The sequence below is a fragment of the Paracidovorax wautersii genome, from assembly GCF_031453675.1.
Classification (GTDB): Bacteria; Pseudomonadota; Gammaproteobacteria; order Burkholderiales; family Burkholderiaceae_C; genus Paracidovorax.
Map to the genome: position 1 here is coordinate 1,640,773 of NZ_JAVIZX010000001.1, position 57,671 is coordinate 1,698,443.

Here is a 57,671-nt window from a genome sequence, read left to right on the forward strand (position 1 = left end):
TTGTGCGTATCGGTCAGGCCGTGCGGCGCGCCCGGGTACACGATGAGCTGCGCCCCCTTGATCTGCGCGGCCGAGGCCTGGCCCGAGACGCCGATGGGCACGATCTGGTCGTCGTCGCCATGGATCACCAGCGTGGGCACGTCGAACTTCTTCAGGTCGGCGCGGAAGTCGGTGGCCGAGAACGCGGCGATGGAGTCGTACGTGTTCTTGTGGCCGGCCTGCATGCCCTGTGCCCACCAGCTGTCGATCAGCCCCTGCGACTTCTGGGCGCCCGGGCGGTTGTAGCCGTAGAACGGGCCGGAGGCCAGGTCCAGGTACAGCTGCGAGCGGTTCTCCAGCGATGCCTTGCGCAGGCCGTCGAAGACCTCGATGGGCAGGCCGCCGGGGTTGTCGGCGGTGCGCAGCATCAGCGGGGGCACGGCGCTGACCAGCACGGCCTTCTTGACGCGCGCCGTGCCGTGGCGGCCGATGTAGCGCGCCACCTCGCCGCCGCCGGTGGAGAAGCCCACGGCGGTGATGTCCTTCAGGTCCAGCGCTTCGATCACGGCCGCCAGGTCGTCGGCATAGTGGTCCATGTCGTTGCCGTCCCAAGGCTGGCTAGAGCGGCCATGGCCCCGGCGGTCATGCGCCACCACGCGGTAGCCCTGCGAGGCCAGGAAGATCATCTGCGATTCCCAGCTGTCCGCATTCAGCGGCCAGCCGTGGCTGAAGGTGACGACCGGGCCGTTCTTCGGGCCCCAGTCCTTGTAGTACAGCCGCAAGTTGTCGCGGGTGACGATGTAGTTGCCTTCGACGGTGGCCTGGGCGGTTGCGCGGGCCGGGGCGGAGGGCTGGGCGGCGGGGGCTGCCTGTGCGGAGAAGGCGGCCTGCAGGGCGACGGCGAGCAGCGGGGCGGTGAAGAGGCGGCGAGAGAAGTTCATGGCGTGTGTTTCCTGTCGGTGTGGGTGGGACGGGGCTGGGCGGGTCAGTCGGCGATGACGAGCGCGACGTCGATGTTTCCGCGGGTGGCGTTGGAATAGGGGCAGACGATGTGGGCCTGGTCCACCAGCGCCTGCAGCGTGCTCCGGTCCAGGCCGGGGGCGGCGATGGTCAGCTGCGCCTCGATGCCGAAGCCCGTGGGGATCTGCCCGATGCCGACCTTGCCGGTGACGGTGGTGGCGGCCGGCAGGGCCACATTCTGCTGGCCGGCCACGAACTTCAGCGCGCCCAGGAAACAGGCCGAATAGCCGGCCGCGAACAGCTGCTCGGGGTTGGTGCCGGGGCCACCGGCGCCGCCCAGTTCGCGGGGCGTGGACAGTTGCACGTTCAGCACGCCGTCGGCAGAGGTGGCGCGGCCTTCGCGGCCTCCGGTAGCGGTGGCGGTGGCGGCGTACAGAACTTTTTCGATGGACATGGCGAAGACTCCTTGAAGGGGGTTGAGAGAGGCGGGCGGGTATCGCCCGGTGAGATGTAGTTTGCGCGCCCGGGCCGAACCATAGGTGATGTAAAGTTCGGAAAAATTGACTTGGAGTTCGGAATGGCCGATCGACTGGCTGCCTTGATGGCGCACTTCCCCGTGCATGCGCAGGTGTTCAATGCCGGAGCGCTGTGCGGGATCAACCAGCTGGAAAGCGATGGCGCGCGCGGGCAGATGCACCTGGTGCGCAGCGGCGCCGTCGAGGTGCGTCACGCCACCGAGGTGCTGCAGGTCCGGCAGCCGAGCCTGCTGCTGTTCCCGCGGCCGCTCACGCACCGCTTCGTGACCGACCCGGAGCACGGCGCGGACATGGTGTGCGCCAATCTCTCCTTCGAAGGCGGTGCGGGCAACCCGATCGCATCGGCCCTGTCCGATGTGGTCTGCCTGCCGCTCGACGCGATCGCCGGCGCGGAGCCCATCCTGTCGCTGCTGTTCGAGGAGGCTTTCGAGCAGCGCTGCGGGCGCGTCGCCCTGGTCGAGCGTTTGTTCGAGGTGGTGATGATCCAGGTCCTGCGCCAATTGATGGAAAGCGGCGCGGTACAGGGCGGCCTGCTGTCCGGCCTCTCGCACCCGCGCCTGCGCAGCGCGCTGGTGGCGATGCACGAGGCGCCCCAGCAGGACTGGACGCTGGACCAGCTGGCGCAGGCGGCGGGCATGTCGCGCACCGTGTTTGCCGGCACCTTCCGCGACACGGTCGGGCTGACGCCGGGGCAGTACCTGCAGGGCTGGCGGATCGGGCTGGCGCAGAAGGCGCTGCAGCGCGGGCGGCCGCTCAAGCTGATCGCCGCCGAGGTGGGCTACGGCAGCGAGGCCGCGCTCTCGCGTGCGTTCAAGGCGCACGCGGGGCAATCGCCCCGGCAGTGGAAGAGTCAGGTGGCGGTGGCGGCCGCCGGCGGGGGCTGAAGCGGGGGCGCGGGCGCGCCATCCTCGGCCAGGTGCGCGGCCACCACCTCCGCCAGCCAGTCCATCACCGTGCGCACGCGGCGCGGCAGGTTGCGGCGGTTCGCATACATCAGCGTGAGCGGCATGGGCGGAGCGGCGTATTGCGGCAGCACCTCCACCAGCTCGCCGCGCGCCAGCAGGTCCACCACCCCCAGGCGAGGCACCTGGATGATGCCCAGCCCGGCCAGGCAGCCGGCCATGTATGCCTCGGCGTTGTTGACCGTGAGCGCGCCTGGCATGGGCGTTGAGACCAGCGCGCCGTCCACCAGCGCTTCGAAGCCGGTGGAGCGTGCGCCCAGCGTGTTCACGAAGTGCACCAGCCGGTGGCCGGCCAGGTCGGCCAGCGTGCGGGGCGCGCCATGGTCGCGCAGGTAGGTCGGGCTCACGCAGTTGACGAGCCGGGCCAGGCCCAGCGGGCGGGCGATGAGGCTGCTGTCCACCACCGCGCCGGTGCGCAGCACGCAGTCGAAACCCTCGCGCACCACGTCCACGCGGCGCTCGGTGCTGCTCAGCTCCACCTCCAGCGCCGGGTGGCGCGCGATCAGCGCGGGCAGCCGCGGCACAACCACGTTGCGCGCCATGCCCGTGGACATGTCGATGCGCACCCGCCCGCGCAGGCCGCCGGCGCCCTCGGCGTGCTGGAACATGGACTGCAGATCGTCCACGTCGGCCAGCAGATCCTTGCAGCGCTCGTAGTAGGCCTGTCCGTCCTGGGTGGGCTGCACGCGGCGCGTGGTGCGGTGCAGCAGGCGCGTGCCCAGCTGCGCTTCCAGCTGTTGCACGGCGGTGGAGGCGCTGCCCTTGGGGATGCCCAGCGCCTCGGCGGCCTGCGTGAAGCTGGCCAGCTCGGCCACGCGGACAAAGATCTGCATGCGGTCGAAGGGGTTCATTGTTCGGGTGGTGTGAACGATGTGATCGATTTTGCGGGATTTATGGACTGCTGATACGTCAATAGACTCCAGTCCATCGCTTCCTCTTCCCACGCACCTGAAAGGATTTCGCCATGGCCTCTACCGCCGCCTCTTCCCCTGCCGCCACCGATGCCGGTCGCCATCCGCCCATCGCCCTCATCACCGGCGCCAGCCGCGGCCTGGGCCGCAATGCAGCGCTGCATGTGGCGCGTTCCGGTACCGATGTGATCCTCACCTACCGCAGCCAGGCCGCCGAGGCGCAGGCCGTGGTGGCCGAGATCGAGGCCCTGGGCCGCCGCGCCGTGGCGCTGCCGCTGGACGTGGCCCAAAGCGCCACCTTTGCCGACTTCGCCGGCCAGGTGCGGGAGGCGCTGGCGCGCCACTGGCAACGCGAACGCTTCGACTTCCTGGTGAACAACGCCGGCGTCGGCGTGCATGCCGGTTTCATGGAAACGACCGAGGCGCAGTTCGACGACATGGTCAACATCCACCTCAAGGGCGTGTTCTTCCTGACGCAGAAGCTGCTGCCGCTGATGAACGACGGCGGGCGCATCCTGAACGTGTCCTCGGGCCTGGCGCGGTTCGCGCTGCCGGGCTACGCCGCCTACGCGGCCATGAAGGGCGGGGTGGAGGTGCTGACGCGCTACCTGGCCAAGGAGCTGGGCGCGCGCGGCATCGCGGTGAACGTGGTGGCTCCGGGGGCGATCGAGACCGACTTCGGCGGCGGGGCCGTGCGCGACAACGCGCAGCTCAACGCCTTCATCGCCGGGCAGACGGCGCTGGGCCGCGTGGGCCTGCCGGACGACATCGGCGGCGTGATCGCGGCGCTGCTGCAGCCGGGCACGGGCTGGGTGAACGCGCAGCGCATCGAGGCGTCGGGCGGCATGTTCGTCTGAGGCCCGGAGCGTGTAGCGCTCCGAATTCAGGGTGTTTTAGGGCTGCAGCGCTTATCTGGAAAGCGCTGTTAGCTATCAATAATGTAGCGTTCTGTATGGGCGGTGTGACCGCCCCGCGGATCAGAAGGTTTCCCAGTCGTCGTCGTTGCGGCGGGGCGCCGTGGAAGCCGCGGGCGGGGCCGGGGCCGAGGGTGCAGACGCGACCGGTGGGGCGGAGCGGGCCGGTGCCGCCAGCGTGCGCGCCGGCGGGGTGGCCGCCGGGGCCCTGGGTGCCGGGGCGGCCGATGCCTTGGGCGCCTGGACGGACTGCGGTGCGGGGCTGCGCAGGGCCGCAGGGCGGGGCGCTGCTGCCGCCGCCGCCGGCGAAGCGATCCCGGGCACCGCCGGCGCCGCGGCCGGGCGCGCGACGGCCTGGCTGGCGTCGATGCGGAACACGCTCACCGCGGCCGACAGCTGGCTGGCCTGGGCCTTGAGCGAGCCCGTGGCCGCGGCGGCTTCTTCCACCAGCGCCGCGTTCTGCTGCGTGACGGTGTCCATCTGCGAGATGGCCTGGTGCACCTGGTCGATGCCAGTGCTCTGTTCCTGGCTGGCCGCGGTGATCTCGGCCACCAGGTCGCTCACGCGCTGCACGCTCTGCACGATGGCATCCATGGTGCGGCCGGCCTCGGCCACCTGCTGCGAGCCTTCCTCCACCTTGGCCACCGAGTCGCCGATCAGGCCCTTGATGTCCTTGGCCGCCGCGGCCGACCGGCCTGCCAGCGCCCGCACCTCGCCCGCCACCACGGCAAAGCCCCGGCCTTGCTCACCTGCACGGGCCGCTTCCACGGCCGCGTTCAGCGCCAGGATGTTGGTCTGGAAGGCGATGCCGTCGATCACGCCGATGATGTCGGCGATCTTGCGGCTGGACGCATTGATGGCGCCCATGGTGTCCACCACGCCCGCCACCACCTGGCCGCCCTGCACGGCCGTCGCGGCCGCGGACGATGCCAGCTGGTTGGCCTGGCGCGCGTTGTCGGCGTTCTGCCGCACGGTGCTGGTGAGCTCTTCCATCGACGCCGCGGTCTGCTGCAGCGAGCTGGCCTGCTCCTCGGTGCGGGAAGACAGGTCCTGGTTGCCGGCGTCGATCTGGCTGGAGGCGGTGGCGATGCTGTCGGTGCCCGAGCGCACGCGGCCCACCACCTGCGCCAGGCTGGCGTTCATGTCCTTGAGCGCTTGCAGCAGCTGGCCGGTTTCGTCCGCGCTGTCGACCTGCACCTGGCTGGTCAGGTCGCTGGAGGCCACGGCGCGCGCCACACGCACGGCCTGCGACAGCGGGCGCGTGATGCCCACCGTCAGCCACCAGGCGCAGGCGCCGCCCAGCGCCACGCCCAGCAGGCCCAGCACCATCAGCCAGTTGCGGCTTTCGTCGGCCGCGGTGTCGATGTCACGGGCCGTGGCGTCGATGCTGGCGCGCTGCATCTCCAGCAGCTTCTGGATGAGCGCCGTGTACTGGTCGGTGGCCGGCAGGAAGACCTGGGTGAGCAGCCGTTCGGCTTCGTCGGCCTGTCCGTCCGTCTTGGCCTTCACCGCCTGGTCCCGCGACGAGAGGTAGGTGCCGCGCGCGCGCTGGATATCGGCCCACAGCGCCTTCTCTTCGGGCGACGAAAGCAGCACTTCGATGCGCTTTTGCAGCTCGGCCGCCTCCTTGGTCGTGGTGGCGGCATCGGCCGCGAAGAACTGCGCCAGGGACGGGTCCGAACTCTTGACGATGGCCGAGGTGCGCCGCGCCGCGCTGTACACGTAGCGGTACCAGTCGCTGATCATGCGTTCCATGGCCAGGGGCTGCTGCGTCATGGCGCTGCTGGCCTGTGCGACATCGCGCACCTGCCATACGCCGACAGCCGTCATCAGGGCCATCAGCAGCAGGACGAGGGCGAATCCGCCGGAGAGGCGGACGCCGATTCTGAGGTTTTTCATGGGGACTTTTCCGGTAGTTCGCAGAGGGATGGGTGGGGGGCGGGGCACGCTCTTGCGCGCAGGCCCGCCCCATGGAAGTTCAGTGCGGCAGGCTGCGCAGCACCCGGCGGTACTGCACCGCCTCCGCCACGTGGGCCGGCTCGATGTGCGCGGCGCCCGCGAGGTCGGCGATGGTGCGGGCCACCTTCAGCGCGCGGTGCGTGCTGCGCGCCGACCAGGCCAGCCGCGTGGCGGCCGTGCGCAGGAAGTGGGCGGCCGCGTCCTGCAGCGCCAGATGCTCGTCGATCTGCCGGCCCTGCAGGGCCTGGTTGGTGCTGCCCTGGCGCGCCATCGCGCGCCCCCGGGCGGCCACCACGCGTTCGCGCACGGTGGCGGTGGATTCGCCGGGCGAAGCGGCCAGCAGCTCATCGGTCGGCAGGGCGGGTACTTCCACATGCAGGTCGATGCGGTCCAGCAGCGGCCCGCTCAGCTTGCCCTGGTAGCGCGCGACCTGGTCGGGCGTGCAGCGGCAGGCGCGCTGGGTGGACCCCAGGAAGCCGCAGGGGCAGGGGTTCATCGCCGCGACCAGCTGGAAGCGTGCCGGGAACTCCGCCCGCTGCGCCGCACGCGCGATGGTGATGCGCCCGGTCTCCAGCGGCTCGCGCAGGGCCTCCAGGGCCGTGCGGGCGAACTCGGGAAACTCATCGAGGAACAGAACGCCCTCGTGGGCCAGCGAAATCTCGCCCGGACGCGGCGGCGAGCCGCCGCCGACGAGCGCAATCGCGCTGCAGGTGTGGTGCGGATGGCTCGTGTTTCGGTGCATCCATAGGCCGGGCGTGAACCGCCCCGCTAGGCTGGCGACCGCAGCACTCTCCAGCGCCTCGTCCACCGTCATGGGCGGCAACAGGCCGGCGAAGCGGTGGGCCAGCATGGATTTGCCGGATCCGGGCGGTCCCACCAGCAGCAGACCATGGCCGCCGGCCGCAGCGATCTCCAGGGCCCGGCGGGCACTGGCCTGGCCCTTCACGTCGGCCAGGTCGGCGCTGGGCGCCGAGGGGGGCGGGGCGGTGGGCTGCATCCGGCACCAGCCGGCGTCCGTGCCGCCGTCCGGGGCGGCTTGCTGCGCGCCGCTGCCCGGTGGCAGGAATTGCCGCACCACGTCCAGCAGATGGCGCGCGCGGTAGACCTCGGCTCCCGGCACCAGCGCCGCCTCCTCCGCGCTGAGCGGCGGCAGCACCATGCGTGCGGGGATCGCCTGCGCGCGCAGGGCCAGGCTGGTGGCCAGGGCGCCGCGCACGGGGCGCAGCTCGCCCGACAGCGACAGCTCCCCGGCGAACTCATAGCCCGCGAGCCGGGCCGCGTCGATCTGCCCGCTGGCAGCCAGGATGCCCAGCGCGATGGGCAGGTCGAAGCGGCCGGAATCCTTGGGCAGGTCGGCCGGGGCCAGGTTGACGGTGATCTTCTTGTTCGAGGGGAATTCCAGCCCCGTGGTCTGCAGCGCGGAGCGCACGCGCTCGCGTGCCTCCTTGACCTCGACCTCGGCCAGGCCGACGAGCGTGAAGCTCGGCAAGCCGTTGGCCAGATGCACCTCCACCGCGACGGGCGGCGCCTGCAGGCCGAGCAGGGCCCGGCTCTGCACCAAAGCGAGACTCATCTTCCGCGTCCTCCCCAGGTCGGTGCGTGGTGCGCAGGGGCGTGCCAGCGGCGGCCCATCTGCACCAAATTTGTGCAACTTGTGTCGGCGTGCGTTCGGTGTAACCGCGAGCCCACCACCGGACTGTACCTGCTCGGTCTGCCCGGGCCTCTGACCTGCCGCATGGCACGGTCCATGCTTTGTGGCTGTCGGACGCCTGTTTACAAGCCCTGGAGAGACCATGAGAAGCCCATCCACCCTGCCCGAAAGCGCTGCCCGGCCCGGCATGAGCCCGGCCCAGCCGCCGCTTCGCCGCAGCGTGGACCGGCAACCGCTCATCGTCACGCTCGCCAACACCCTGTAAGTCACAGTGGGCGCACGGCGCCCCATCGGAGGAACCGCAAATGAAAATGGTGACAGCCATCATCAAACCCTTCAAGCTTGACGAGGTGCGCGAAGCCCTGTCGGACATTGGAGTCCAAGGGATCACCGTGACCGAGGTGAAGGGCTTCGGCCGCCAGAAGGGCCATACCGAGCTCTACCGCGGCGCCGAGTACGTGGTCGACTTCCTGCCCAAGGTGAAGATCGAAGCCGCGGTGTCCGATGACCTGGTCGAGCGCGTCATCGAGGCCATCGAGGGGGCCGCCCGCACCGGCAAGATCGGCGACGGCAAGATTTTCGTGTGCCACCTCGAACAGGTGGTCCGCATCCGCACCGGTGAAACCGGCAAGGAAGCCCTGTAAGGGCGCGACGGTCTTCGAATACGACAAAGAGTATCGCCATGAAAAAACTAGTTGCTTCCTTCATCCTGGGGCTGAGCCTGATGGGCGCCGGCACCGCCACGCTGGCCCAGGCGCCGGCCGCTTCCGAACCTGCCGCCGTGACGGCCCCCGCTGCCGAGGCTCCCGCCGCAGCAGCCCCTGCAGCCGCAACCGCAGCAGCGCCTGAGGCAGCCCCTGCCGCCGCGCCCGCCCCCAAGATCGACTCCGGCGACACCGCCTGGATGCTGACCTCCACGCTGCTGGTCATCCTGATGACCATCCCTGGCCTGGCCCTGTTCTACGGCGGCCTGGGCCGCTCGAAGAACATGCTGTCCGTGCTGATGCAGGTGTTCGTGATCTTCTCGCTGATCTCGCTGCTGTGGGCCATCTACGGCTACAGCCTGGCGTTCTCGGGCGAAGGCAAGTTCTACGGCGGCTTCGAGAAGGTCTTCCTCAAGGGTGTGAACCAGGAAACCTTCGGCGCGCTGACGACCATCCCCGAATACGTGTTCATCGCGTTCCAGGGCACGTTCGCCGCCATCACCGTGGCGCTGATCGTGGGCTCGTTCGCCGAGCGCATCAAGTTCGCTGCCGTGCTCATCTTCTCGGTGCTGTGGTTTACCTTCAGCTACGTGCCCATGGCCCACATCGTGTGGGGCGGCGGCCTGCTGGCAGCCGACGGCGCGCTGGACTTCGCCGGCGGCACCGTGGTGCACATCAACGCCGGTATCGCCGGCCTGGTGGGCGCCTATGTGATCGGCAAGCGCATCGGCTTCGGCAAGGAAGCCTTCACGCCGCACTCGCTGACGCTGACCATGGTTGGTGCCTCGCTGCTGTGGGTGGGCTGGTTCGGTTTCAACGCCGGCTCCGCCGGTGCGGCCAACGCCGGTGCCGGCCTGGCCTTCGTGAACACCGTGCTGGCCACCGCGGCTGCCACGCTGTCGTGGATCGCCGGTGAAGCCCTGTCCAAGGGCAAGGCTTCCATGCTGGGCGCCGCCTCCGGTGCCGTGGCCGGCCTCGTGGCCGTGACCCCTGCCGCCGGCTTCGTCGGCCCGATGGGCTCCATCGTGCTGGGCCTGCTGGCCGGCGTGGTCTGCCTGTGGGGTGTGGGTGGCCTCAAGCGCATGCTGGGTGCCGACGACGCGTTCGACGTGTTCGGTGTCCACGGCGTGGGCGGCATCCTGGGTGCCATCCTGACCGGTGTGTTTGCCTCGCAGAGCCTGGGCGGCACGGGCGGCCTGACCCCCGACACCTTCAACATGGGTGCCCAGGTCTGGGTGCAGATCAAGAGCGTACTGTTCACCATCGTGTGGTCTGGCGTCGTGGCGTTCATCGCCTACAAGATCGCCGACCTGCTGGTGGGCCTGCGCGTCAGCGAAGAGGCCGAGCGCGAAGGCCTGGACATCACTTCGCACGGCGAGACGGCCTACCACCGTTGAGCCTTGCAAGACCGCTGCGGTGTCTGGTGGCACCGCAGCGGGAATAACGCTAGCGAGTTACTCCTCTGGACATTCGGCCCGCCCGCAAGGCGGGCCCTTTTTTTGTGTGCTCCCTGAGAACGTGTTTACGATCTCACAGGGGCCGCGTTGGAGCGCAATCGGGATGAGTGGATGTCTCGGATGCGCCGCACGGGCTCATGCCCATGCAAGCATTTGAGGCGTTCAATCGCCCGATTTCGCTCCAACCCTTCGGGCAGTGGCGTTTGCGGGCGGTCTGCGGCGTTGCAGCGCTTGTGGATAGCCGAGCTATCCACTGCGCGCCGCGCTTTGCATCCCCTCCCGCAAACGCCGCTGCGCGGCCCCTGGGAGATCGTAAACACGTTCTGAGCCCTGCGCAGGCCCGCCCGCGCTGCGCCCCCCAGTGTTGCCCGGGCTAAGGCCCTGCGCAACACTGCGGCTTGTCCGACGCGCGCAGGGCGCGGGGTGCGAATAATCAGGCCATGCACCCACGATCCACCGACCCGCAGACGCCCGCGGCCTGGACCCGCGCCACCACCGAGCCGTCGCAACTGGGCGAGTCGCCGTTCTGGCATCCGGACGAGCGCCGGCTGTACTGGGTGGATATTGCCGGCCGCGCGCTGCTGCGGCTGGACCCGGCCAGCGGCCCCGTCGACCGCTGGGCCATGCCCACCGAACCCGGGTGCATGGCGCCCGCACGCCGGGCCGGCGCGCCGGACGGCTTCGTCATCGCGCTGCGTGCCGGCATCTTCCGCGCCCGCACGTGGGGCGGCGCGCTGGAGCCCATCGCCGACCTGCCGTTTGACCCGGCCACGCAGCGTGCCAACGACGGCAAGTGCGACGCGCTCGGCCGCTTCTGGGTGGGCACGGTGCACGAGCCGACCGAGGGGCCGCGCCAGCCCGTGGGTGCGCTGTACTGCGTGGATGCCCGCGGCCCCGGCGCCGCCACGGTGCGCAAGGTGCTCGATGGCGTGGCCACGGCCAATGGCCTGGCCTGGTCGCCCGACGGCGCCACGCTGTACTGGAGCGACACGCCGGCGCACGCGGTGCGCGCGTGGGAGTGCAATGCCGACCGCGAGCCGGTGGGCGAGCCCCGCGTGCTGCGCCGGTTCGATCCCAAGCCGGCCGGCTGGAAACCCGGCCAGCCCGGCTACGGCGGCCGCCCGGACGGCGCGGCCGTCGATGCCGAGGGCGCCTACTGGTGCGCGCTGTACGAGGGCGGCCGCGTGCAGCGCCTGTCGCCCGCGGGCGAGGTGCTGGCCGACATCGCCCTGCCCGTGCGCTGCCCCACCATGCCCTGCCTGGGCGGGGACGATGGCCGCACGCTGTACGTGACCTCGGCGCGCGAGGGCCGGCCGGCGCACGAGCTGGCCGAGCTGCCGCAGTCGGGCTGCGTGTTCGCGCTGCGCGTGGACGTGCCGGGCCTGCCCGTCGCCTGGTTCGAGGACGGGCGCGCGGCGGGCTGACCGCCGGGGCAGGGCGTAGCTCACGCCGCCCGTTCAAAAAATTCAAGGGGCGCGGTGGCCGCCGGCCGAGGGCCCGGCAGTACCATGCAACCATGGATTCAGCCCTCAGCCAGACCATCGAGCGCGTGCGCGCCAGCATCGCATCGCAGACCGCCTTGCGCATCCGCGGCGGCGGCACCAAGGATTTCCATGGCGCGGCGCTGCAGGGCGAGGTGCTCGATACGCGGGCGCTGCAGGGCGTGGTCAGCTACGAGCCGAGCGAGCTGGTGGTGACCGTGCGCGCCGGCACCCCGCTGGCCGACCTGGAGGCGCTGCTGGCCGAGCAAGGCCAGTGCCTGCCCTTCGAGCCGCCGCATTTCGGCCCGGGCTCCACGGTGGGCGGCATGGTCGCCGCAGGGCTCTCCGGCCCGGCCCGCGCCAGCGTGGGCGCGGTGCGCGACTACGTGCTGGGGCTGGAGCTGGTCAACGGCCGTGCCGAGCTGCTGCGCTTCGGCGGCCAGGTGATGAAGAACGTGGCCGGCTACGACGTCTCGCGCCTCATGGCCGGCGCCTGGGGCACGCTGGGGGTCATCACCGAGGTCAGCCTCAAGGTGCTGCCCGTGCCCCCGGCCGAGGCCACGCTGCGCTTTGCTTACGGCCAGGCCGATGCGCTGCGCCAGCTGCACGCCTGGGGCGGGCAGCCGCTGCCGCTCAACGCCAGCTGCTGGGTGGACGATGGAAGCAGCGGCAGCGGCATCCTTTACGTGCGCCTGCGCGGCGCCACCGCCGCCGTAGAGGCCGCCTGCCGCAGCATGGGCGGCGAACGGCAGGACAACGCGGTGGTCGCGCCCGACTGGAACGCCTGCCGTGACCACACGCTGCCCTGGTTCGCCGACCGGACCGCGCGCCCCGGCCATGCGCTGTGGCGTGTGTCGGTGCCGGCCACGGCGCCGGTGCTGGCCCTGCCGGCCGGCGTGGCGCCGCCGCTGGTGGAGTGGCACGGCGCGCTGCGCTGGGTGCAGGCGCCCGTGGCGCAGGCCGCAGCCCTGCAGGAGGCCGCGCGCCAGGTGGGTGGAAGTGCTTCTCTTTTCATAGCTGATGGCGCAGAGAGGACGGGCGATGGCGTGGTTTTTGATGCGCAATCCGCGGCCCTGGCGCAGATCCACGCGCGGCTCAAGCAGGCCTTTGATCCGGCCGGCGTGTTCAACCCGGGCCGCATGGGCGGCAGCTGGTAGCGCCATGCGCCTGCTGCGCCACCTGACGGGGCTGCACCGCACGCACGCCACCAACCGGGTGCTGGGCCTGCTGCTGGCGTTCAATGCGGGCGCCATCAACGCGGGCGGCTTCCTGGTGCTGGCGCGCTACACCTCGCACATGACGGGCTTCACCTCGCAGGTGGCCGACTCCCTGGTGATGGGCGATATGGCGCTGCTGCTGGGCGCGGTGGGCGCCATCCTGGCCTTTCTGGCGGGGGCAGCCACGGCGGCCATCCAGATCCACTGGGGCCGGCAGTACCGGCTGCGCCACCTGTATGCGCTGCCGCTGCTGCTGGAGGCCGTGCTGATGCTGCCCTTCGGCCTGATGGGGGCGCTCACGCTCACCTGGCACACGCCGTTCGCGGTGCCGCTCACCGTGTTGCTGCTGTCGTTCATCATGGGGCTGCAGAACGCGCTGGCGTCCAAGGTCTCGGGCGGCAAGATCCGCACCACGCACATGACCGGCAACTTCACCGACCTGGGGATCGAGATCGGCAAGGCGCTGTACTGGAACCGCTACCGCACCGAGGCCACGCGCGTGCGCCCCAACGGCGACCGGGTGCGGCTCTTCGGCGGGCTCATCCTCGCCTTCGTGCTGGGCGGCATCGCGGGCGCGGCCGGCTTCAAGTACGTGGGCTTCATCTGCGTGCTGCCGCTGGCGGCCCTGCTGCTGTGGCTGTCGCTGCCGCCCTACCTGGACGACCTGCGCCACAACCGTGCGCTGCGGGCCTGGACCTTCGGCTGGGCGGACCGCTTGCGGCCGCGCCGCCGCAAGACCGGCGCTGCCTCCCACGAAGGTCCGCCGCACTGACCGACCCGCAGGCCCCGTGCTCGCTCCGCTCCCCCTTCCTATTACAGAGACAAGCCCACGATGCAAACCCAGCTCGCCCCCCAGTACCAGGGCACGCCCGAAGGGCAGGAGGCCGAAGCCATCCTGCGCAAGTGCGTCCACTGCGGCTTCTGCACCGCCACCTGCCCGACCTACCAGTTGCTCGGCGACGAGCTGGACGGGCCGCGCGGCCGCATCTACCTCATCAAGCAGGTGCTGGAAGGCGCCACGCCCACGCGCAAGACGCAGCAGCACCTGGACCGCTGCCTCACCTGCCGCAACTGCGAGACCACCTGCCCCAGCGGCGTGCAGTACGGGCACCTGGTGGACATCGGGCGCAAGTTGGTCGACGAACAGGTGCCCCGCCCGCTGGGAGAGCGCGCCGCCCGCTGGGCGCTGAAGGAGGGCCTGCCCTCGCCGCTGTTCCGTCCCGCCATGAAGGCCGGCCAGGCCGTACGCGGCCTGCTGCCCGCCGCGGTGCGCGCCAAGGTGCCCGCCCCGCAGCAGGCCGGCGCCTGGCCGGTGCGCGAGCACGCCCGCAAGGTCCTCATGCTGGCGGGCTGCGTGCAGCCGGCCATGCTGCCCAACGTCAACCGGGCCACGGCTCGCGTGCTGGACGCGGCCGGCATCCAGACCATCGTCGCGCCCCAGGCCGGCTGCTGCGGCGCCGTCAAGTTCCACCTCAACGACCAGGAAGGGGGGCTGGCCCAGGCCCGCGCCAACATCGACGCCTGGTGGCCCTACGTGGACTCGCCGGCCGGCGTGGAGAGCATCGTCATCAACGCCTCGGGCTGCGGCGTGATGGTCAAGGACTACGGCCACCTGCTGCGCGGCGACGCGCACTATGCCGAGCGCGCCGCGCGCATCAGCGCCCTGGCGCGCGACCTGTGCGAGCTGCTGCCCGACATGCTGCCCGAGCTGGCCGAGAAGCTGCAAGGCCGCGTCGCCCCCACCGAAGCCCTGCTGGCCTACCACCCGCCCTGCACGCTGCAGCACGGCCAGAAGCTGCGCGGCGGCGTCGAGACGCACCTGGCCGCGCTGGGCTTTCGCGTGACCACCTGCCGCACCGAATCGCATCTGTGCTGCGGCTCGGCGGGCACGTACTCGGTGCTGCAGCCCGCGCTGGCCTACCAGCTGCGCGACCGCAAGCTGGACGCGCTGGGCGATGCCTGCGGCGGCCAGGCGCCCGACGCCATCCTGTCGGCCAACGTGGGCTGCATCACGCACCTGCAAAGCGGCACCGACGTGCCCGTGCGCCACTGGGTCGAGGTGCTGGACGAGGCCCTGATCGGCCGCTGAGGCGCCTGGCGGGCCGGCCCCGCGTCCTTGCGCAGGGTGCCGCAGCGGGGCGTGCGGCAGCGGGGCTGGCATGATGGCGGGTTTTGACCGCTGCGCAGCCGCGCCCCAACCGCGTATTTCTTCTCGCCATGACCGACCCCGTGACCGCACCTGAACCACAGAATCCCGCTCCCGTGCCGGCGGCCGATGCCTCCGCCGCCGTGCCCGCGGACCACGCCGTGGCCGCGCAGCAGCCCACGATGGCCGATGGCAACGCGGCCGGTGCGCCGGCTGCCGCGCCCCGTGCCCGCCAGGAGGGGCGCCGGGGCGGCCGCAACCGCCGGGGCGGCGGCGGCCAGGGCCGTTCCTCCGGCGGCGCCCAGCCCGCCGGTGCCATGGCAGCGGCCATTGCCGCGGCGGGCGCGGTGCCGCAGGCGCCACGACCCTCGGCCGGCCCGCGCCGCACGCATCCCGCGCTGGAGCAGCTGGCCGGTTTCTACCCCCACCTTTTCGGCGCGCAGTTCCTGCCGCTCAAGCGCGGCATCTTCCAGGACCTGCAGGAGGCCCACCCCGGCGTCTTCGAGAAGGAAGACCTGAAGGCCGCGCTCGGCATCCACACCCGCTCCACCCGCTACCTGCAGGTGGTGGCCGAAGGCCGCCCGCGCCATGATCTGGGCGGCCAGCCCGTCGAGGCCATGGCGCCCGAGCACGTGCACCACGCGCTGCTGGAAGTGTTCCGCCGCAAGAAGCCGCGTGACGGCGAAGACCTCACGGCCAAGCTGCGCCGCCGTATCGCGCAGGCCTACGAAGCCTCGGGCCTGACGCGCGAGGCGTACGACGCGCTGGCGCGCGGCCGCGACGAGAAAGCCAATGCGCTGCTGGACGAGGCCTTTGCCGAAGTCGCCGAGCGCGACGCCAAGGCCGAGGCCCTGCTGCGTGCCTACGAGGCCAGCGGCAGCACGTCGGTGGAGCAGTTCGCCGACATGTACGGCATGGACCAGCGCACCGTGGGCCAGATGCTGGCCCGCGCCCGCCGTCCGCGTACTGCGGCGCCCGCGGCCGTGCCCCCCGAGGCCGCGCCCGGCAGCAGCGCGCACTGACCGGCACAGGCAGGCCGCGCGCCAACCTGCCCGGCGGGGCGGAGCCGGCGGGCCGACGGCCTGCCTGCTGACACTACGCTGTCAGCAGGCCAGCGCACCATGGCGTCCTTCATCACTTCGATCGAAAGGATCGCTGCCATGACCACCACGTCTCCCACCCCGACCTCGGCCATCACCTGGTTCGAGATTCCCTGCGCCGACCTGCCGCGCGCCCAGGCCTTCTACGAGCAGGTGCTGGGCCGGCCCATGCACCGTGAAGACGTGGGCACGGGCCCGATGGCCTTGTTCTCGTGCGAGGACGGCGCCACCGGCGGCTGTCTGTCCAGCCATCCGGACCATGCCGTGGCGCCCGGAAGCGCCGGTGTGCGCATCTACCTGGACTGCAGCCCCAGCCTGGACGCCGTGGTGGCGCGCGTCGAGCCGGCGGGCGGGCAACTGGCCGGCGAAATCATCGAGCTGCCGCGCGGCATCGGCTTCATCGCCCACATGGTGGACGTAGACGGCAACTTCATCGGCCTGCATGCGATGGCCCGGTAACGCCGGCGCCCCGCGCAAAGCAGTTCGGCGGCGCCGCTTGCGGGCCCGACACGAATCGCTGACAGTCATGTGCCGCAGCGCGTGGCAAGCCCCTGCCGCGGCATCGTTTTGCTTTGTTTTTCATAGCTGCTTGCGATTGACTGATAAGCGCTGAAGCCACTTTTCACTCTCTATCCTGCCGTAGTGCATGCGCCGTGCCGACCGCCTGTTCCAGATCGTGCAGCTCATCCGGGGCCGCCGCCTTTCCACCGCCGAGTTCCTTGCGCAGCGGCTGGAGGTGTCGGTGCGCACCATCTACCGCGACGTGGCCGACCTGCAGCACCAGGGCGTGCCCATCGAGGGCGAGGCCGGCGTGGGCTACCGGCTGGGGGCGGGTTTCGACCTGCCGCCGCTGATGTTCAGCCAGGGCGAGGCCAACGCGCTCGTGGCCGCGGCGCGCCTGGCGCAGGCGTGGCTGGACCCGGGCCTGGCGCGCGAACTGGACGGCGCGCTGGGCAAGATCCTCTCGGTGCTGCCGCCCGCGGCCCGCGCGGCGGCGGAGGCCCAGGCGCTGTATGCGCCCTCGGTCGGCCTGAGCGCGCGCGAACAGGCCACGCTGCAGACGCTGCGCGAGGCCGTGCAGAGCCGCCACGTGGTGCAGATCGACTACGCCGACGAGCAGGGCCGGGCCAGCGTGCGGCGCATCTGGCCGCTGGGCTGCTTCTATTGGGGCCGCGTGTGGACCCTGGCCGCGTGGTGCGAACTGCGTGGCGACTTCCGCGGCTTTCGCCCCGACCGGGTGGTGGCGCTGCAGGTGCTGGAAGAGCGCTTCACGCCGCAGCCCGGCCGCACCCTGGCCGACATGGTCCGCCAGGTCGAGGCCGACATGGCCTGCAAGACCGCAACCCTGCACAACCCGCCGGATCCGCGGAGGTTTCCATGACCGAGATCGTTTACTACGTCGCCGCCTCGCTGGACGGCTTCATCGCCGGCCCGCAGGACGAGCTGGACTGGCTGCAGGCCTTCGACGGTGCCGGCGCCGACTACGGCCTGGCCGACTTCATGGGCACGGTGGATGCCGTCGCCATGGGGCGGCGCACCTGCGAGGTGGTGCAGTCGCTGGGCGCGTGGCCCTACGGCGAGTGCCCCGCATGGGTGTTGAGCCGCCAGCCGCGGCCGGATGGCGGGGTGCTGCCCGCGCATGTGGGCTGGGGCCCGCTGTCGCCCGATGCGCTGCTGGCGCAATGGCAAAGCCAGGGCGTGCGCCGGGGCTGGCTGCTGGGCGGCGGCGACGTGGCCGGGCAATTCCTGCGCGCAGGCTGCGTGCACCGGCTGATGCTGGCGACGATGCCCGTCACGCTGGGCGCTGGCGTGCCGCTGTGGGGCACGGGCGGCGCCCTGCAGAGCGAGCGCTGGGTGCCATGGCGGCACCACCGCTACGACAACGGCGTGCTCACCCAGGAGCTGTGGCGCGCCACGCCGGACGCGCTGCCCGACGAGGCTGCAGAAGCGGACGAGGAAGAGGACGAGGACGCCGCAACAGCCGGCGGTGCGGCGGCATCTGGCTTCGCCGTGCCGGCGGTGTGATGCGCCGGCAGCCCGCACAGGGCCATCGCCGGCGGGCGGGTGGGAGGACGCGTCAGGCCGCCAGCGCGGCCTCGATGTCCTTGGCCAGGGCTGCCGGCTTGTCCAGCGGCGCGTAGCGGCGGATCACCTGGCCGTCCTTGCCGATCAGGAACTTGGTGAAGTTCCATTTGATGGCCTTGGTGCCCAGCAGGCCGGGCGCCTCGGCCGTGAGCCAGCGGTACAGCGGCGTCGCATCGGCGCCGTTCACGTCCACCTTGGCCATCATCGGAAAGCTCACGCCGTAGTTGAGCTGGCAGAAGCTGGCGATCTCGTCGTTGCTGCCCGGGTCCTGTTTGCCGAACTGGTTGCAGGGAAAGCCCAGCACCACGAGGCCCTTGCCGGCGTACTGCTGGTGCAGTTCTTCCAGGCCGGCGAACTGCGGGGTGAAACCACAGGCGCTGGCCGTGTTGACGATGAGCAGCACCTGGCCCTGGTAGTTGCGCAGCGGCACGGCCTGGCCGTTCATCTGCAGGGCATCGAAGTCGTACACGCTGGTCGGGGTCATGGTGGCTTTCCGGTGGTCGACCTGCATGGTACGCGCAAGCCCCGCCGTGCTGGCGGGGGGTGGCCCAGTGCGGCCGCTCAGGGCTTCTTCGGCAGGTCGGTCGAGGCGGCAGCCCCTTCGCCCTCGCCGGGGCCGGGTGCGGGGGTGACGGCGTTGCTGGCGCTGGGCGCGGCGGGCTCGGCAGGGTGGGCGTCCGACGAAGGCGTGGCGGCCGGCGCGGCAGCGGGCGCGGTGGTGCCGGTCGAACTGGAGGACGGAGCGGCCGGGCGGTCGCAGGCGGTGAGGACAGCGGCGGCGAGAAGGCCGGCGGCCAGGGCGGAGAGGGTGCGCATGGGGCGGTGGCTGCCGCGGCGGGCGCGGCAGGTGGTTGGTTAAGAGGGCCTGAATCTAGAGGCCCCGCCGGACGCCGTCCAGCATCTGCCCGGTGGTCGCGGTGCCGACCTACAGGGCGACCGCCTGCCATGGCCGCGCTGACGCGGCCCCCATGGTTTCGAAGAAACGCTATTGAATCAATAGCTGTATGCGCTCGTCCCTGCTGCGCTACGGGCTGATTTGATTCCGAAGGCTGTTCGGTGGCCCCTGCCTGCCGCGGGGCCGGAAGAGAACGCGGGACGCGCTCAGCGCCCGCGCCGCAGCGAGGCCAGCAGGGCCGCGCAGAGGATCAGGCTGCCGCCCAGCAGGGTGCGCGGCTGCAACTCGGACGCCGACAGCAGCACCGACGACACGCTGGCAAATACCACTTCCGACAGCATCACCACGGCGGTGGTGCCGGCCGCCAGCCGCGCGGCGCCGTACTGCAGTGCCCAGTTGCCCAGCATCAGCAGGCCGGACAGCAGCAGGCCGGTGACCACCCAGGTGGCGTTGGGGGCGGGAAAGGGTTCCACCACGCCCACCTGCAGCCCGATGGTGCCCACCGTCAGCGCCATCAGCATGCAGCCGCCGAACATCACGAACATGCGCGCCTGGCCGGGCACGGCGTGCAGGCGGCGCAGCGTGACGTTGGTGAGTGCGAACATGAAGCCGCCCAGCAGCGCCAGCGCATCGGCCAGCGACAGGTTGTGCAGCAGACGGCTGGCGGGCGCATCTGCGGGCAGCAGCACCAGCACCACGCCAGCGAAGGCCAGCAGCAGGCGCAGCAGCGCGGCGGGCGTGGGACGCTCGCCCAGGATCTTCCAGGCCAGCAGCACGGCCCAGGCGGGCATCAGATAGAACAGCAGGATCACGCGCACCACGTCGCCGATGGTCACGGCCCAGTTGAAGGCGACATTGTTCAGGCCCGAGGCCAGGGCCAGCAGCCACAGCTGCGGGTGCTGGCGCACCTGGGCCCAGAGGCCCGGGCGTGCGATGAGCAGGCCCAGCAGCACCACGCAGTACATCGCCGCCGTGGCCCACAGCGGATGCAGGCCGGCGGCGTGCATCCGCTGGAAGGGCCACCACGCCAGCCCCCAGACGAAGGCGTTGAACAGCAGGGCGAAGATGGGCAGCGGCGATTGCATGGTCAAAAATGGCTGCAGCGCTTGATGGGTAAGCGCATGCTGCTATCGAAAGCGTAGTTTGGAGTAGCCCGGCTGCAGTGGCGGGCCGCTGCCGCGGGTGCCCCGCTCAATGGTGGTGGTCGTGCCGGGCGATGTGCAGCAGGTGCTCCACCTCTTCGCGGTGGTGCGTGCAGTTGTGCGCGTGCCAGCGCTGGATGAGCCACATCACGCCGGCCACCACCAGCCCGAACGCCGTGATGGCGCCGAACACCGACAGACCCATCTTCAGCGACAGGCTGTAGAACGCGCCCAGGCCCAGGATGCAGGCCTGCTCGTTGAAGTTCTGCACGGCGATGGAGCGGCCCGCGCCCATCAGGTTGTGGCCGCGGTGCTGCAGCAGGGCGTTCATGGGCACCACCAGGTAGCCGCCCAGGCCGCCCAGCAGGATCAGGAAGGGAATGGCCACCCAGATGCTGTTGATGAACACCATCAGGATCAGCAGCAGGCCCATGGCGATGCCCAGCGGAATCACCTTGGTGGCCGCATCCAGCCGCATGCGCATGGAGGCGATCACCGCGCCCGCCGCCGTGCCGATGGCCACCACGCCCGTGAGCGCCGAGGCCTGCGTGGTGTTGTAGCTCAGCGCCGCGGCCGCCCAGGCCAGCACGATGAACTTGAGGTTGCCGCCCGCGCCCCAGAACAGCGTGGTGGTGGACAGCGAGATCTGGCCCAGCTTGTCGCGCCACAGGCGGTTGTTGCAGGCCCAGAAGTCCGGCAGCATGGCCAGCGGGTTGGCCGGCATGGGGCGCATCTCGACGCCCGTGTGCGGTATGCGCGTGTTGAACCAGGCGGCAATGAGGTACAGCACGATCATGGCGGCGATGGCCGCCTCGGCCGCGGTGTCCACGCCGGTTTCCAGCAGCGGCAGGTCGATGGACAGCAGCACGCCCGACACCGCGGGCCCCACCAGCTGGCCGCCCAGCAGCACGCCCAGGATGATGGAGGCGATGGTCAGCCCCTCGATCCAGCCGTTGGCCTTGACCAGCTGCGACGCCGGCAGCAACTCGGTGAGGATGCCGTACTTGGCAGGGGAGTACGCGGCGGCGCCCAGGCCGACCACGGCATAGGCGATGAGCGGGTGCGAGCCGAACAGCATCATCAGGCAGCCCACCACCTTGATGGCATTGCTGACGAACATCACCTTGCCCTTGGGCAGGGCGTCGGCAAAGGCGCCGACCCAGGGCGCGAGCACCACGTAGAACAGCGCGAACATCGGCACCAGGGCGGCGCGCTGCCATTCAGGGGCACCGCTGGTGCGCAGCAATTCCACGGCGGCCACGAAGAGTGCGTTGTCGGCCAGCGAGCTGAAAAACTGCGCCGACATGATGGTGTAGAAACCGCGCTTCATCGAATGGCTGTGGGGTGCATCAGTGTGGCTGATGCCCTGTTAAATATCGTAACCCGCTACAAGTGACTGGCGGTTATATCACGCGGGTTCGCCGGCCCAGTGCCAGAATTCCACCCTTTCGCTCCGTAGAAATACCGCCATGCCGCGTCCCATCCAGGCCACCATCCACACCGCTGCGCTGCAGCACAACCTGGGCCGCGCGCGCCGTGCGGCGCCCGATGCGCTGGTGTGGGCGGTGGTCAAGGCCAACGCCTACGGACACGGCATCGAGCGGGTGTTCGAGGGCCTGCGCAGCGCCGATGGCTTCGCGCTGCTGGACCTGGCCGAGGCCGAGCGCATCCGTGCCCTGGGCTGGCGCGGCCCCATCCTGCTGCTGGAGGGGGTGTTCGAGCCGCGCGACCTGGAGCTGTGCTCCCGCCTGGGCCTGTGGCACGCGGTCCACTGCGACGAGCAGATCGACTGGCTGGCCGCGCACAAGACGCAGGCCCCGCACCGCGTCTTCCTCAAGATGAACTCCGGCATGAACCGCCTGGGCTTCACGCCCGAGCGCTACCGCGCCGCCTGGGCCCGCCTGAACGCGCTGACGCAGGTGGACGAGATCTCGTTCATGACCCATTTCAGCGACGCCGACGGCCCGCGCGGCATCGGCCACCAGATGGCCGCCTTTCTGCAGGCCACGCAGGACCTGCCGGGCGAGCGCAGCGTGAGCAACAGCGCCGCCACCCTGCGCTTCGGCACCGAGCCGCAGGTGCGCGCCGACTGGGTGCGCGCCGGCATCGTGGTCTACGGCAGCGCGCCGGACCATCCCGAGCGCACGGCGGCCGACTGGGACCTGCAGCCCGCCATGACGCTCTCGACCCGCATCATCGGCGTGCAGCACCTGCGGCCGGGCGACACCGTGGGCTACGGCTCGCGCTTCACGGCCGACCGGGCTATGTCCATCGGCATCGCCGCCTGCGGTTACGCCGACGGCTACCCCCGCCACTGCGACACCGGCACGCCCGTGCTGGTCAACGGCGTGCGCACCCGCCTGGTGGCGCGCGTGAGCATGGACATGGTCACCGTGGACCTGACCGGCGTGCCGGGCGCAGGCATCGGCTCCGAGGTCACCCTGTGGGGCCGTGCCGCGAACGGCACGGTGCTGCCCATCGACGAGGTGGCCCAGGCGGCCGGCACCGTGGGCTACGAGCTGATGTGCGCGCTGGCGCAGCGCGTGCCGGTGGTCGTCGACTAAGCCGACGGGCCGCGCGGCGGCCGAGCGCATCCTGCGCTGCGACCGAGAGCAGGGGTGGCGCGCCCTGCGGGATGCCGCTCAGCCCCGCAGGAACTCGCGCAGCGCACTGGCCACCAGCGCCAGCGGCGCCAGCGCGCAGAACCCCGTCACGATGCGCAGGAACATGGGGCCCGCCCGCCGTGCCTCCAGATAGTGGCGGATCAGCAGGCGGCCCTTGACCCAGGCGATGCCCGCCACCGCCAGCGCCATCCCCAGGCGCGACCCGCCGTGGTGCGCATGGCCCACCACCCCCACGCTGGCGGCTGTGAGCAGCAGCAGTGCGAGCCAGGCCAGGGTGGCGCTGTGGCTGACCAGGAAGGGGCGGTGCCTTGTTTTCATTCAGCGGTCCGGCGTCATTGCGCCATCCATCTCCGATACCGGCGCGGCCCAGCCCAGCGGCCGCCGCGCAAGGGCCGCCCCGCCGCGCTGGCGGCGTCCCTCTGCCCGCCGCACGCAGTGCGGCGAGCGCGGGGGGAAGCGGCGCAGCCGCTCAGGGGGGTGATCTCCATCACGCGAAGACATAGAACAGGCTGAACACCATCAGCCACACCAGGTCGGTGGCGTGCCAGTACACGGCCAGCGACTCCAGCCCGCGGCAGTCCTGCGCCGAGTAGGCCCCGGTGGACAGGCGCGCCAGGCCCCAGCCCATGCCGAGCAGGCCCCAGCAGGCATGCACGAAGTGGTTGATGGTCAGGTAGTAATAGACCACCACGAAGATCCCCGCGCCGGCGTGGATGCCGTGGGCCGCGTTCCACTGCCACTCCAGCGCCTTGACGGCCGGGTAGGCCAGGCCCAGCAGCAGCGCTGCCGCCAGCCAGCGCTGCGCGGCGGAACGCCGGTCGGCGCGCATGCTGCGCACGGCCCGCACCAGGAAGTAGCCGCTGGTGACCATCACCCCGGTGACCGCGACGCCCGCCACCGTCCACAGGCGCGCCGCGCCGTCCTGAAAGGCCTGCGGATGGAACCAGCGCGCGCCGAAGTACACGCCAAAGAACACCGCGAATTCGAACAGCTCCAGGCTGATGGCGACCCACATGGCCCGGTGGCCGGGCATCTCGGGCACGGCGGCGGAGTCGGTGCGGGGACCGGGGGCGCACCCGGCCAGGGCCGGGGGCAAGGGCACGGGCAGGGAGGGGGTCAGCGAGGCGGCCGAGAGCATGGCGCGCCATCATGCCCAGCGCGGCCGCGCGGTGGCGGCTGCGGTGGCCTCTTGCTGATGTACATCAGACCCGGGCGCTTGCGCAGCCCAGGGAACCAGCCAACAGCCCAACGACGGCCACGCCTGCTCTGCGGCCCGTTCTGGTGAGTGCTATGCTAAATATAGCTGCATGCGCTTATGAATAAAGCGCTGGAGCCTGATTTCATCCCTGATCGGTCACTTGCCGAAGACCGCCCACCACAGCACCTTGATCGCCTCGCGCTCGGCTTCCAGGGTCTCGGGCGCCACGCGCGTGGGCTCTTCGTTGAGCCGGGCCCGGTGCTGCACCTGGCGCAGCTTGCGGTAGGCGGCGGCCGCCGCCGTGCCCACGCCGGCCGGCAGCAGCCCGGCGGCCTCGGCGCGCTGCAGCAGCCCGATGTTGCCCAGGTTCTGGCGCAGGCCCGGGTGTTCCGCGGACTGCGACAGCACCAGGTACTGCACGGCGAACTCGGCATCCACCATGCCCGCGGGGCTGTGCTTCACGTCGAACTGCCCGGCCGGGACCGGATGGGCGGCGCGCACGCGTTCGCGCATGGTCACGATCTCGTCGCGCAGCGCGACCGGGTCGCGTGGGGCGGTGATGACGGCCTCGCGCACGGCGTCGAAGCGGGCGCGCAGGGACAGGGCGCTGCGCTCCGAAGGCGCCGGGGAGGTGCCTTCGTCCTCGTCCGGCGCAGGCGCTGCCAGGTCTTCGCTGCCCAGCACGAAGCGCGCGCGCGTCATGGCCTGGTGCTCCCAGGTCCAGGCGGTGTTGCTGCCGCGCCGTTCCTGGTAGTTGGCATAGGCCTCGAAGCGCGTGACCAGCAGGCCGGAGTTGCCGTTGGGCCGCAGCGCGGTGTCGATCTCGAACAGATCGCCCTCGCCGGTCTTCACCGTGAGCCAGTTGATGAGCTTGCGCACGAAGGCCGAGTACACCTCGGGCGCGCGGTCATCGTCGTCGTCGAAGACGAACACGATGTCCAGGTCGCTGCCGTAGCCCAGTTCCCGGCCGCCCAGCTTGCCATAGGCAATGATGCCGAACTGCGGGGTCTCGCGGTGGCGGTTCTTCAGGCGGCTCCAGCACCACTCGGCCGTCAGCTTGAGCACGCTGTCGGCCAGGGCGGAGAGGTCGTCCGCCGCCTGCTCGATGGTGACGCGCCCCTCCACGTCGCGCGCCAGCGTGCGGAAGGTTTCCGCATGGTGCGCGCGGCGCAGCAGGTTCAGCAGGGTTTCGTCGTCGTCCTCGCCGGTGGTCTGCAGCGAGGCCAGGCGCAGGCGCAGTTCGCGCTCGAAATCTGCGGGCACGAAGCGCTCGGACAGCAGGGCGTCGCCGGCCAGCTCGTCGATCACGCCGGGGTGCTGCAGCATGTAGCGCGCCGGCCACTTGGCCGCGCCCAGCAGGTGCAGCAGATGTTCGTGGACGGAGGGCCGCTCCAGCAGCAGGGCCAGGTAGCTTTCGCGGCGCAGCAGCGGCTCCAGCCAGCCGACCAGGCGCACCGCGGCGTCCTCGTTGACCTTGCCCTCGGCCAGCCAGCGGCCGGTACGCTGCACCAGCCGGAACAGCCGGTGGCGGGCCTCGTCGCGCAGGCTGGCCACGCGGGGATGGGTCTTCCACTCGGCCACGCGGTCGCGCACGGTGGGCGGCAACTGCTCCAGCAAGGTGTCCAGCTCGGGCGCCGGCGCGGCCTGGGCGCGCGGCCCGCCACAGCCGCCGCCGCTGCATTGCTTCTTGCCCGGGCTGCCCAGCAGCGTGTCGAACTCCTGCGCGACCAGTTCGCGGTGCGCGTCCAGCTGGTGCAAGAAGGCGCAGCTGCCCAGACCCAGGGTGTGGGCGATCCAGGCCAGGTCGTCGTCGCGGGTGGGCAGCACATGGGTCTGCTGGTCGTCCAAATACTGGATGCGGTGCTCCACCCGGCGCAGGAAGGTGTAGGCCGCCGCCAGCGCGTCGGCCGTCTCCTGGGGCATCAGGCCGGCGCGTGCCAGGCGCTGCAGCGCCTCCAGCGTGGGGCGGCAGCGCAGCTCGGGGAACTGGCCTCCGCGCACAACCTGCAGCAGCTGCACGATGAATTCGATCTCGCGGATGCCGCCGCGCGAGAGCTTCACGTCGTTGGCGCGCTCGGGGTGGCCGGCGCTGCGCTTGGCGGCGTGGTCGCGGATCTGGCGGTGCAGGGAGCGCAGCGCGTCGAACACGCTGTAGTCCAGGTAGCGGCGGAACACGAAGGGCAGCACCACGCCGCGCAGGGCCTGCACCTCCGGCTGGCCCAGGCAGTCGCGCGGGGCGACCACGCGGCTCTTGAGCCAGGCGAAGCGCTCCCATTCGCGGCCGTGCGTCTGCAGGTACTCCTCCAGCGCGGCCAGCGAGACGGCCGGCGGCCCGGAGTTGCCGTTGGGCCGCAGCGCCAGGTCCACCCGGAACACGAAGCCGTGCTCGGTCGTGTCGCCGACCAGGCTGTAGATGGCCTTGACCGCATGGCCGAAGTATTCGTGGTTGGAGATGCGGTTGCGGCCCTCGGCATTGCCGGCCGTTTCGCCGTCGTGCTCGTAGACGTAGATCAGGTCGATGTCGCTGGACACGTTCAGCTCGCGCGCGCCCAGCTTGCCCATGCCGATGATCCACAGCTGCACCGGCTGGCCGTCCGGGCCCCGGGGGGCGCCGTGGCGCGCATCCAGCTCCTCGCGGGCCTGCTGGCAGGCGCGGTCCAGGGCGAACTCGGCCAGCCAGGTCACCGCACGGGTGATGTCCTCCAGCGGGGCCTGCGCCTCGCAGTCCAGGTGGATGAGCCGTTCCATGACCAGCTGGCGCAGGATGCGCAACGCGCTGCCCACATCGTGCCCGCGCTGGCGCAGCGCCTCGTAGGCGGCGCCGAGGGTGTCGCGCTGGGGGGCGCCCGGGGGCAGCAGGGACAGCTCCTGCTCATAGCGCCGGTGCAGCCGCTGCTGGAAGCGCGAGTGCTGGGCGAGGGGCGCGGTGGGTGCCGAAGGCTCTGGGAAAGGCATCTGCATGGAAGGAAGAAGGGGCCGGCTCACACCGTCTCAGGCCAAGGGGTGCACGGAGCGGCGCTGCCGCGGGCAGCTGCCCGCCGACGCGCAGGCGCCGCCATGGCGTACACAAGGACACGGTTTCGCGGTGAACCCGGGGGAGGGGTGCGGGTCATAATTCCTGCCACACATCAAGCATGCCAATGACCGAAACGCCTTCCCACCCCACACGCCTGCTGCGATTCATGGCGGGGTTTGCGCGGTGGTCGCTGGGGCTGCTGTTGGCCTTCTGGCTGTTGCTGGCAGCCGCCTGGGGGGTGCTTCATGGCTGGATTGTGCCGCGTATCGGCGATTTCCGTCCGCAGCTGGAGGCGCAAGCCGGGCGCGCCCTGGGGGTACCCGTTCGCATCGGCGCCATCGGCGCACGTTCCGAGGGCCTGATCCCCTCGGTCGAGCTGGGCAACGTGGCCCTGCTGGACGCCCAGGGCCGCGAGGCCCTGCGCCTGCCGCGGGTGGTGGTGGCCGTCTCGCCCCGCTCCCTGCTCAAGCTCGGATTCGAGCAGCTCTATATAGAAGGGCCTGAGCTGGACGTGCGGCGCGAGCGCGACGGGCGCATCTTCGTGGCCGGGCTGGCGTTCCGCGAGAGCGGCGAGCCGGGCGACAGCAGCGCCGCGGCCGACTGGCTGTTCTCCCAGGCCGAGGTCGCCATCCGCGGCGGCACGCTGCGCTGGACGGACGAGCTGCGCGGCGCGCCGCCCCTGGCGCTGAGCGAGGTGGATCTGGTGCTGCGCAACCGCGGCTGGCGGCATGGTCTGCGCCTGGATGCCACGCCGCCGGCCGAATGGGGTGACCGCTTCACCGTCACCGGCCAGTTCCGCCAGCCGCTGCTGACCACCCATGGCGGCGCCTGGCAGCGCTGGAACGGTCAGCTGTACGCCGACTTCAAGCGGGTGGACGTCTCGCGCCTGAACCAGCATGCCGATGTGGGCGCCCGGGTGGCCGGCGGCCACGGCGCCGTGCGGGCCTGGGCGGACGTGCAGCGCGGCGAGGTCGTCGGCGGCACGGCGGATGTGGCCCTGGCCGGCGTGCAGGCCACGCTGGGCGAGCAGTTGCAGCCGCTGGCGCTGCAGTCGGTGGCCGGGCGGCTGGGCGGGCAGCGCTTTCCGGATGGGTTCGAGTTTTCCACGCGGGGCCTGCAGTTCCTGACGGCCGACGGCATGCGCTGGCCCGGCGGCAACCTCATGGTGCGCCACACCGGCCGCGACCGCCCCGGCCAGGAGCAGGGTGAACTGCGGGCCGACCGGCTGGACCTGGCGGCACTGGCCCTGATCGCCAGCCGGCTGCCGATGGGCGAGGCGGTGCACGGCGCGTTGGACACGTATGCGCCGGCGGGCCTGGTGGACGAAGTGCAGGCGACCTGGCGCGGCCCGCTGTCCGCGCCGCAGCAGTACCAGGTGCGCGGTGCCGTCTCCGGCCTGGCGCTGGCGGCGCAGACGCCCGTGGCGAAGGCTCCCCGTGTGGCGGGCCTGAGCGGGGCCAATGTGCAGTTCGACCTGACGCAGACCGGTGGCAAGGCCACGCTGGCGATGGCCGACGGCGCGCTGCTGCTGCCGCAGGTGTTCGAGGAAGCCCTGGTGCCGGTGGACCGGCTGGACGGCACCGTGCGCTGGCAGATCGAGGGCGACCAGCTGGCCGTGCAGGCCACCGACCTGCGTTTTGCCAATGCCGATGCGCAGGGCGAGGCGCGCCTGTCGTGGCACACGGCCGATCCCGCCCGCTCGCCGGGCCGGTCGCGCTTTCCCGGCGTGCTCGACCTGTCGGGCTCGCTGGAGCGCGCGGACGGCACACGGGTGCACCGCTACCTGCCGCTGGCGATTCCGCCGGATACGCGGCACTACGTGCGCGACGCCGTCACGGCCGGCACGGTGAGCCAGGCGCAGTTCCGCGTCAAGGGCGACCTGCACGACCTGCCGTTCAACCGGCCGTCGCAGGGCGATTTCCACATCGCGGCCAAGGTCAAGGGCGTCACCTATGCCTATGTGCCGCCCGCCCTGCAGAAGGCGGGCGAGCGGCCCTGGCCGGCCCTCACCGACCTGCAGGGCGAGCTGGTGTTCGACCGCTCCTCCATGGCGGTCAAGGACGCCACCGGGAGCTTCGCCGGCGCGGCCCCGGTGCGTGTGCAGAAGGTGAATGCCCGCATTCCCGATCTGGCGCATACCGTGGTGGGCGTGGCTGCGGACGTGCGCGCACCGCTGGGTGACATGCTGGCGCTGGTGGGCAGCACGCACATCGGGCAGTTGCTCAGCGGCGCGCTGGACCAGGCCAGCGCCACGGGCCCGGGCCAGCTGAGCCTGAACCTGAGCCTGCCCATCAGCCATATCGACCAGTCCAAGGTGCAGGGCACGGTGACCCTGGCCGGCAATGATGTCCGTATCGTCCCGGATGCGCCGACCATCTCCCGGGCCCGCGGGGCGGTGCAGTTCACAGAAAGCGGATTCACGCTCGCCGGCATCCAGGGGCGGGCGCTGGGCGGCGACGTGCGCGTCCAGGGCGGCATGAAGGGTGCCGCCACGCCCGCCGGCGCGGGCAATGGGGCCGGGAGTGCCGCCGAGTCGGCCGTGCAGGTGCGCGCCCAGGGGGTGGCCACGGCGGAGGGTCTTCGCCAGGCCAGCGAGATCACGATGCTGTCGCGCCTGGCGCAGAAGGCCACGGGCAGCGCGCCGTATGCGCTCACCCTGGGTATCCGCCGCGGCGTGCCCGAGGTCTTGGTCACCACCAACCTGCAGGGCATGGCGCTGGCGCTGCCCGCGCCGCTGGGCAAGCCGGCCGATGCCAGCCTGCCCGTACGCTTCGAGACACAGCTCACGCGGGAGTCGCTGGCAGCGGCCGCCCCCGGCGCGGCCCCGCCGCCGCTGCGCGACCAGATGGTGCTGGACGTGGACGGCATCGGCTCGGTCACCTACGTGCGCGAGCTCGGTGGTGCCCAGCCGCGCGTCCTGCGCGGGGCCATCGCCCTGGGACTGGCGCCCGGCGAGTCGGCCCCGCTGCCCGCCAGCGGCGTGGCCGCCAACGTGCAGTTGCCGGAGGTGGACGTGCAGGTCTGGGAGGCGGCTCTGCAGGTGCCCGACACCTTGGCCGCCACGACGGCCTCCACGGCCGCGGCGCCCCCTGCATCGGAGGCGGCAGCGGCTGCCGGCGGCGAGGCCAGCGTGTCGGCCAAAGCAGAGGCCAACGGAGCCGCCGCGGCGCAGGAATACCTTCCTTCCCAGATCGCGCTGCGTGCGCGCAGCTTCACCATGCAGGGCCGCACGCTGCACAACGTGGTGGTGGGCGGCTCGCGCGAAGGCAGCACCTGGCGCGCCAACCTCGATGCCACCGAGCTGAGCGGCTATGTCGAGTACCGGCAGGGCGCGGCCGCAGCGGCGGACGGCGCCCCGCCGCAATTCTTCGCGCGCCTGGCGCGGCTGGCCATCCCGCAGGCTGCGGCCACGCAGGTCGACTCGCTGCTGGACGAGAAACCCGCCAGCACGCTGCCTTCGCTGGATATCGTGGTGCAGGACTTCGAACTGCGCGGGCGCCGTCTGGGCCGCATCGAGATCGAGGCACAGAACCGCGCCGTCGGCGGGGGTCAGCGCGAATGGCGTCTGGGCAGGTTCAACCTCATCGCGCCCGAGGCGACCCTCACCTCCAGCGGGCGCTGGGGCCTGGTGCCGGGCACCAGCGGCGAGGGCGCGCAGCGCCGCACCGTCATGGACTTCCGTCTGGACATCCGCGATTCGGGTGACCTGCTGTCGCGCTTCGGCATGGACGGCGTGGTGCGGCGTGGCAAGGGCCGCATGGAAGGGCAGATCGCCTGGATGGGCGCGCCCATCAGCCCCGACTACCGTTCCATGACCGGGCAGATGAACGTGAACGTGGAGTCCGGCCAGTTCCTCAAGGCCGATCCGGGCCTGGCCAAGCTGCTCAGCGTGCTGAGTTTGCAGTCGCTGCCGCGCCGCCTGACGCTGGACTTCCGCGATGTGTTCAGCGAGGGCTTCGCCTTCGACTTCGTGCGCGGAGACGTGCGCGTGGAGCAGGGCGTGGCCACCACCAACAACCTGCAGATGAAGGGCGTGAACGCGGCCGTGCTCATGGAAGGCAGCGCCGACATTGACCGCGAGACGCAGAACCTGCACGTGGTGGTGGTGCCCGAGATCAACGCCATGACCGCGTCCCTGGTGGCCACGGCGATCAACCCCGTCGTCGGGCTGGGCAGCTTCCTGGCCCAGGTGTTCCTGCGCGGGCCCCTGGTACAGGCGGCCACGCAGGAGTTCCGCATCGACGGCACCTGGGCCGACCCGCGCATCGAGCGCGTGGCGCGCCGCAAGCCTGCACCGGGCACCGGCGGCGCTGCGCCCGATGCCTCTTCGACGAATCCCTCTTCCGGAGAAGCCTCATGAAAGTCGCTGCCTTGCAGATGGTGTCGGGCGCCTCGCTCGACGCCAACCTCGCCCAGGCCCGCACGCTGCTGGCCGAGGCCGCGGCGCAGGGCGCCGAACTGGCCGTGCTGCCCGAGTACTTCTGCTTCATGGGTGCGCGCGATACGGACAAGATCGCGCTGCGCGAGACCCAGGGCGAGGGCCCCATCCAGCGCTTCCTGGCCGATGCCGCACGCGAGTTCGGCCTGTGGGTCGTCGGCGGCACGCTGCCGCTGGCCTGCGACAGCGACACCCAGGTCTTCAACACCACGCTGGCCTTCGACCCCACCGGCGCCTGCGTGGCGCGCTACGACAAGATCCACCTGTTCCGCTTCGAGAACGGCGCCGAGCGTTTCGACGAGGCGGCCGTCATCCGCGCGGGCCACGCACCGGCGCGCTTCACCCTGACCGCGCGCGACGGCACCGCCTGGCGCGTGGGGCTGTCGGTCTGCTACGACCTGCGGTTTCCCGAGCTGTACCGCCAGCATGCGAAGGCCGGCGTGGACCTGCTGCTGGTCCCCAGCGCCTTCACCCATACCACCGGCCGGGCCCACTGGGAGGTGCTGCTGCGCGCCCGCGCGGTGGAGAACCTCGCCTATGTGCTGGCGCCCGCCCAGGGCGGCACGCACGAGAACGGCCGCCGCACCTGGGGCCACAGCATGCTGGTGGATCCGTGGGGCAGCGTGCAGGCCCAGCGGCCGGAAGGGGCGGGCGTGGTGCTGGGTTCGCTCGACCCGGCCTTTCTCCGGCAGGTGCGCACGCAGCTGCCGGCGCTCGACCACTGCGTGCTGTAATTCCGCCCGCGCCGCAGAATCCAGGCCCTGGCGCCGCGCAGGTGCGCGACGCCCCACCACCGACATGACATCCTTCATCGGCCGCTTTGGCGGCTTTCTTGCGACGGGCCCGCACCCGCTGCGGTCTGCGCAACGCCCGGGAGGCTCCGCATGAGCAGCGCCGCCGTGCCCGATCCTGCGCCGGACGCCACCGTGGGCGCCGGGCTCGGTGTGGACGCGCCCCTGCCCTGGCGCCGCTGGCACACGGCCTGGCGCCGCTGGTCGCTGTGGACGCTGCTGGTGGCGCTGGTCGTCAGCATGCTGATCACGCTGGTCTGGCTGGCGGGACGCTATGAGGCCAGCCAGGTGCAGAGCAAGCTGGAGCGCGATACGGCCGATGCGGTGGCCGACATCCGCATGGCCTTCTCGCACAACCTGCAGAGCCTGCAGGCGCTGCAGGCCAACGGGCCCGACCTCGCCTCGTGGGAGAGCCGCGCCACCGACCTGCTGAGCGCGCGCCGCGAGCTGGTGCGCGTGGAGTGGCGCGACAGCCAGCTGCGCCTGCACGCCCATGCCGAGACGCCTTACCGCCCCATGCAGTGGGACGCCGAGGCCCGTGGCACCACGCACTCCGACATCGCCATGGCCTGCAGCAATGCGCGGCGCATCGGCGGGCCGTCGTACTCCAGCAGCTATTTCCAGCCGCAGCGCGACGGCATGGGCTCCGAGATGATGGAGCTGTGCGTGCCCCTCATCGACGGCGGCCGCTTCACGGGCTTCCTGGTGGCGACGTACGCGCTGCAGAACGTGCTGGTAGACCTGGTGGCACCCAATCTGCAGCGCGGGCAGGAGGTGTCCTTCACCGAGGCCGACGGCACCCGCCTGGCCATGGTCGGGGCCATGCGGCGCGGTTCGCGCATGTTCACCGCGCAGCAGCTGTTCGACCTGCCGGGGGCGACGCTCGTGCTGCGCATGGACAGCTGGCACAGCGCGCCCAGCGTGTTCCCCAACGTGCTCACGGCGCTGGTCACCGCCATGTCGATCGCGCTGGTGACAGTGCTCGTCGTGCTGGTGCGCGACAACCGCCGCCGCCTGCGCGCCGAGCGCGACCTGGCCGATGCGCTGGCCTTCCGCAAGGCCATGGAAGACTCGCTGGTCACCGGCCTGCGCGCCCGCGACCTGCAGGGCCGCATCACCTACGTCAACCCGGCCTTCTGCGAGATGGTGGGCTTCACGGCGCAGGAGCTGGTGGGGCTGTCGGTACCGCTGCCTTATTGGCCGCCGGAGTTCGCGCAGGAGTACAGCGAACGCCAGGTGATCCGCCTGTCGGGCCAGCAGATTCCGCCACGCGAAGGCTACGAGTCGACCTTCATGCGGCGCGATGGCACGCGCTTTCCCGTGATGATCTACGAGGCGCCGCTGATCAACGCGCAGGGGCTGCACACCGGGTGGATGAGCTCCTTCCTCGACGTGAGTGACCAGCGCCGCATCGAGGAGCTGTCGCGCACCTCCCAGGAGCGCCTGCAGGCCACGGCGCGGCTGGCCACGGTGGGCGAGATGGCTTCGCTGCTGAGCCACGAGCTGAACCAGCCGCTGGCCGCCATCTCCAGCTATGCCAACGGATCGCTCAACCTGCTGGCGGCGCCGGATGGCGCGCCCGACCAGCCGCCCGAGCCCGACGCGCTCAAGGATGTGCACACGGCCATGCAGCGCATCGCCCAGCAGGCCGAGCGCGCCGGGCGGGTCATCAAGAGCGTGCACGACTTCGTGCGCCGGCGCGACCAGTCACGCGAGACCGTCCCGGCGCGCGACCTCTTCGATGCGGTGATGCCCATCATCCGGCTGCAGGCCCGCAAGCTGGCGGTGCGCGTGCACATCGACATCGAGCCCGGCCTGCCGCCGGTGCTGTGCGACCGCACCATGGTCGAGCAGGTGCTGCTCAACCTGGCGCGCAACGCCATGCAGGCCATGGACGACCCGCAGATCCACCCGCGCGTGCTCGACCTGCGGGTGCGCCGCGCCGCGTCGAATGCCAGCCAGACCTGGCTGGAGTTCTCGGTGGGCGACATCGGCGTGGGCATCCCCAGGGAGGTGGGCGAGCGCCTGTTCACGCCTTTCTTCACCACGCGCAGCGAGGGCATGGGCCTGGGCCTGTCGCTGTGCCGCACGGTGGTCGAGCAGCACGGAGGCTTTCTCGGCCATGCCGCGCGCGAACCGCGTGGTACGGTATTCACTTTCACCCTGCCCGCCGCGCCCGAGGCCTGACGCCGCAGGCCTCGGCCCCGATGGCGGGGCCTTCCCCGACAATGCATCGCATGAAATCCCAGATCCCAGGCGCCGGCCGCGGCGCCGTCCCTTTGCACCGCCCGGGCCGGGTGGCGTCCCTCCGGGTGGCCGGCTGATGGAGCCCGTCTCTAACGCCACCGTCTACATCGTCGACGACGACGCCGGCGTGCGCGAGGCCCTGGCCTGGCTGTTGCGCTCGCGCCGTCTGCCCAGCGAATCGTTTGACAGTGCCGAGGCCTTCGAGGCCATGCTGGCCGAGCGCGCCGCCCACGGCGGGCGGCAGCGCCAGCCCTGTTGCCTGTTGCTGGATGTGCGCATGACCGGCATGAGCGGGCTGGCCCTGTTCGACAAGCTGGTGGAGCGGGGCGACATCGCCGCCATGCCCGTGATCTTCCTCACCGGGCATGCCGACGTGCCCACGGCCGTGGCCACGGTCAAGCGGGGTGCCTTCGACTTCTGCGAGAAGCCTTTTTCCGACAACCTGCTGGTGGACCGCATCCAGGGGGCGCTGGCGCTGTCCGCCGCGCACATGGAAGAGCGGCGCGCACAGCATGAGCTGCAGGACCGCCTGGCCGACCTGACTGACCGTGAGCGCGACGTGATGCGCCTGGTGGTGGAGGGCCTGCCCAACAAGCTCATCGCCGACCAGCTGGACATCAGCGTGCGCACGGTGGAGGTGCACCGCTCGCGCGTGTTCGACAAGATGCAGGTGAAGTCCGCCGTCGAACTGGCCAACCTGCTGCGCAGCCTTTAGAGCCTGTTTACGATCTCCCATGGGTCGCGCAGCGGTGTAGACGGGATGGATGCAAGGCGCGGTGCGCCGTGGATAGCCTGGCTATCCACCAGCGCCGCAACGCCGCAGTCCGCCCGCCCACGCCGCTGCCCTTCGGGTTGGAGCGAAATCGGGCGATTGGACGCCCCGGTTGCTTGCATGGGCACGAGCCCATGCGGCGCACCCGAAGCATCCACTCATCCCGATTGCGCTCCAACGCGATCCCCTGTGAGATCGTAAACAGGCTCTTAGCAATTCCCTGAGGCGCTGAGCGGCTCCATCCAGCCGCCAGAGCCGGCAGCCCTCGCTGCGGGGCCGCCTTCGGCTTGCTGCCACTGGGCCTGGCCTTGCCCGTATCGGTTGCGGCCACGGGCACATGCGGCGAAATCGCTTCCCATCCCCGCCGCCCAGGCGGGGTCAGCGCGTGGCGTCTCTCATCCAGAGCCCTCCAAAACAAAAGGCAGGCCCAGGCCTGCCTTGGTACTGAAGGCCCTCACGTGGGCCGGAACTCAGCCGCGTGCGCGTTCGCCCACGAAGATTTCCACGCGGCGGTTGCGTGCGCGGCCGTCGCCGGTGTCGTTGGTGGCGATGGGCTCGCGGGCGCCGCGGCCTTCCACCTGGATGCGGGCACCGTTGACGCCACGGGCCGTCAGGTAGTTGCGGGTGCTGGTGGCGCGGTCCAGCGACAGTGGGTTGTTGATGGCATCGCTGCCGGTGGAGTCGGTGTGGCCGACGATGCGCACCTCGGCGTTGGGGTTGTTGCGCAGGCCTTCGGCGAAGCGGTCCAGCACGGGCGCGAAGTTGCCCTGAATGTCCGAACGGTTGGTGGCGAACGAGATGTCGCTGGGAATGTCCAGCTTGAGCTGGTTGTCGGGCGTCTGCGTCACGACCACGCCGGTGCCGCGCGTGACCTGCTGCATTTCCTGCTTCTGGCGCTCCAGGTTCTGCGACCAGATGTAGGTGCCCAGGGCGCCCACGCCGGCGCCGATCAGCGCGCCCGTGCCGGCATTGCCGCCGGCGACCGCGCCGAGCACGGCGCCGCCGGCCGCACCCGCGCCTGCGCCGATGGCGGTGCGGCGCTGGGTGTCGTTCATGTTGGCGCAGCCGGTGGCCAGCAGGGCTGCGGCGGTGGCGGCGATGAGGATGTGGTGACGCTTGGTGGACATGGCAGGCTCCTTGAAGGAATACGTTGTTCGTTGTTCTCGCCCGCTGCACGGGCGTCCGACGAAGGTAGCTGCAGGGGCCCGCGCAGGTCTGTAGGACCGGGGCGCTTGGCGCCGTCCTTCCAGGGCTGGAATGCGCCCTGGATCATCAGGGGCCTCAGGTTCGTGGGGGCGGCCCCGGCGGCGGCGATGCCGCAGCGCCATGGGACGCCGCAGGGTCTGCCGCTGGCGGTGCGGCTGGGACGTCTGGGGTATCTGGCGCGGCGGGGTGTGGGGCGTCTGGCGGCGGGATCAGTTCGCCGCGCCGGCGGCCGGAGAACATGGTCCACCAGACAATCGCCACCAGGACCACCAGAGCGAGCAGTGCTTCAAGCAAAATCAGACCCATGAAATCCCGTCTCCTGCGCCTTGTCGTGATGGCGCTGATTGTAGGAACGCTGGCTGCGTGCTCCACCCGGCCCTCCGCTCCGCCTTCTTCTTCTTCCTTGCCCGCTCCGCTGCCCTCCTCGCCGGGGGCACTGCCGCCTGGCCCGGTCGGTCCCGTACCGGGCACCCTGACGCAGTCCAAGAGCCGCTGGGTGCCCGTGGCCTGGGAGGAACTGCCCGGCTTCACCACCGATGCGCTGCACGAAGCCTGGAATGCCTGGGTCAAGAGCTGCGAGCGCCCGGGCCCGTCGTTCGCCGGCCTGTGCGGCGATGTGCGCCGCCTGAGCATTGCCAGCCCCGAGGAGCAGCGTGCCTGGATGATGCAGCGCCTGCAGCCCTACCGCGTGGAGGCCCATGACGGCAATCCCGAGGGGCTGCTCACCGGCTATTACGAACCCTATCTGGACGCCGCCCGCCAGCCCGGCAACGGGTTCACGGTGCCGATCTACCGCCCGCCCGTGGGCCTGGGCAGCCGCAAGCCCTGGTACACGCGCCAGCAGATCGACACCCTGCCTGAGGCGCAGGCCCAGCTGGCCGGGCGCGTGATCGCCTGGGTGCGCGATCCCATCGAGGCCATGGTGCTGCACATCCAGGGCTCCGGCCGCCTGCGCCTGCAGGAGCCTGACGGCAGCGTGCGGCTGGTGCGCGTGGCCTTCGCCGGCACCAACGAACAGCCGTACCAGAGCGTGGGCCGCTGGCTGCTCGACCGCGGCCTGGTGCGCGACGCCACCTGGCCGGGCATCCGCGAATGGACGCTGCAGAACCCCCAGCGCGTGAACGAGATGCTGTGGGCCAACCCGCGCTACGTCTTCTTCCGCGAGGAGCCGCTGGACGCCATGGACGCCGGCTTCGGCCCCAAGGGCGCCCAGGGCGTGGCGCTCACGCCGGGCCGCTCCATCGCCGTGGACCGCCTGAGCATTCCGTACGGCACGCCGGTGTGGATGGCCTCCAGCGGCCCCACGGTGCAGCTGGCGCGGCTGGTGATGGCGCAGGACACGGGCAGCGCCATTCTGGGCGCCGTGCGGGCCGACTACTTCACGGGCTGGGGCACGGAGGCGGGCGACATCGCGGGCCGGCTCAAGCAGAACCTGCGGCTGTGGGCGTTCTGGCCGAGGCAGGGGTCAACCCCCTGAGGCGCTGGCGCGCCTTCCCCCTTCTCTCGCATCGCTGTGCGATGCGGGAAGGGGGACGACGCCAGTGGCCGGGCCAAGCCCGTTCCACGGCGTCTGCTGGCTTGGCCTGCTCCGCGGCCTTTGGCGCCTAAGGGCGCGCGCGGCGCTGGCGGTGGGCAACGGAGCGGTGGGTTTAGGATAAAAAGGCCTCTAGCCCAATGCCTGTAAGCGCATGCAGCTACTGATTTAGTAGCTTCTTCGGGGCGCAGGGTGAAACTGTGGTGTTTGCCACGCCACCCCAACGGGCCGGGTTTCTTCGTGCTCCATGTGCCGTCTGCGCCTATCCGTCAAGCGCAGGCAGCTATCAATTCAGGCGTGTCGCGCCAGGCGCTCACTCCCCCTCCACCACATAGCGCGACACCACGGGCGGGCTGTCGCCCGTGTGGAAGGCGAACTTGCGGTCGCGCATGGCGACGTCGGAGGCGGTCACGCGGTCGAAGCGGCGCAGGTGTTCGGTCCACGATTCGTCCACCACGCGCTCCACGTAGCGGCGCGGGTCGACGATGTCGTGCTGCAGCTCCCAGCTGAGGGCACCCTGGCGCAGGCGGGCGCGGCGGCTTTCCTGCATGACGGTGCGGAATTCGGCCGCCCGCGCCGGGTCGATGAAGAACTCGATGGACGTCACCAGGCGCAGCCCGGCCTGGGGCGTGGTGGGCGCCTGCGGGGTCTTGAACGCCGTGGAGGGGCTCAGGTCCTCTTCCACGCTGCGGTCGGCCACCAGGCGCTGCACCAGCGCCATCGCCGCCACGCCGGTGAGCGAAGCCAGCGCCAGGCTCATGTGCACGCTGGTCATCGATGCCACCTGGCCCCACAGCGCCGCGCCGGCTGCTGTGGCGCCCATGATGGCCATCTGGTAGATCGACATGCCGCGCGCGCGCACCCAGTTGGGCAGCGCCAGCTGGGCCGACACGGTGAGCGAGTTGGCCGTGGTGATCCACGCCGCACCGCCCACCACCATGGCCGGCACGGCGACATACACGTTCGGCGCGATGGCGACGATGGCCGTGGCCGCCGCCTGCAGCAGGGCGCCGCGCCGCACCAGCACGTCGCGCGCCATGGCCTGGCGCAGGCGCGGCAGGAACAGCGCAGCCACGATGGCGCCGGCGCCCATGGAGGCCAGCAGCAGCGTGAACGTGCCGGCGCCGCCGCCGTCCAGGTCGCGCGCCACCAGCGGCAGCAGGGCCAGCAGCGCCGTGGCGTGCAGGAAGAAGACGGTGATGCGCCACAGCACCGCGCGCATGCGGGGCGATTCGCGCACGAACTGCACACCCACGCGCATGGCGCTGGACAGGCGCTCGCGCCCCAGCGGGTTGGGCACATGCGTGCGCTTCCAGCGCATGATGGTGAAGCCGGCGATGACCGACAGCACGGCGTTGAGCACGAACACCCAGGCGCTGCCCACGCTGGCGATGATGGCGCCGGCCAGCAGCGGGCCGATGATGCGCGACGCGTTCATGGCCACGCCGTTGAGCGCCAGCGCCGACGGCAGCTGCTGGCGGCTCACCAGCTCGGGCACGATGGCCGCGAACACCGGCCAGCGCATGGCCAGGCCCACGCCGTTGGCGAACGTCAGCAGCAACAGCAGCTGCGCCGTCATGCCGCCGGCCAGGATGGCCAGGCACAGCACCAGCGCCACGGCCGCCACCCAGAACTGCGTGGCGATGAAGTAGCGCCGCCGGTCCAGGATGTCGGCCAGCGCGCCGCTGGGCAGGCCGAGCAGGAACACGGGCAGGGTGGACGCCGTCTGCACCAGCGCCACCAGCACCGGCGAGTCGGTGAGCGTGGTCATCAGCCACGCGGCCGCCACGTCGTTCATCCACATGCAGGTGTTGGCCGCCAGCCAGGTCAGCCACAGCATGCGGAACACGGGGACCGACAGCGGCGCGAAGGGGGACAGCGAGGCGCGCTGGGCGGCGCTGCGTTCCAGTTCGGCAGCGGCCAGGGCTTCTGCGGCATCGGCCACGGCCGACGCTGACGCCGACGGGGCAGCCGGCTGAGCGGCGCCGGGTTCGGCCACGGGGTTGGGCGGGCGCGGCAGGGCACCGGCGGAGAACGCGGGTGGGCTGTCGGCGGGAGGCGAGGCGGGCAGGGGACTGTCGTGGGGCGGCTGGGGTGGCATGTGCGGTCGATTCTGCTGGAGACTGCGCAGTCACGCCCTGCACGCGGCGTTCGTCCGATACGGCGGCTCGGGAATGCCCGCCGCAGGCTTCAAGCCAAAATGGCCTGCAGCGCTTATCTGCCAAGCGCAAGCAGCTATCAAATCAGGAGTTATTCGGCACGGGACCCGCCGCCGTGCCGCCCGGCCGCTAACGGCCCCGTTCCAGGTGCGCCAGCGGCAGCGCGCCGCCGGCCTTGACCTCGCCCAGCGAGAAGCTGGTGTGCATGTCCTTCACGTTGGGCAGATTCAGCAGCACGTTGCGCGCGAAGTGCGAGAAGCTGTCCAGGTCCCGCGCCACCACCTGCAGCTCGAAGGTGCCGGTGCCGCTGATGTAGTGGCAGGCCACCACCTCGGGGATCTGGGCGATGGCGGCCTCCATCTCGCGCGTCAGCCCGCCCGTGCTGCGGTCGGCATCCAGCCGCACGAAGGCCAGCACGCCCAGCCCGATCTTGTGCCGGTCGATCTCGGCGCGGTAGCCCTTGATGAAGCCGGCCTGCTCCAGCGCCCGCACCCGGCGCCAGCAGGGCGCGGCCGACAGGCCCACGCGCTGGGCGAGTTCGGCATTGGTCAGCCGGGCGTCGGCCTGCAGCTCGCCCAGGATGGCGAGGTCGTATTTGTCCAAGGTATCCATTTTTGGATTGTTTCAAGAAAGGATCTTTCTGGAATGAGGGTAAACACGGCATGAATGAGAAAGGACATATCCGCCCGTCGTCCCTACACTGGCCTGAAAAGGCATCCGCCCCACCGGGCGAGCCGCCCCACCGCGCCCACGAGGCCGCGGCCCCCTCACGACGATGGAGAGACAACGATGAACGCCCCGCTGCCTGAGCACATCCGCCGCGCGCTAGAAACCGTCACCCTGGACGACAAATACTCGCTCCCCGGGGGGCGGGCCTTCATGAGCGGCGTGCAGGCCCTGGTGCGCCTGCCCATGCTGCAGCGCCAGCGCGATGCCATCGCCGGGCTGAACACGGCCGGCTTCATCAGCGGCTACCGGGGCTCGCCGCTGGGCGGCTACGACCAGGCGCTGTGGGCGGCCAAGAAGCACCTGGCGGCCAACCACATCGTCTTCCAGCCCGGCGTGAACGAGGAACTGGGCGCCACGGCCGTCTGGGGCACGCAGCAGCTCGACCTGTATCCGCAGTCCAAGAAGTTCGACGGCGTCTTCGGCATCTGGTACGGCAAGGGCCCGGGCGTGGACCGCTGCTCGGATGTGTTCAAGCACGCCAACATGGCGGGCACCTCCCAGCACGGCGGCGTGATCGCCATCGCCGGCGACGACCACATCAGCAAGAGCAGCACCGCGCCGCACCAGAGCGACCACATCTTCAAGGCCTGCGGCCTGCCGGTATTCTTCCCGTCCACGGTGCAGGAGATCCTGGACATGGGGCTGCATGCCTTCGCCATGAGCCGCTTCTCGGGCGTGTGGTCGGGTATGAAAACCATCCAGGAGGTGGTGGAATCGTCCAGCAGCATCTCGGTGGACCCGGACCGCGTGAACATCGTCATGCCGGAAGACTTCGCCATGCCGCCGGGCGGCCTGCACATCCGCTGGCCCGACGCGCCGCTGGAGCAGGAGGCGCGCCTGATGGACTACAAGTGGTACGCCGCGCTCGCGTACATCCGCGCCAACAAGCTCAACTACAACGTCATCCAGGGCCCGAACGACCGCTTCGGCATCATCGCGAGCGGCAAGGCCTTCAACGACACGCGCCAGGCGCTGATCGATCTGGGGCTGGAGGACGAGGTCTGCCGCCAGCTCGGCATCCGCCTGCACAAGGTCAACGTGGTGTGGCCGCTGGAGGCGACCATCACGCGCGACTTCGCCCAGGGGCTGCAGGAGATCCTGGTGGTCGAAGAAAAGCGCCAGGTCATCGAATACCAATTGAAGGAAGAGCTGTACAACTGGCGCTCCGACGTGCGCCCCAACGTGCTGGGCAAGTTCGACGAGGTGCCCGGCGACAACTCGGGCGGCGAATGGAGCATGCCCAACCCCAGCCAGAACTGGCTGCTGCGCCCCAAGGCCGACCTGACGCCCGCCATCATCGCCCGCGCCATCGCCAAGCGCCTGAAGAAGCTGGGCGTGCCCGCCGACATCGTGGCCCGCATGGACGCGCGCCTGGCCGTGATCGATGCGCGTGAGCAAGGCATGGCCGAACTGAAGGTGGACACGGGCGAACGCGCCCCGTGGTTCTGCAGCGGCTGCCCGCACAACACCAGCACGCGCGTGCCCGAAGGCTCGCGTGCCGTGGCCGGCATCGGCTGCCACTACATGGCCAACTGGATGCCCGACCGCAATACGTCCACCTTCACGCAGATGGGCGGCGAGGGCGTCACCTGGGTGGGCCAGGCGCCGTTCACCACCGAGAACCATGTGTTCGCCAACCTGGGCGACGGCACCTACTTCCACAGCGGTCTGCTGGCGATCCGCCAGAGCATCGCGGCGGGCACCAACATCACCTACAAGGTGCTCTACAACGACGCCGTGGCGATGACCGGCGGCCAGCAGGTGGGCGAGCGGCCCGAAGGCCATTCGGTGCTGCAGATCATGGCCAGCCTCAAGGCCGAGGGCGTGGTCCAACTGGTCATCGTGACCGACGAGCCGCAAAAATACGACGGCGTGGCGCTGGCCGACGGCGTGACGGTGCACCACCGCGACGAGTTGGACAGGATCCAGCGCGAAATGCGCGAAATCCCCGGCTGCACGGCCATCATCTACGACCAGACCTGCGCGACCGAGAAGCGCCGCCGCCGCAAGCGCGGCACGCTGGCCACGCCCGACACGACGGTCGTCATCAACGAGCTGGTGTGCGAGGGCTGCGGCGACTGCTCGGTGCAGTCCAACTGCCTGTCGGTCGAGCCGGTGGAGACCGACTTCGGCCGCAAGCGCCGCATCAACCAGAGCACCTGCAACAAGGACTATTCCTGCGTGAAGGGCTTCTGCCCGAGCTTCGTCACCGTCGAGGGCGGCAAGCTCAAGAAACCCAAGAAGGAAAAGAAGGGCGACCTGTCGTCGCTGCCGCCGATCCCGGAGCCCGCACTGCCCGTGGCCGAGCAGGCCTGGGGCATCGTCGTGGCCGGCGTGGGCGGCACGGGCGTGATCACCATCGGTTCGCTGCTGGGCATGGCCGCACATCTGGAAGGCAAGGGCGTCATCACGCAGGACGCCGCCGGCCTGGCCCAGAAGGGCGGCGCCACCTGGAGCCACATCCAGATCGCCAACCGCCCCGAGGCCATCTACACCACCAAGGTGGACACGGCCAAGGCCGACCTCATCATCGGCTGCGACCCCATCGTGGCCGCCAACAAGTACACGCTGGCCGTGATGCAGCCCGGCCGCACCTACGTGGCGCTGAACACGCATGGCACGCCGGCGGCGGCCTTCGTGCACAACCCGAACTGGCAGTTCCCGGCCGACGGCTGCGACGCCGCCATCGGCGCCACGGTAGGCCGCGAGCTGGTGGGCGCCTTCGACGCCAGCGAGGTCGCCACGCAACTGCTGGGCGACAGCATCTACACCAACCCGCTGATGCTGGGCTACGCCTGGCAGCAGGGCCGCGTGCCGCTGTCCCACGCCGCGCTGATGCGCGCCATGGAACTCAATGGCGTGCAGATCGACAACAACAAGGCCGCCTTCGAATGGGGCCGCCGCTGCGCGCACGACCTGGCCGCCGTGAAGGCGCTGTTCCAGGCCGCTCAGGTGATCCAGTTCGTCAAGAAGCCGGCGCTGGCCGAGATGGTCGCCAAGCGCGTGGAGTTCCTCACCGCTTACCAGAACGCCGCTTATGCGGGCGAGTACCAGGCCTTCGTGGACAAGGTGCGGGCGGCCGAAAACACCGTCGGCACCACCACCAAGCTGACCGAGGCCGTCGCACGCTACCTGTTCAAGCTGATGGCGTACAAGGACGAGTACGAAGTGGCGCGCCTGCACACGGACGCCGCCTTCGCCGCCAGGATCGACGGCATGTTCGAAGGCGACTACCGCGTGGTGCACCACCTGGCCCCGCCCGCCTTCGCCAAGACCAACGAGAAGGGCGAGCTGGTCAAGAAGCGCTACGGCCCGTGGATGCGCCAGGCCTTCGGCGTGCTGGCTAAGCTGAAGGGCCTGCGCGGCACCGCGCTCGACCCCTTTGGCCGCACCGAGGAGCGCCGCACCGAGCGTGCGCTGATCGGCGAGTACCGCGCCTGCATCGACGAGCTGCTGGCCGGTCTCACGGCCGAGAAGCTGGCGCTGGCCGTGGACATCGCCCGCATTCCGGAAGGCATCCGGGGCTACGGCCACGTGAAGGAGCGCCACCTGAAGGCCGCCCGTGCCCAGTGGAACCAGCTCATGGCCCAGTGGCGCAGCCCCGCCCCGGCCATCCGCCAGACGGCCTGAGCGCCGCCGCTGCGTGGCAGCCTGCCCTGGCTGCCCCCGCTTCTGCTTCAATATTGATAGCTGCTTGCGCTTATCGGTAGGGCGCTGACGGCTGTTTTCGTACAGAACCCGGCAGCGGCCCGCTCCGCGGAGCCCGGGCCTGCGGGGCAAAGCCCGGCCGGCAGCGGGGGTTGGAGGCGGGGGGCGGGCCGCCGAATACAATGCCCTGTTCCCCTGCGTCAGGCCGTGCGCCGTGCCGCAGGCGGTCCCGAATCGAATCGACCATCCCATCCTGAGTGGAGCCTCCTGCCGTGTTTATCTCTTCCGCCTTTGCCCAAACCGCCCCCGCCGCTGCCGCAGAAGGCGCCGGCCTGATGGGCTCGCTCACCAGCATGCTGCCGCTGGTGCTGATGTTCGTGGTGCTGTACTTCGTCATGATCCGCCCCCAGATGAAGCGCCAGAAGGAACACCGCGCCATGATCGAAGCCATCGCCAAGGGCGACGAAGTGGCCACGGCCGGCGGCATCATCGGCAAGGTGACCCAGCTGTCCGAAGGTTTCCTGCACATCGAGGTCGCCGCTGGCGTGGTCGTGCAGATCCAGCGCAGCGCCGTGGTGCAGGCGCTGCCCAAGGGCACGGTGAAGTAATAGGCACAACCCCCTGAGCGGCTGCGCCGCTTCCCCCTTCTCTCATCGCTGCGCGATGGGAAGGGGGACGACGCCAGTGGCCTGGCAAAGCCAGTTCCACGGCGTCTGCTGGTGGGGGATGGGCGCCCGGCGTCTGGATAACTGAGAGAAGAACGCGATCATGAACCGTTACCCGGTCTGGAAGTACGCGATCATCGTGATCGTGTTGCTGGTGGGGGCCCTGTACACCCTGCCCAATTTCTTCGGCGAGGCGCCTGCCGTGCAGGTGTCGTCGGCCAAGGCCACCGTCAAGGTGGACAGCGCCGTGCAGCAGCGCGTCGAAGAGGCGCTGAAGGCTGCCGGGCTGAATCCCAGCAGCGTGGTCTTCGAGGGCAATTCGGTGCGCGCGCGCTTCGACACGCCCGACGAGCAGCTCAAGGCCAAAGACGCGATCCAGCGCGCGCTGATCCCCGACGCGAGCGATCCGCCCTACATCGTCGCGCTGAACCTGGTGTCCCGTTCGCCGGACTGGCTCACCGCCATCCACGCCCGTCCCATGTACCTGGGCCTGGACCTGCGCGGCGGCGTGCACTTCATGCTGCAGGTGGACATGCAGGCCGCGCTGACCAAGAAGGTCGAATCCCTGGCCGGCGACCTGCGCACGAGCCTGCGCGACAAGAACATCCGCCACGGCGGCATCAGCCGCGATGGCCAGGCGGTGGACATCCGCGTGCGTGACGACGCCACGCTCACCGCCGCGCGCAACCTGATCACCGACCAGTTCCCCGACCTGCAGTCCACCAGCTCGCCCGACGGCCAGGGCTTCCGCCTGCGCGCCACGATCAAACCCGAGGCGCTGCGCAAGGTGCAGGACCAGGCGCTCAAGCAGAACATCACCACGCTGCACAACCGGATCAACGAACTCGGCGTGGCCGAGCCGGTGATCCAGCAGCAGGGCGTGGACCGCATCGTCGTGCAACTGCCCGGCGTGCAGGACACGGCCAAGGCCAAGGACATACTGGGTCGCACCGCGACGCTGGAAGTGCGCATGGTCGACGAAGGCACCGAGGCGCGCTCCGCCGAGATGGGCTCAGGCCCCGTGCCCTTCGGCGCCGAGAAGTACCTGGACCGCAACGGCCAGGCCGTCATCGTCAAGAAGCAGGTCATCCTGACCGGCGAGAACCTGACCGACGCCCAGCCCGGCTTCGACGGCCAGACGCAGGAGCCCACCGTCAACCTGACGCTGGACGCCAAGGGCTCGCGCATCTTCCGCGACATCACGCGCGAGAACGTGGGCAAGCGCATGGCCATCATCCTGTTCGAAAAGGGCAAGGGCGAGGTGGTGACGGCCCCCGTGATCCGCAGCGAGATCGGCGGCGGCCGCGTGCAGATCTCCGGCCGCATGACCACGGCGGAAGCCAACGACACCTCGCTGCTGCTGCGCGCCGGCTCGCTGGCCGCGCCGATGGAGATCATCGAGGAATACACCATCGGCCCCAGCCTGGGCGCCGACAACATTGATCGCGGCATCCACAGCGTGGTCTGGGGCTTCGTCGCCATCTCGGTGTTCATGTGCGTGTACTACATGCTGTTCGGCGTGATCTCCTCGATCGCGCTGTCGGTCAACGTCCTGATGCTGCTGGCCATCCTGTCGATGCTGCAGGCCACGCTGACGCTGCCGGGCATTGCCGCCATGGCGCTGGCGCTGGGCGTGGCCATCGACTCCAACGTGCTGATCAACGAGCGCATCCGCGAGGAACTGCGCGCGGGCGTGGCCCCGCAGGCGGCCATCCATGCGGGCTACGAGCGGGCTTGGGCGACCATCCTCGACTCCAACGTCACCACGCTGATCGCCGGCCTGGCGCTGCTGGCCTTCGGCTCCGGCCCGGTGCGCGGCTTTGCCGTGGTGCACTGCATCGGCATCCTCACCAGCATGTTCTCGGCCGTGTTCTTCTCGCGCGGTCTGGTCAACCTCTGGTATGGCCGCAAGAAGAAGCTCAAGAGCGTATCCATCGGACAGGTCTGGAAGCCCGAGGGCTCCGACGTGCGTTCCGTGGTCACCAAGAACCAATAAAGGGAGCGGAGCATGGAATTTTTCCGCATCAAGAAGGACATCCCCTTCATGAAATACGCGTTGGTGCTCAACGCGATTTCCTTCCTAACCTTCGCCCTGGCCGTGTTCTTCCTGATCACCCGGGGGCTGCACCTGTCGGTGGAATTCACCGGCGGCACGGTCATGGAGGTGGCCTACACGCAGACCGCCGACATCGGCAAGGTGCGCGAGACGGTGTCCAAGCTCGGCTACGCCGACGTGATCGTGCAGAACTTCGGCACCTCGCGCGACGTGATGATCCGCCTGCCCGTGCAAAAGGGCGTCACGTCCGCGCAGCAGAGCGAACAGGTGCTGGGGGCGCTGAAGGCTGCCGACCCTGAAGTCACCCTGCGCCGCACCGAATTCGTCGGCCCGCAGGTGGGCGAGGAACTGGTGCACGGCGGGCTCATGGCCCTCGGCATGGTGGTGCTGGGCATCGTGATCTACCTGGGCTTCCGCTTCGAGTGGAAATTCGGCGTGGCCGCGGTGATCGCCAACCTGCACGACGTGGTCATCATCCTGGGCTTCTTCGCCTTCTTCCAGTGGGAGTTCTCGCTGGCGGTGCTGGCCGGCGTGCTGGCCGTGCTGGGCTACTCGGTGAACGAGTCCGTGGTGATCTTCGACCGGATCCGCGAGGCCTTCCGCAAATTCCGCAAGATGGACACGCACGAGGTGATCGACCACGCCATCACCTCCACGATGAGCCGCACGATCATCACCCACGCCTCCACCGAGGCCGTGGTGCTGTCGATGTTCTTCTTCGGCGGCCCGAGCCTGCACTATTTCGCGCTGGCGCTGACCATCGGCATCCTGTTCGGCATCTACTCCTCCGTGTTCGTCGCCGCCGCCATCGCCATGTGGCTGGGCGTCAAGCGCGAAGACCTGGTGAAGGCGCCGCCCCGGAAGGATGGCGACCCCAACGATCCCAACGCCGGCGCCGCCGTCTGAGGTGGCACCGCGCTGCCCCGGCGCGGGCCGCCGCGCCAAGCGCGCGGGCCCCGCGGTTGGACCGCATCACGATGGGGATACCACGGCGTTGCACACCGATGGTTCACGGCTAATATCGAGGCCGTATGGATAGCCCTCGCCCCGTCCACCCCCAGCGCCGCCTTGGCCGGCTGGCGCGACAGCGGTTCGTGGACGGGCTGTGCTCCGGCCTGCCGGCGCTCGATCAGGCGCTGCTCGACTTCCTGACCACGCTCATGGGCCAGACGGCCACGCAGCGCGAGATGCAGCAGCGCCGCGACAGCTGGCAGCGCTACCAGGACCACCACCGCACCTGGGTCGAGGGCGTCGCCCGGGCCTGGCGCGCCGGTCTTTCCGCCCAGGCCAGCACCTCCGGCGCCAGCGTGCCGTCGCCTGCGGGCGGCTTCGAATTGCTCAGCGACGAGGTGGTCGAGAACCGCATCCTGGCCTCGCGCCTGGCCCTGACCATGGCCGAGCACCTGGCCGAGGGGTTCGACCCCGTGCGCCAGCGCACGCAGCAGGTCGAGGGCCAGGAGCTCGGGGCTGGCGACATCCTGCGCGCCGAGACGCTGTGCCTGCTGCTGGTCGAGCAGTGGGTCGACGCGGGCCTGCCCGCGTGCCGACCTGCAGGCGGCCATGGACCCGCTGCGGCGCGAACTGGGCGCCCTGCTGCTGCGGCAGTACCGGGACACCGACCGTTTCTACGAAGAGCAGGGTGTCGTCCTGTCGGAGGACCTGCGCTCGCGTGTGCGCCGGGCCCCCGGCGATGTGTCTCCCTCGCGCCCGTCCGCCATGGCCCAGGGCGCGGCCGAGGCGCCGGGCGCAAGGCAGGCCTTTGCGGCGGCTTCCGATTTCATTCCCACCGGCCGGGCGCTGCCCAGCACGCTGCGGGCCGCAGGGGCCTCCGGCGGCGGACTGGGCGGCGGGTCGGGCACGCCACTGGGGCGGGCGCGCCAGCGCGCGCAGGGCGTCATGGGCCAGCTGCGCCGCCTGCTGCTGGTCCAGCCGGGCATGGGCATGGACGTATCCCAGGCGCCGGCATCGCCCGCGCTGGCGCGCGCACTGTCGGCCCAGCGCATGCAGGCCGACGCCTACTACAGCGACCTTGCCACGCTGGTCCAAGACTACAGCCCCGCGGGCGTGGCGCAGATGGCCGGCGCCGTCCGCCAGCGATCGGCCGAGCTGAAGAAGCAGGCCTCCAGTGCCGGCGAGAAGGCCATCATCGAGGTGGTGGCCCTGATGTTCCAGAGCATCCTCAGCGAGGACCGCATTCCCCCCGCCGTGCGTGTGTGGTTTGCGCGGCTGCAGGTGCCGGTCCTGCGCGTGGCGCTGGCCGAGCCCGAGTTCTTCAGCGACCTGAACCACCCCGCGCGCCAGCTCATCGACCGCATGGGCTCGTGCGTGCTGGGCTTCGATGCAGCCGCCATCGGCGGCAGCGCGCTGGAGGCCGAGATCCGGCGCGTGGTGCAGGTGATCGAGCAGTACCCCGAGACCGGCCACCGCGTGTTCCAGCTGGTGCACGAGGAGTTCGAAAAATTCCTGGCCCGTTTCCTCACCGAGAAGCAGGCCACCTCGCGCATCGTGAGCGTGGCCCAGCAGGTGGAGCAGAAGGAGACGCTGGCGATCCAGTACACCATCGAGTTGCGCACCCTGCTCAAGGACATGCCCGTGCGCGACGAGATCCGCGACTTCCTGTTCAAGACCTGGGCGGAGGTGCTGGCCATGTCCGCGGTGCGTGACGGTGCCCAGCATCCGCAGACGGTGGCCCTCAAGCGCACGGCTGCCGATCTGGTGTGGGCCGCCGGTGCCAAGCCGAACCGCGCCGACCGCACGCAGGTCATCCAGAACCTGCCGGGCCTGCTGCAGAACCTGCGGAGCGGCATGGCGCTCATCGGCGTCCAGGGGCCGCCGCAGGACGCGCAGATCAAGGTGCTCACCGACACGCTGGCCGACGCCTTCCTCTCCAAGACGGCCTCCATTCCCCAGGCGCGCATCGACGCGATGTCCCGGCGCCTGGCCAATCTGGAGGACTACATGAGCGACGAGACCTTGGGCGAGATGCCGCTCAATGCCGACACCATCGAGATGATGCTGGGAATCGATGCGTCGTCCATCCATGTCATCGCCGACAACGGCGCACCGGTGCAGCAGGAAGCCGTGGCCTGGGCGCAGGAGCTGCAGCGCGGCACCTGGTTCACGCTGGACCACAATGGCGCGTCCGCCCAGGTGCAGTACGCCTGGCACAGCCGGCGCAAGCAGCTGCACCTGTTCGCCGCTGCGGACGGCCGCAGCTACCTGCTGCAGCTGCGCCGCCTGGGCGCCTACCTGCAGTCCGGCCTGCTGGTGGCCCAGGAGGAGGAAGGCCTCACCATGCGCGCCACGCGCGAGGCGCTCGCCAAACTGGACGCCAACCCCGAGCGCCTGCTGGATTGAGCCGCGCGGCCCGTGCGGCCGTGCTGCCTCGCCGCGCCAGGGCGCTGCAGATTGGAGCCGGGTCCCGGCTGCGGGGCTGCAAGCGCTGGCGACTTGATCCATGCCCGAGTCGTCTTTCCGTGGAAGCTAAGGCTCTTTTGCGAGGCGAGACACCGGCAAGGGCTGGCCTCGTACCGGAGCCGCCCTTAGCGCGGGCCCCACCGCAGGGTGCGGTGCGCGGCGGCCAATGCCGGCCGTACGGTGCTGATCGATGCCACGAGCGCCGGGCGCAGCGGGCGGCGATGCGAAGGGTGCAATGCCTGCGGGGTGCGATACGGGGTGAGGGATGAGAGAGGAGCGGAGCCCTCAGTCTGCAGCGTCCTCGTCCCCGCCGCTCGCTGCGGCATCCCGGCCGGCACGCACCACGCGGCGCACGATATCGCCTGCAAAGCCGCGCGCAGCAAGAAAGCGCATCTGCCGCGCCATCTCCTGCGGCGTGGTCGCGGGGTGGTGGCCGAACCGCTGCTGCCAGACGGCTGCGGCGCGTTCTTGTTCCGTACCGGCCAGGCGGCCCAGTGTGGCGCGCACCAGGTCGTCGTCCAGGCCCTTGCTGCGCAGCTCCTGCGCCAGGCGCTGGTGGCCCAGCCGGCCCGCCCGCCGGTTCACGACCGACTCGGCCACCCGCGCGGGGTTGATGAAATCCTTGGCCTGCAACTCGTCCAGCACGGCCTGCAGGTCATCGCCTTCCTGCACATGGCGGGCCAGCTTGGTCTGCAGTTCGGTGCGCGAGTGCTCGCGCTGGGCCAGCAGGCGCAGCGCGCGGCCCTTGAGCGACAAGCGGGCAAATCCCATGAATGCTATGAAAACAAGAGCTGCTGGCGCAGGTGTGTACTGCGCCAGAGCCCGTTTTGATGCTGATTGGTCAGCGCGCGCTCACTTCTCGGCCTTGTCCGCCTTGGCGGGCTTCTCGGCCTTTTCAGGCTTGGAAGCGCCGGCCTGCGAGCTGCCGGGCAGCAGGGCGATGCCCAGGCCTTCGCGCACCCGGTTCTCGATCTCGAACGCCAGGTCGGCGTTCTCGCGCAGGAACTCGCGGGCGTTGTCACGGCCCTGGCCGATCTTCTCGCCGTTGTAGGCGTACCAGGCGCCGCTCTTTTCGAGGATGCGCGCTTCCACGCCCATGTCGATGATCTCGCCTTCGCGGCTGATGCCTTCGCCGAAGAGGATGTCGAACTCCGCCGTCTTGAAGGGCGGGCTCACCTTGTTCTTCACCACCTTGACCTTGGTTTCGTTGCCGATGGCTTCGTCGCCCTTCTTGATGGTGCCGGTGCGGCGGATGTCCAGGCGCACGGAGGCGTAGAACTTCAGCGCGTTGCCGCCCGTAGTGGTCTCGGGGCTGCCGAACATCACGCCGATCTTCATGCGGATCTGGTTGATGAAGATGACCGTGCAGTTGGTCTTCTTGATCGTGGCGGTGAGCTTGCGCAGGGCCTGGCTCATCAGGCGGGCCTGCAGGCCGGGCAGCGAGTCGCCCATCTCGCCTTCGATTTCGGCCTTGGGTGTCAGCGCGGCCACCGAGTCGACGACGATCAGGTCCACGGCGCCGGAGCGCACCAGGCTGTCCACGATTTCCAGCGCCTGCTCGCCGGTGTCGGGCTGCGAGATGAGCAGATCGGACAGCTTCACGCCCAGCTTCTGGGCGTATTGCACGTCCAGCGCGTGTTCGGCATCGACGAAGGCGCAGGTGCCGCCCAGCTTCTGCATGTTGGCGATCACCTGCAGCGTGAGCGTGGTCTTGCCCGAGCTTTCCGGGCCGTAGATCTCGACCACGCGGCCGCGTGGCAGGCCGCCCACGCCCAGGGCGATGTCCAGGCCCAGGGAGCCGGTGGAGACCACCTGGATGTCTTCAATGACCTCGCCTTCGCCCAGGCGCATGATCGTGCCCTTGCCGAACTGCTTCTCGATCTGTGCCAGCGCGGCCTGCAGGGCCTTGGCCTTTTCGCTGTTGTTGACTGCGACGTCCATGGAAAACTCCTTGAAAGACTATGGGTGATGTGTCCTGGCCCGTCTGCTGTTAACCACAGGCTGGATGCTTGAACAGTAGTTTATGCGAGGGTTGTCGGCGCACTCAATCGAAATATAGTCAGTTTGACTGACAATATCCGGATGGCTGAACATCCTGTGCATTCGCCGGCCGGCGATGGCTGGCGCCAGACCCACCTGGGCCGCTTGCTGGGCCATGCCATGCGCCGCTTCGATGCGCGTGTGCTGCAGCTCATGGCCCATGCCGTCGAGGTGCCGCTGGCGCTCTCCAATCTGGCGGCCCGCGACCAGGTCAGCGCCGCACACATCCACATCACCCGCCACCTCTCGCTGGAGGGCGACCGGCTGACCGACCTGGCCCAGCGCGCGGGCATGGCCAAACAGTCCATGGCCGATCTGGTGGACCAGTGCGCGGCCTGGGGCCTGGTGACGCGGGAGCCCGACCCACGCGATGCGCGGGCCCGGATGGTGCGTTTCACACCCACGGGGCTGGCATGGCTGCAGGCCTTCCGGGATGCCGTGGCACAGGCCGAGGCGGAGTTCCGGGCCGAGGTGGGCGAGGAGGTGGCGACGGTGGTGGCCATCGGGCTGGAGGCCTATGCGGGCGCGGACGGCACGCCTGCCTGAGACCGTCCCTCGGCACCGCGTCCCGCCGCCTTGCGCGTGCCTGCGGACGAGGCGTAGTGCAGCGCCGGGGACTTGACCCGGCTCAAGTGGCCTGCACGGCCATGGAGCCCGCAGCGGCGGTGCGCATTCCGGCCTCTAGAATCATCGGCGTGCCCACCCTGTAGGGCGCCCGATCCGCACTCCAGGAGACACGCATGCGCATCCTCATTGCCGAAGACGACCAGGTGCTGGCCGACGGCCTGCTACGCACTCTGCGCGGCTCCGGCGCCGTGGTGGACCACGTGGCCAGCGGCACCGAGGCCGACGCCGCGCTCATGACCAACAACGAGTTCGACCTGCTCATCCTCGACCTGGGCCTGCCCCGCCTGCACGGGCTGGAGGTGCTCAAGAAGCTGCGCGGCCGTGGCTCGGCGCTGCCGGTGCTGATCCTCACCGCCGCCGACAGCGTGGACGAGCGCGTGAAGGGCCTGGACTTCGGCGCGGACGATTACATGGCCAAGCCGTTCTCGCTGCAGGAGCTGGAAGCCCGCGTGCGGGCGCTCACGCGCCGCGGCATGGGCGGCACCAGCAGCTCCATCAAGCACGGCCCGTTGGTCTACGACCAGGCCGGCCGCGTGGCCACCATCGACGGCAAGATGGTCGAGCTGTCGGCGCGCGAGCTGGGTCTGCTGGAGGTGCTGCTGCAGCGCGCCGGCCGCCTGGTGAGCAAGGAACAACTGGTGGAGCGGCTGTGCGAGTGGGGCGAAGAGGTCAGCAACAACGCCATCGAGGTCTACATCCACCGCCTGCGCAAGAAGATCGAGCGCGGCCCGATCCGCATCGCCACGGTGCGGGGCCTGGGCTACTGCCTGGAAAAGATCGCCTGACGCGGCACGCGACACGCGGCGCACGGCGTGGTGCTCACGCCCCGCCGTAGCTCTCCAGCGCCGTCCGCAGGCGCTGCACCACGGCCCGGCGCAGAGCCGCCGGCCGCACCACCTCCACGTCCGGCGCCAGCGGCAGCAACTGGCCGCAGGCATGCGCGATCGATTCGATCGGAAGGCGCACAGCCACGCGGCCGTCGCGGCGGCGTGATGGCTGCTCCCGCGCCTGGCGCACGGCGCGCGCGATGGCACTGGTCAGATCCTCCAGGCGGGCGAGCCCGCGCTCCGTCGCCAGCACGTCGGCATGGCCGGTATGCAGCCGTTCCTCGAATGCGCGCAGCGACCGGGCCCAGTGCGCCGGCAGGTCGAAACCCGGCGGGCGCGGCACCGGCAGGTCCGTGAGCGCGGCGGACTGGATCGCGGAGATGCGGTACGTGCGCAGGGCCCCGCCATCCGACAGCGCCACGAGGTACCACAGCCCCGCCTTGAGCACGAGGCCGAGCGGCGCCACCGTGCGCTCCGCAGTCCCCGACCAGCTCGCATAGCGCATCGCCAGCTGCCGCTCCTGCCATACGCCCGCCGCCACCGTGACCAGATGGGGCGTGGCCTCGCCGTCGCGGTACCAGCCGATGGGGTCCAGGTGCAGGCGCCCGCTCACGCTCTGGGCCGCGCCACGCCAAGCGGCCGGCAGGGCGGCCAGCAGCTTCAGCTGAGCGGACGCGACGTCGCCGGCCAGGCCCAGGTCGGCTGCAGGGCCGGGCAGGCCGCTCAGGAACACGGCCTGCGCCTCGGCCGGGGTGAGGCCGGTGAGCGTCGTGCGCCAGCCGGGCAGCAGGGCGAAGCCGCCGTGGCGGCCGCGGTCGGCGTAGATGGGCACGCCTGCGGCGCTCAGCTGGTCCACGTCGCGGTGCAGCGTGCGCACGGACACCTGCAGTTCCTGCGCCAGCGCCCGGGCGCTCATGCGGCCGCGCGTTTCCAGCAGCATCTGGAGCGAAAGCAGTCGGCTGGCGCGCATGGTGTGGCGGGCGGTGGATGGGAGATCGAAGCGATGCGCGGAGTGTGCACGCAATACATGCCACCAGGTGGCAGATATGGCTGCGCACACTGGCCGTCCTGACATCAACGCTTGGCCGCGGCCGTTCCGACGGCCCACAGGAGACCCACACAATGACTGCAACCGCACCGCTTTCCATCGCCCCACCCCTGCAGCCCGCGCCGCCCGGACTGTCCGATCCCTCTGTCATCGAGCTGCGCCGCTACGCCCTGCGTACCGGTCGGCGCGACGCGCTGATCCAGCTCTTCGACCGCGAATTCGTGGAAACGCAGGAGGCCTGCGGCATGCGAGTGATCGGCCAGTTCCGTGACATCGACCACCCGGACCTCTTCGTCTGGCTGCGCGGCTTCAGCGGCATGCCGGCCCGGCGCCGTGCACTGCAGTCCTTCTACGGCGGGCCGGTGTGGGCGGCGCACCGCGACGCGGCCAACGCCACCATGGCCGATTCGGACGATGTGCACCTGCTGCGCCCCGCCTGGCCCGGCGCGGCCGCAGAACTGCCGCCGCCGCAGCGCGCGCAGACGGGCGAAATCGCGTTGCCGCCCGGGCGGGCCGACATCGCCCTATTGCCCCTGCACGCAGCGCCCGGGCCCGAACTGCTGGCCCAGTGCCGCGAACGGCTCACGCCCTGCTGGCTGGCGGCGGGCGCCCGGGCCGTGGCCTGGTACGCCACCGAGGAGGCGCCCAACAGCTTTCCGCGCCTGCCCGTGCGCGAAGGCGTGCACAGGCTCATGTGCCTGATACTGCTGCGCCAGGCGGCCGCGCCCGGCATCGCGTTGCGCGAGGCCATCGGCGCGCTGCAGCCCTGGCTGGCCGGGCCCGCTGAACTGCACCGGCTGCGCCCCACGGCGCGGTCCGCCCTGCACGGCTGATCCTGCCCGCCGCAGCTTCCCGGTCGGGCTTGTGGTGCTACTTTTTACATAGCGTAAGGCGCTTGATGTATAAGCGCTGCAAGGCAGATTGACACCAAATCCTTTGCGGCGGCACCCTTGAAAATCTTCCAGCGCGAGCAACGCTCCCTGTTCGGCGAGATCCTCGACTGGATGCTCACGCCGCTGCTGCTGCTGTGGCCGGTCAGCCTGGCGCTGACCTGGCTGGTGGCGCAGGGGCTGGCCAACAAGCCCTTCGACCGCGCCCTGGAATACAACGCCCATGCCCTCGCGCAGCTGGTCAGCGTGCAGGACGAGGCGGTCACCTTCAACCTGCCGCAGCCGGCCAGCGAAATCCTGCGCGCGGACGAGTCCGACATCGTCTACTACCAGGTGATCTCGCCCACCGGGCAGTTCCTGTCGGGCGAGCGCGAGCTGCCTGCGCCACCCGAAGACGAGCGGCCGTTTTCGGGCGAGGTGAAGCTGCGCGACGCGGAACTGCGCGGCATCGACATCCGCGTGGCCTACATCTGGGTGCGCGTGCCCTTGCCGGGCGCGCCGGCGGCGCTGGTGCAGGTGGCCGAGACGCGCGAGAAGCGCAGCGTGCTGGCCACCGAGATCATCAAGGGCGTGATGCTGCCGCAGTTCGTCATCCTGCCGCTGGCCGTGCTGCTGGTGTGGCTGGCGTTGGCGCGCGGCATCAAGCCGCTGCACCAGCTGGAAGAACGCATCCGTGCGCGCCGGCCCGACGACCTGTCGCCGCTGGACCACAAGGCCGTGCCGATGGAGGTGGCGCCGCTCGTCGATTCCGTCAACGACCTGCTGCGCCGCCTGCACGAATCCATGGCCACGCAGAAGCGCTTTCTGGCCGACGCGGCGCACCAGCTCAAGACGCCGCTGGCGGGGCTGCGCATGCAGGCCGACCTGGCCCAGCGCGAGGGGTCGGACACCGAGGCGCTGCGCCGCTCGCTGCAGCAGATCGGGCGTTCCAGCATCCGCGCCACGCACACGGTGAACCAGCTGCTGTCGCTGGCGCGGGCGGAGGGCGGCGGCAACGGCCTGGCGCGCCAGCCGGTGGACCTGGCGCGGCTGTTGATCGAGGTCGTGCGCGACTGCGTACCCCGCGCGCTCGACAAGCACATCGACCTCGGCTACGACGGCGTTCAGCCCGGCGCCGCCGGCGTGTGGGTGGATGGCAACCCTACGCTGCTGGGCGAACTGGTGCGCAACCTGCTGGACAACGCCATCAACTACACACCGTCGAGCAAGTCGCAGCCGGGCGTGATCACCGCGCGCGTGCTGGCGGACACCTTCGGCCAGGTGGCCGTGCTGCAGGTGGAGGATTCGGGCCCGGGCGTGCCCCCGCACGAGCGGGAGCTGGTGTTCCAGCCGTTCTACCGCGTGCTGGGCTCGGACGCGGACGGCTCGGGCCTGGGTCTGCCCATCGTGCTGGAGATCGCCCGCCAGCACGGCGCCACCGTGCGGCTCGATGACGCGCATCCCGGCCAGACGCCGCCCGGGGCCTGCTTCTCGGTGCGCTTTCCTGCGCGGCCGGTGGCGGGCAGCGCCGATGCCTCGGCAGCACCGCCGACCATCCTGGGCGTCTGACACCACGCAGATCACGCAGCCACAAAAAAACAAAGCCCACGCCGTGGGGCATGGGCTTTGAACTGCAGGCGGTAGGTGGCCCGTCCGGGCTC

At 70.5% G+C, this 57,671-nt stretch carries 45 protein-coding genes and 1 pseudogene (1 of these 46 running past the window's edge); 28 read left to right on the plus strand and 18 right to left on the minus strand.

Going from position 1 to position 57,671, the window contains the following annotated elements:
* Positions 1–920: the 5' portion of an alpha/beta fold hydrolase gene (locus QE399_RS07495; protein ID WP_309827644.1), read on the minus strand. It extends 43 nt beyond the left edge of the window; only the first 920 of its 963 coding nucleotides appear in the window; it begins with the start codon at positions 918–920; the stop codon falls past the left edge of the window.
* Between the two features lie 44 nt (positions 921–964).
* The gene (locus tag QE399_RS07500) at positions 965–1,393 is read right to left on the minus strand and encodes an organic hydroperoxide resistance protein (protein ID WP_309827646.1); all 429 of its coding nucleotides are present in this window, start codon (positions 1,391–1,393) and stop codon (positions 965–967) included.
* Positions 1,394–1,516: 123 nt separating this feature from the next.
* Between QE399_RS07500 and QE399_RS07505 the strand changes: the two genes are divergently transcribed.
* The gene (locus QE399_RS07505; protein ID WP_309827648.1) at positions 1,517–2,359 is read left to right on the plus strand and encodes an AraC family transcriptional regulator; all 843 of its coding nucleotides are present in this window, start codon (positions 1,517–1,519) and stop codon (positions 2,357–2,359) included.
* Here the strand turns inward: QE399_RS07505 and QE399_RS07510 are convergent.
* A complete protein-coding gene (locus QE399_RS07510) occupies positions 2,326–3,288 on the minus strand; it encodes a LysR family transcriptional regulator (RefSeq protein ID WP_309827650.1) in 963 nt (320 codons plus the stop codon). The two genes, QE399_RS07505 and QE399_RS07510, sit on opposite strands and share 34 nt — an antisense overlap.
* Positions 3,289–3,401: 113 nt before the next feature.
* On the opposite strand from QE399_RS07510, the gene QE399_RS07515 reads away from it, so the two are divergent.
* Positions 3,402–4,205, plus strand: a complete 804-nt coding sequence (locus tag QE399_RS07515) for an SDR family NAD(P)-dependent oxidoreductase (protein WP_309827651.1) — start codon at positions 3,402–3,404, stop codon at positions 4,203–4,205.
* A 120-nt stretch (positions 4,206–4,325) separates the two neighbouring features.
* Here QE399_RS07515 and QE399_RS07520 read toward each other — a convergent pair whose 3' ends face one another.
* Together QE399_RS07520 and QE399_RS07525 are read right to left on the minus strand one after the other, a co-directional pair.
* On the minus strand, positions 4,326–6,161 hold the full coding sequence (locus tag QE399_RS07520) for a methyl-accepting chemotaxis protein (protein WP_309827653.1): 1,836 nt from the start codon (positions 6,159–6,161) through the stop codon (positions 4,326–4,328).
* A 79-nt stretch (positions 6,162–6,240) separates the two neighbouring features.
* Positions 6,241–7,794, minus strand: coding sequence for a YifB family Mg chelatase-like AAA ATPase (locus QE399_RS07525; protein ID WP_309827655.1), 1,554 nt, complete (start codon positions 7,792–7,794; stop codon positions 6,241–6,243).
* A 220-nt stretch (positions 7,795–8,014) separates the two neighbouring features.
* Between QE399_RS07525 and QE399_RS07530 the strand changes: the two genes are divergently transcribed.
* From QE399_RS07530 to QE399_RS07580, 11 genes are all read left to right on the plus strand, one after another.
* Entirely contained in the window at positions 8,015–8,137 is a 123-nt protein-coding gene (locus tag QE399_RS07530; RefSeq protein ID WP_309827656.1) for a hypothetical protein, read from the plus strand.
* A gap of 40 nt (positions 8,138–8,177) precedes the next feature.
* Positions 8,178–8,516: a P-II family nitrogen regulator gene (glnK, locus tag QE399_RS07535; RefSeq protein WP_309827658.1), complete on the plus strand. Its 339-nt coding sequence runs from the start codon at positions 8,178–8,180 to the stop codon at positions 8,514–8,516.
* Positions 8,517–8,554: 38 nt separating this feature from the next.
* On the plus strand, positions 8,555–9,973 hold the full coding sequence (locus tag QE399_RS07540; RefSeq protein ID WP_309827659.1) for an ammonium transporter: 1,419 nt from the start codon (positions 8,555–8,557) through the stop codon (positions 9,971–9,973).
* Between the two features lie 500 nt (positions 9,974–10,473).
* Positions 10,474–11,457, plus strand: a complete 984-nt coding sequence (locus QE399_RS07545) for an SMP-30/gluconolactonase/LRE family protein (protein ID WP_309827661.1) — start codon at positions 10,474–10,476, stop codon at positions 11,455–11,457.
* Between the two features lie 92 nt (positions 11,458–11,549).
* Complete coding sequence (glcE, locus tag QE399_RS07550; protein WP_309827664.1) at positions 11,550–12,671, plus strand: glycolate oxidase subunit GlcE; 1,122 nt, start codon at positions 11,550–11,552, stop codon at positions 12,669–12,671.
* Positions 12,672–12,675: 4 nt separating this feature from the next.
* A complete protein-coding gene (locus QE399_RS07555; protein WP_309827665.1) occupies positions 12,676–13,503 on the plus strand; it encodes a YoaK family protein in 828 nt (275 codons plus the stop codon).
* Between the two features lie 60 nt (positions 13,504–13,563).
* Entirely contained in the window at positions 13,564–14,820 is a 1,257-nt protein-coding gene (gene glcF, locus QE399_RS07560) for a glycolate oxidase subunit GlcF (protein ID WP_309827667.1), read from the plus strand.
* Between the two features lie 128 nt (positions 14,821–14,948).
* Entirely contained in the window at positions 14,949–15,899 is a 951-nt protein-coding gene (locus QE399_RS07565) for a ProQ/FINO family protein (RefSeq protein ID WP_309827669.1), read from the plus strand.
* Positions 15,900–16,037: 138 nt separating this feature from the next.
* Positions 16,038–16,436, plus strand: a complete 399-nt coding sequence (locus QE399_RS07570) for a VOC family protein (protein ID WP_309827671.1) — start codon at positions 16,038–16,040, stop codon at positions 16,434–16,436.
* A gap of 187 nt (positions 16,437–16,623) precedes the next feature.
* Positions 16,624–17,358: a helix-turn-helix transcriptional regulator gene (locus tag QE399_RS07575; protein ID WP_309827673.1), complete on the plus strand. Its 735-nt coding sequence runs from the start codon at positions 16,624–16,626 to the stop codon at positions 17,356–17,358.
* Positions 17,355–18,002 carry a dihydrofolate reductase family protein gene (locus QE399_RS07580; RefSeq protein WP_309827675.1) on the plus strand — a complete coding sequence of 216 codons (648 nt, stop codon included), beginning with the start codon at positions 17,355–17,357 and terminating at the stop codon, positions 18,000–18,002. Before QE399_RS07575 ends, QE399_RS07580 begins: the two co-directional genes overlap by 4 nt.
* Positions 18,003–18,054: 52 nt before the next feature.
* On the opposite strand, the gene QE399_RS07585 is transcribed toward QE399_RS07580, so the two are convergent.
* The 4 genes from QE399_RS07585 to lplT all read right to left on the minus strand — a co-directional run bounded on the left by QE399_RS07585 (position 18,055) and on the right by lplT (position 21,429).
* Positions 18,055–18,546: a glutathione peroxidase gene (locus QE399_RS07585; protein ID WP_309827677.1), complete on the minus strand. Its 492-nt coding sequence runs from the start codon at positions 18,544–18,546 to the stop codon at positions 18,055–18,057.
* Positions 18,547–18,623: 77 nt separating this feature from the next.
* Entirely contained in the window at positions 18,624–18,878 is a 255-nt protein-coding gene (locus QE399_RS07590; RefSeq protein WP_309827679.1) for a hypothetical protein, read from the minus strand.
* Positions 18,879–19,163: 285 nt separating this feature from the next.
* Positions 19,164–20,042, minus strand: coding sequence for a DMT family transporter (locus tag QE399_RS07595; RefSeq protein ID WP_309827680.1), 879 nt, complete (start codon positions 20,040–20,042; stop codon positions 19,164–19,166).
* A 106-nt stretch (positions 20,043–20,148) separates the two neighbouring features.
* Complete coding sequence (gene lplT / locus QE399_RS07600) at positions 20,149–21,429, minus strand: lysophospholipid transporter LplT (RefSeq protein WP_309827681.1); 1,281 nt, start codon at positions 21,427–21,429, stop codon at positions 20,149–20,151.
* A gap of 139 nt (positions 21,430–21,568) precedes the next feature.
* Here lplT and alr point away from each other — a divergent pair, with 139 nt between their 5' ends.
* Positions 21,569–22,663 (plus strand): alanine racemase, encoded by a 1,095-nt coding sequence (alr, locus tag QE399_RS07605; protein ID WP_309827683.1) that lies wholly within the window; start codon positions 21,569–21,571, stop codon positions 22,661–22,663.
* Positions 22,664–22,741: 78 nt separating this feature from the next.
* On the opposite strand, the gene QE399_RS07610 is transcribed toward alr, so the two are convergent.
* The 3 genes from QE399_RS07610 to glnE all read right to left on the minus strand — a co-directional run bounded on the left by QE399_RS07610 (position 22,742) and on the right by glnE (position 26,882).
* Entirely contained in the window at positions 22,742–23,041 is a 300-nt protein-coding gene (locus QE399_RS07610) for a cytochrome C oxidase subunit IV family protein (RefSeq protein WP_309827685.1), read from the minus strand.
* Between the two features lie 169 nt (positions 23,042–23,210).
* Positions 23,211–23,861 carry a cytochrome c oxidase subunit 3 gene (locus tag QE399_RS07615; RefSeq protein ID WP_309827686.1) on the minus strand — a complete coding sequence of 217 codons (651 nt, stop codon included), beginning with the start codon at positions 23,859–23,861 and terminating at the stop codon, positions 23,211–23,213.
* Positions 23,862–24,077: 216 nt separating this feature from the next.
* Positions 24,078–26,882 (minus strand): bifunctional [glutamate--ammonia ligase]-adenylyl-L-tyrosine phosphorylase/[glutamate--ammonia-ligase] adenylyltransferase, encoded by a 2,805-nt coding sequence (gene glnE / locus QE399_RS07620; protein ID WP_309827688.1) that lies wholly within the window; start codon positions 26,880–26,882, stop codon positions 24,078–24,080.
* Between the two features lie 179 nt (positions 26,883–27,061).
* Between glnE and QE399_RS07625 the strand changes: the two genes are divergently transcribed.
* The 4 genes from QE399_RS07625 (at position 27,062) to QE399_RS07640 (ending at position 35,128) form a co-directional block, all read left to right on the plus strand.
* Positions 27,062–31,297 (plus strand): YhdP family protein, encoded by a 4,236-nt coding sequence (locus QE399_RS07625; RefSeq protein ID WP_309831966.1) that lies wholly within the window; start codon positions 27,062–27,064, stop codon positions 31,295–31,297.
* Positions 31,294–32,109 (plus strand): carbon-nitrogen hydrolase family protein, encoded by an 816-nt coding sequence (locus QE399_RS07630; protein WP_309827689.1) that lies wholly within the window; start codon positions 31,294–31,296, stop codon positions 32,107–32,109. Before QE399_RS07625 ends, QE399_RS07630 begins: the two co-directional genes overlap by 4 nt.
* Positions 32,110–32,259: 150 nt before the next feature.
* On the plus strand, positions 32,260–34,353 hold the full coding sequence (locus QE399_RS07635) for a two-component system sensor histidine kinase NtrB (protein WP_309827692.1): 2,094 nt from the start codon (positions 32,260–32,262) through the stop codon (positions 34,351–34,353).
* A 136-nt stretch (positions 34,354–34,489) separates the two neighbouring features.
* Positions 34,490–35,128: a response regulator transcription factor gene (locus QE399_RS07640; RefSeq protein WP_309827694.1), complete on the plus strand. Its 639-nt coding sequence runs from the start codon at positions 34,490–34,492 to the stop codon at positions 35,126–35,128.
* 527 nt (positions 35,129–35,655) lie between these two features.
* Here QE399_RS07640 and QE399_RS07645 read toward each other — a convergent pair.
* Positions 35,656–36,312: a YiaD family glycine zipper/OmpA-like lipoprotein gene (locus QE399_RS07645; protein WP_309827695.1), complete on the minus strand. Its 657-nt coding sequence runs from the start codon at positions 36,310–36,312 to the stop codon at positions 35,656–35,658.
* A gap of 317 nt (positions 36,313–36,629) precedes the next feature.
* Between QE399_RS07645 and mltA the strand changes: the two genes are divergently transcribed.
* Positions 36,630–37,868 carry a murein transglycosylase A gene (gene mltA, locus QE399_RS07650; protein WP_309827697.1) on the plus strand — a complete coding sequence of 413 codons (1,239 nt, stop codon included), beginning with the start codon at positions 36,630–36,632 and terminating at the stop codon, positions 37,866–37,868.
* Between the two features lie 370 nt (positions 37,869–38,238).
* On the opposite strand, the gene QE399_RS07655 is transcribed toward mltA, so the two are convergent.
* Together QE399_RS07655 and QE399_RS07660 are read right to left on the minus strand one after the other, a co-directional pair.
* Positions 38,239–40,026, minus strand: a complete 1,788-nt coding sequence (locus QE399_RS07655; RefSeq protein WP_309827698.1) for an MFS transporter — start codon at positions 40,024–40,026, stop codon at positions 38,239–38,241.
* 187 nt (positions 40,027–40,213) lie between these two features.
* Positions 40,214–40,696, minus strand: coding sequence for an Lrp/AsnC family transcriptional regulator (locus QE399_RS07660; protein ID WP_309827700.1), 483 nt, complete (start codon positions 40,694–40,696; stop codon positions 40,214–40,216).
* Between the two features lie 177 nt (positions 40,697–40,873).
* Here QE399_RS07660 and QE399_RS07665 point away from each other — a divergent pair, with 177 nt between their 5' ends.
* The 5 genes and pseudogenes from QE399_RS07665 to QE399_RS07685 all read left to right on the plus strand — a co-directional run bounded on the left by QE399_RS07665 (position 40,874) and on the right by QE399_RS07685 (position 50,539).
* A complete protein-coding gene (locus tag QE399_RS07665) occupies positions 40,874–44,443 on the plus strand; it encodes an indolepyruvate ferredoxin oxidoreductase family protein (protein WP_309827702.1) in 3,570 nt (1,189 codons plus the stop codon).
* A gap of 290 nt (positions 44,444–44,733) precedes the next feature.
* The gene (yajC, locus tag QE399_RS07670) at positions 44,734–45,069 is read left to right on the plus strand and encodes a preprotein translocase subunit YajC (protein WP_309827703.1); all 336 of its coding nucleotides are present in this window, start codon (positions 44,734–44,736) and stop codon (positions 45,067–45,069) included.
* A gap of 160 nt (positions 45,070–45,229) precedes the next feature.
* Entirely contained in the window at positions 45,230–47,122 is a 1,893-nt protein-coding gene (secD, locus tag QE399_RS07675; RefSeq protein ID WP_309827705.1) for a protein translocase subunit SecD, read from the plus strand.
* A gap of 12 nt (positions 47,123–47,134) precedes the next feature.
* Positions 47,135–48,088: a protein translocase subunit SecF gene (gene secF, locus QE399_RS07680; protein WP_309827707.1), complete on the plus strand. Its 954-nt coding sequence runs from the start codon at positions 47,135–47,137 to the stop codon at positions 48,086–48,088.
* Between the two features lie 125 nt (positions 48,089–48,213).
* Positions 48,214–50,539 (plus strand): annotated as a pseudogene (locus tag QE399_RS07685) (DUF1631 family protein).
* A 345-nt stretch (positions 50,540–50,884) separates the two neighbouring features.
* Here QE399_RS07685 and recX read toward each other — a convergent pair.
* Entirely contained in the window at positions 50,885–51,370 is a 486-nt protein-coding gene (recX, locus tag QE399_RS07690; protein WP_309827709.1) for a recombination regulator RecX, read from the minus strand.
* Between the two features lie 81 nt (positions 51,371–51,451).
* Positions 51,452–52,540: a recombinase RecA gene (gene recA, locus QE399_RS07695; protein ID WP_309827710.1), complete on the minus strand. Its 1,089-nt coding sequence runs from the start codon at positions 52,538–52,540 to the stop codon at positions 51,452–51,454.
* 141 nt (positions 52,541–52,681) lie between these two features.
* On the opposite strand from recA, the gene QE399_RS07700 reads away from it, so the two are divergent.
* Together QE399_RS07700 and QE399_RS07705 are read left to right on the plus strand one after the other, a co-directional pair.
* Positions 52,682–53,185 carry a MarR family winged helix-turn-helix transcriptional regulator gene (locus QE399_RS07700; protein WP_309827714.1) on the plus strand — a complete coding sequence of 168 codons (504 nt, stop codon included), beginning with the start codon at positions 52,682–52,684 and terminating at the stop codon, positions 53,183–53,185.
* 194 nt (positions 53,186–53,379) lie between these two features.
* Positions 53,380–54,051, plus strand: a complete 672-nt coding sequence (locus QE399_RS07705) for a response regulator (RefSeq protein WP_309827715.1) — start codon at positions 53,380–53,382, stop codon at positions 54,049–54,051.
* Positions 54,052–54,085: 34 nt separating this feature from the next.
* Here QE399_RS07705 and QE399_RS07710 read toward each other — a convergent pair whose 3' ends face one another.
* Positions 54,086–55,063 carry a helix-turn-helix transcriptional regulator gene (locus QE399_RS07710; RefSeq protein ID WP_309827716.1) on the minus strand — a complete coding sequence of 326 codons (978 nt, stop codon included), beginning with the start codon at positions 55,061–55,063 and terminating at the stop codon, positions 54,086–54,088.
* Between the two features lie 152 nt (positions 55,064–55,215).
* On the opposite strand from QE399_RS07710, the gene QE399_RS07715 reads away from it, so the two are divergent.
* A complete protein-coding gene (locus QE399_RS07715; RefSeq protein WP_309827717.1) occupies positions 55,216–55,974 on the plus strand; it encodes an NIPSNAP family protein in 759 nt (252 codons plus the stop codon).
* Positions 55,975–56,091: 117 nt separating this feature from the next.
* Complete coding sequence (locus QE399_RS07720; RefSeq protein ID WP_309827719.1) at positions 56,092–57,579, plus strand: sensor histidine kinase; 1,488 nt, start codon at positions 56,092–56,094, stop codon at positions 57,577–57,579.
* The last annotated feature ends 92 nt before the right edge of the window (positions 57,580–57,671 follow it).

Bases quoted from the DNA above. Each gene is read 5' to 3' on its own strand.
- QE399_RS07500 (WP_309827646.1), bottom strand. From the start codon at position 1,393: ATGTCCATCGAAAAAGTTCTGTACGCCGCCACCGCCACCGCTACCGGA.
- QE399_RS07505 (WP_309827648.1), top strand. From the start codon at position 1,517: ATGGCCGATCGACTGGCTGCCTTGATGGCGCACTTCCCCGTGCATGCG.
- QE399_RS07510 (WP_309827650.1), bottom strand. From the start codon at position 3,288: ATGAACCCCTTCGACCGCATGCAGATCTTTGTCCGCGTGGCCGAGCTG.
- QE399_RS07515 (WP_309827651.1), top strand. From the start codon at position 3,402: ATGGCCTCTACCGCCGCCTCTTCCCCTGCCGCCACCGATGCCGGTCGC.
- QE399_RS07520 (WP_309827653.1), bottom strand. From the start codon at position 6,161: ATGAAAAACCTCAGAATCGGCGTCCGCCTCTCCGGCGGATTCGCCCTC.
- QE399_RS07525 (WP_309827655.1), bottom strand. From the start codon at position 7,794: ATGAGTCTCGCTTTGGTGCAGAGCCGGGCCCTGCTCGGCCTGCAGGCG.
- QE399_RS07530 (WP_309827656.1), top strand. From the start codon at position 8,015: ATGAGAAGCCCATCCACCCTGCCCGAAAGCGCTGCCCGGCCCGGCATG.
- glnK (WP_309827658.1), top strand. From the start codon at position 8,178: ATGAAAATGGTGACAGCCATCATCAAACCCTTCAAGCTTGACGAGGTG.
- QE399_RS07540 (WP_309827659.1), top strand. From the start codon at position 8,555: ATGAAAAAACTAGTTGCTTCCTTCATCCTGGGGCTGAGCCTGATGGGC.
- QE399_RS07545 (WP_309827661.1), top strand. From the start codon at position 10,474: ATGCACCCACGATCCACCGACCCGCAGACGCCCGCGGCCTGGACCCGC.
- glcE (WP_309827664.1), top strand. From the start codon at position 11,550: ATGGATTCAGCCCTCAGCCAGACCATCGAGCGCGTGCGCGCCAGCATC.
- QE399_RS07555 (WP_309827665.1), top strand. From the start codon at position 12,676: ATGCGCCTGCTGCGCCACCTGACGGGGCTGCACCGCACGCACGCCACC.
- glcF (WP_309827667.1), top strand. From the start codon at position 13,564: ATGCAAACCCAGCTCGCCCCCCAGTACCAGGGCACGCCCGAAGGGCAG.
- QE399_RS07565 (WP_309827669.1), top strand. From the start codon at position 14,949: ATGACCGACCCCGTGACCGCACCTGAACCACAGAATCCCGCTCCCGTG.
- QE399_RS07570 (WP_309827671.1), top strand. From the start codon at position 16,038: ATGACCACCACGTCTCCCACCCCGACCTCGGCCATCACCTGGTTCGAG.
- QE399_RS07575 (WP_309827673.1), top strand. From the start codon at position 16,624: ATGCGCCGTGCCGACCGCCTGTTCCAGATCGTGCAGCTCATCCGGGGC.
- QE399_RS07580 (WP_309827675.1), top strand. From the start codon at position 17,355: ATGACCGAGATCGTTTACTACGTCGCCGCCTCGCTGGACGGCTTCATC.
- QE399_RS07585 (WP_309827677.1), bottom strand. From the start codon at position 18,546: ATGACCCCGACCAGCGTGTACGACTTCGATGCCCTGCAGATGAACGGC.
- QE399_RS07590 (WP_309827679.1), bottom strand. From the start codon at position 18,878: ATGCGCACCCTCTCCGCCCTGGCCGCCGGCCTTCTCGCCGCCGCTGTC.
- QE399_RS07595 (WP_309827680.1), bottom strand. From the start codon at position 20,042: ATGCAATCGCCGCTGCCCATCTTCGCCCTGCTGTTCAACGCCTTCGTC.
- lplT (WP_309827681.1), bottom strand. From the start codon at position 21,429: ATGAAGCGCGGTTTCTACACCATCATGTCGGCGCAGTTTTTCAGCTCG.
- alr (WP_309827683.1), top strand. From the start codon at position 21,569: ATGCCGCGTCCCATCCAGGCCACCATCCACACCGCTGCGCTGCAGCAC.
- QE399_RS07610 (WP_309827685.1), bottom strand. From the start codon at position 23,041: ATGAAAACAAGGCACCGCCCCTTCCTGGTCAGCCACAGCGCCACCCTG.
- QE399_RS07615 (WP_309827686.1), bottom strand. From the start codon at position 23,861: ATGCTCTCGGCCGCCTCGCTGACCCCCTCCCTGCCCGTGCCCTTGCCC.
- glnE (WP_309827688.1), bottom strand. From the start codon at position 26,882: ATGCAGATGCCTTTCCCAGAGCCTTCGGCACCCACCGCGCCCCTCGCC.
- QE399_RS07625 (WP_309831966.1), top strand. From the start codon at position 27,062: ATGACCGAAACGCCTTCCCACCCCACACGCCTGCTGCGATTCATGGCG.
- QE399_RS07630 (WP_309827689.1), top strand. From the start codon at position 31,294: ATGAAAGTCGCTGCCTTGCAGATGGTGTCGGGCGCCTCGCTCGACGCC.
- QE399_RS07635 (WP_309827692.1), top strand. From the start codon at position 32,260: ATGAGCAGCGCCGCCGTGCCCGATCCTGCGCCGGACGCCACCGTGGGC.
- QE399_RS07640 (WP_309827694.1), top strand. From the start codon at position 34,490: ATGGAGCCCGTCTCTAACGCCACCGTCTACATCGTCGACGACGACGCC.
- QE399_RS07645 (WP_309827695.1), bottom strand. From the start codon at position 36,312: ATGTCCACCAAGCGTCACCACATCCTCATCGCCGCCACCGCCGCAGCC.
- mltA (WP_309827697.1), top strand. From the start codon at position 36,630: ATGGTCCACCAGACAATCGCCACCAGGACCACCAGAGCGAGCAGTGCT.
- QE399_RS07655 (WP_309827698.1), bottom strand. From the start codon at position 40,026: ATGCCACCCCAGCCGCCCCACGACAGTCCCCTGCCCGCCTCGCCTCCC.
- QE399_RS07660 (WP_309827700.1), bottom strand. From the start codon at position 40,696: ATGGATACCTTGGACAAATACGACCTCGCCATCCTGGGCGAGCTGCAG.
- QE399_RS07665 (WP_309827702.1), top strand. From the start codon at position 40,874: ATGAACGCCCCGCTGCCTGAGCACATCCGCCGCGCGCTAGAAACCGTC.
- secD (WP_309827705.1), top strand. From the start codon at position 45,230: ATGAACCGTTACCCGGTCTGGAAGTACGCGATCATCGTGATCGTGTTG.
- secF (WP_309827707.1), top strand. From the start codon at position 47,135: ATGGAATTTTTCCGCATCAAGAAGGACATCCCCTTCATGAAATACGCG.
- recX (WP_309827709.1), bottom strand. From the start codon at position 51,370: ATGGGATTTGCCCGCTTGTCGCTCAAGGGCCGCGCGCTGCGCCTGCTG.
- recA (WP_309827710.1), bottom strand. From the start codon at position 52,540: ATGGACGTCGCAGTCAACAACAGCGAAAAGGCCAAGGCCCTGCAGGCC.
- QE399_RS07700 (WP_309827714.1), top strand. From the start codon at position 52,682: ATGGCTGAACATCCTGTGCATTCGCCGGCCGGCGATGGCTGGCGCCAG.
- QE399_RS07705 (WP_309827715.1), top strand. From the start codon at position 53,380: ATGCGCATCCTCATTGCCGAAGACGACCAGGTGCTGGCCGACGGCCTG.
- QE399_RS07710 (WP_309827716.1), bottom strand. From the start codon at position 55,063: ATGCGCGCCAGCCGACTGCTTTCGCTCCAGATGCTGCTGGAAACGCGC.
- QE399_RS07715 (WP_309827717.1), top strand. From the start codon at position 55,216: ATGACTGCAACCGCACCGCTTTCCATCGCCCCACCCCTGCAGCCCGCG.